This is a genomic window from Paenibacillus sp. JCM 18996 (assembly GCF_055392555.1).
In genome coordinates this window covers 1012501-1070171 of sequence record NZ_AP043884.1, presented here as the reverse complement: position 1 = coordinate 1070171, position 57671 = coordinate 1012501, and the positions used below count along the sequence as shown (strand labels likewise).

55 protein-coding genes and 2 tRNA genes (2 of these 57 only partly in view) are annotated in these 57671 nt (G+C 49.7%); 45 read left to right on the top strand and 12 right to left on the bottom strand.

Features of this window, described 5'->3' with window-relative positions; translation table 11 throughout:
• From ACZ5N7_RS05220 to ACZ5N7_RS05210, 3 genes are all read left to right on the top strand, one after another.
• On the top strand, positions 1-102 hold the end of the coding sequence (locus ACZ5N7_RS05220) for a DUF2653 family protein (RefSeq protein WP_464658038.1). Its footprint begins 198 nt before the window's first position; 102 of the gene's 300 nt are visible here — the last part of the coding sequence; its start codon lies off the left edge, out of view; its stop codon occupies positions 100-102.
• A 323-nt stretch (positions 103-425) separates the two neighbouring features.
• Positions 426-908, top strand: a complete 483-nt coding sequence (locus ACZ5N7_RS05215) for a hypothetical protein (RefSeq protein ID WP_464658036.1) — start codon at positions 426-428, stop codon at positions 906-908.
• Between the two features lie 11 nt (positions 909-919).
• Positions 920-1738: a hypothetical protein gene (locus ACZ5N7_RS05210; protein WP_464658034.1), complete on the top strand. Its 819-nt coding sequence runs from the start codon at positions 920-922 to the stop codon at positions 1736-1738.
• 116 nt (positions 1739-1854) lie between these two features.
• On the opposite strand, the gene ACZ5N7_RS05205 is transcribed toward ACZ5N7_RS05210, so the two are convergent.
• Complete coding sequence (locus ACZ5N7_RS05205) at positions 1855-2415, bottom strand: DUF1003 domain-containing protein (protein ID WP_464658032.1); 561 nt, start codon at positions 2413-2415, stop codon at positions 1855-1857.
• Between the two features lie 174 nt (positions 2416-2589).
• On the opposite strand from ACZ5N7_RS05205, the gene ACZ5N7_RS05200 reads away from it, so the two are divergent.
• The 25 genes from ACZ5N7_RS05200 to ACZ5N7_RS05080 all read left to right on the top strand — a co-directional run bounded on the left by ACZ5N7_RS05200 (position 2590) and on the right by ACZ5N7_RS05080 (position 30455).
• On the top strand, positions 2590-4620 hold the full coding sequence (locus ACZ5N7_RS05200) for an alpha-amylase family protein (RefSeq protein ID WP_464658030.1): 2031 nt from the start codon (positions 2590-2592) through the stop codon (positions 4618-4620).
• A gap of 189 nt (positions 4621-4809) precedes the next feature.
• Entirely contained in the window at positions 4810-5817 is a 1008-nt protein-coding gene (locus ACZ5N7_RS05195; RefSeq protein ID WP_464658028.1) for a LacI family DNA-binding transcriptional regulator, read from the top strand.
• Between the two features lie 146 nt (positions 5818-5963).
• Positions 5964-7283: an extracellular solute-binding protein gene (locus tag ACZ5N7_RS05190; protein ID WP_464658026.1), complete on the top strand. Its 1320-nt coding sequence runs from the start codon at positions 5964-5966 to the stop codon at positions 7281-7283.
• Positions 7284-7340: 57 nt separating this feature from the next.
• Positions 7341-8270, top strand: coding sequence for a carbohydrate ABC transporter permease (locus ACZ5N7_RS05185; protein ID WP_464658024.1), 930 nt, complete (start codon positions 7341-7343; stop codon positions 8268-8270).
• Complete coding sequence (locus tag ACZ5N7_RS05180; RefSeq protein WP_464658022.1) at positions 8270-9088, top strand: carbohydrate ABC transporter permease; 819 nt, start codon at positions 8270-8272, stop codon at positions 9086-9088. Before ACZ5N7_RS05185 ends, ACZ5N7_RS05180 begins: the two co-directional genes overlap by 1 nt.
• Before the next feature lie 241 nt (positions 9089-9329).
• Positions 9330-10118, top strand: coding sequence for a formate/nitrite transporter family protein (locus tag ACZ5N7_RS05175; protein WP_464658020.1), 789 nt, complete (start codon positions 9330-9332; stop codon positions 10116-10118).
• Between the two features lie 725 nt (positions 10119-10843).
• Positions 10844-11716, top strand: coding sequence for an AraC family transcriptional regulator (locus tag ACZ5N7_RS05170; RefSeq protein ID WP_464658018.1), 873 nt, complete (start codon positions 10844-10846; stop codon positions 11714-11716).
• A gap of 436 nt (positions 11717-12152) precedes the next feature.
• Entirely contained in the window at positions 12153-14117 is a 1965-nt protein-coding gene (locus ACZ5N7_RS05165; protein ID WP_464658016.1) for an ABC transporter substrate-binding protein, read from the top strand.
• Between the two features lie 205 nt (positions 14118-14322).
• Positions 14323-15321, top strand: a complete 999-nt coding sequence (locus ACZ5N7_RS05160; protein ID WP_464658014.1) for an ABC transporter permease — start codon at positions 14323-14325, stop codon at positions 15319-15321.
• Entirely contained in the window at positions 15318-16475 is a 1158-nt protein-coding gene (locus ACZ5N7_RS05155) for an ABC transporter permease (RefSeq protein WP_464658012.1), read from the top strand. Before ACZ5N7_RS05160 ends, ACZ5N7_RS05155 begins: the two co-directional genes overlap by 4 nt.
• 12 nt (positions 16476-16487) lie before the next feature.
• Positions 16488-17522, top strand: coding sequence for an ABC transporter ATP-binding protein (locus ACZ5N7_RS05150; protein ID WP_464658010.1), 1035 nt, complete (start codon positions 16488-16490; stop codon positions 17520-17522).
• Positions 17519-18544 carry an ABC transporter ATP-binding protein gene (locus ACZ5N7_RS05145; RefSeq protein WP_464658008.1) on the top strand — a complete coding sequence of 342 codons (1026 nt, stop codon included), beginning with the start codon at positions 17519-17521 and terminating at the stop codon, positions 18542-18544. Before ACZ5N7_RS05150 ends, ACZ5N7_RS05145 begins: the two co-directional genes overlap by 4 nt.
• Positions 18541-18933, top strand: a complete 393-nt coding sequence (locus ACZ5N7_RS05140) for a hypothetical protein (protein ID WP_464658006.1) — start codon at positions 18541-18543, stop codon at positions 18931-18933. The genes ACZ5N7_RS05145 and ACZ5N7_RS05140 overlap by 4 nt, the downstream gene beginning before the upstream one ends.
• Positions 18917-19390 (top strand): hypothetical protein, encoded by a 474-nt coding sequence (locus ACZ5N7_RS05135; RefSeq protein WP_464658004.1) that lies wholly within the window; start codon positions 18917-18919, stop codon positions 19388-19390. The genes ACZ5N7_RS05140 and ACZ5N7_RS05135 overlap by 17 nt, the downstream gene beginning before the upstream one ends.
• 6 nt (positions 19391-19396) lie before the next feature.
• Positions 19397-20218 (top strand): sugar phosphate isomerase/epimerase family protein, encoded by an 822-nt coding sequence (locus ACZ5N7_RS05130; protein WP_464658002.1) that lies wholly within the window; start codon positions 19397-19399, stop codon positions 20216-20218.
• Positions 20219-20322: 104 nt separating this feature from the next.
• Entirely contained in the window at positions 20323-21087 is a 765-nt protein-coding gene (locus ACZ5N7_RS05125; protein ID WP_464658000.1) for a DeoR/GlpR family DNA-binding transcription regulator, read from the top strand.
• A 143-nt stretch (positions 21088-21230) separates the two neighbouring features.
• Positions 21231-21596 (top strand): sensory rhodopsin transducer, encoded by a 366-nt coding sequence (locus ACZ5N7_RS05120; RefSeq protein ID WP_464657998.1) that lies wholly within the window; start codon positions 21231-21233, stop codon positions 21594-21596.
• Positions 21597-21607: 11 nt separating this feature from the next.
• Positions 21608-22510, top strand: coding sequence for a helix-turn-helix domain-containing protein (locus ACZ5N7_RS05115; RefSeq protein WP_464657996.1), 903 nt, complete (start codon positions 21608-21610; stop codon positions 22508-22510).
• 30 nt (positions 22511-22540) lie between these two features.
• Entirely contained in the window at positions 22541-23530 is a 990-nt protein-coding gene (locus ACZ5N7_RS05110; RefSeq protein WP_464657994.1) for a Gfo/Idh/MocA family protein, read from the top strand.
• A gap of 21 nt (positions 23531-23551) precedes the next feature.
• Complete coding sequence (locus ACZ5N7_RS05105; RefSeq protein WP_464657992.1) at positions 23552-24352, top strand: sugar phosphate isomerase/epimerase family protein; 801 nt, start codon at positions 23552-23554, stop codon at positions 24350-24352.
• A gap of 25 nt (positions 24353-24377) precedes the next feature.
• Positions 24378-25811: a sulfatase family protein gene (locus ACZ5N7_RS05100; RefSeq protein ID WP_464657990.1), complete on the top strand. Its 1434-nt coding sequence runs from the start codon at positions 24378-24380 to the stop codon at positions 25809-25811.
• Between the two features lie 183 nt (positions 25812-25994).
• Positions 25995-26990, top strand: coding sequence for a Gfo/Idh/MocA family protein (locus tag ACZ5N7_RS05095; protein ID WP_464657989.1), 996 nt, complete (start codon positions 25995-25997; stop codon positions 26988-26990).
• A gap of 107 nt (positions 26991-27097) precedes the next feature.
• A complete protein-coding gene (cysC, locus tag ACZ5N7_RS05090; protein WP_464657987.1) occupies positions 27098-27643 on the top strand; it encodes an adenylyl-sulfate kinase in 546 nt (181 codons plus the stop codon).
• On the top strand, positions 27640-29034 hold the full coding sequence (locus tag ACZ5N7_RS05085; protein WP_464657985.1) for a sulfatase: 1395 nt from the start codon (positions 27640-27642) through the stop codon (positions 29032-29034). The genes cysC and ACZ5N7_RS05085 overlap by 4 nt, the downstream gene beginning before the upstream one ends.
• A 14-nt stretch (positions 29035-29048) precedes the next feature.
• Positions 29049-30455 (top strand): sulfatase-like hydrolase/transferase, encoded by a 1407-nt coding sequence (locus ACZ5N7_RS05080; RefSeq protein ID WP_464657983.1) that lies wholly within the window; start codon positions 29049-29051, stop codon positions 30453-30455.
• 551 nt (positions 30456-31006) lie between these two features.
• Here the strand turns inward: ACZ5N7_RS05080 and ACZ5N7_RS05075 are convergent.
• From ACZ5N7_RS05075 to ACZ5N7_RS05065, 3 genes are all read right to left on the bottom strand, one after another.
• Entirely contained in the window at positions 31007-31249 is a 243-nt protein-coding gene (locus ACZ5N7_RS05075) for a hypothetical protein (protein ID WP_464657981.1), read from the bottom strand.
• Positions 31250-31417: 168 nt separating this feature from the next.
• Positions 31418-32350 (bottom strand): NHL repeat-containing protein, encoded by a 933-nt coding sequence (locus ACZ5N7_RS05070; RefSeq protein ID WP_464657979.1) that lies wholly within the window; start codon positions 32348-32350, stop codon positions 31418-31420.
• A gap of 157 nt (positions 32351-32507) precedes the next feature.
• On the bottom strand, positions 32508-33410 hold the full coding sequence (locus ACZ5N7_RS05065) for a helix-turn-helix domain-containing protein (RefSeq protein ID WP_464657977.1): 903 nt from the start codon (positions 33408-33410) through the stop codon (positions 32508-32510).
• Between the two features lie 144 nt (positions 33411-33554).
• Here ACZ5N7_RS05065 and ACZ5N7_RS05060 point away from each other — a divergent pair, with 144 nt between their 5' ends.
• Positions 33555-34382 carry a phytanoyl-CoA dioxygenase family protein gene (locus ACZ5N7_RS05060; protein ID WP_464657975.1) on the top strand — a complete coding sequence of 276 codons (828 nt, stop codon included), beginning with the start codon at positions 33555-33557 and terminating at the stop codon, positions 34380-34382.
• Positions 34383-34452: 70 nt separating this feature from the next.
• Here the strand turns inward: ACZ5N7_RS05060 and ACZ5N7_RS05055 are convergent, their stop codons facing one another.
• Together ACZ5N7_RS05055 and ACZ5N7_RS05050 are read right to left on the bottom strand one after the other, a co-directional pair.
• The gene (locus tag ACZ5N7_RS05055; protein WP_464657973.1) at positions 34453-34818 is read right to left on the bottom strand and encodes a glyoxalase superfamily protein; all 366 of its coding nucleotides are present in this window, start codon (positions 34816-34818) and stop codon (positions 34453-34455) included.
• Between the two features lie 60 nt (positions 34819-34878).
• Positions 34879-35739, bottom strand: a complete 861-nt coding sequence (locus ACZ5N7_RS05050; RefSeq protein ID WP_464657971.1) for a helix-turn-helix domain-containing protein — start codon at positions 35737-35739, stop codon at positions 34879-34881.
• Positions 35740-36060: 321 nt separating this feature from the next.
• On the opposite strand from ACZ5N7_RS05050, the gene ACZ5N7_RS05045 reads away from it, so the two are divergent.
• The 6 genes from ACZ5N7_RS05045 (at position 36061) to ACZ5N7_RS05020 (ending at position 42680) form a co-directional block, all read left to right on the top strand.
• On the top strand, positions 36061-37980 hold the full coding sequence (locus tag ACZ5N7_RS05045) for an ABC transporter substrate-binding protein (RefSeq protein WP_464657969.1): 1920 nt from the start codon (positions 36061-36063) through the stop codon (positions 37978-37980).
• An 82-nt stretch (positions 37981-38062) separates the two neighbouring features.
• Positions 38063-39061, top strand: coding sequence for an ABC transporter permease (locus ACZ5N7_RS05040; protein WP_464657967.1), 999 nt, complete (start codon positions 38063-38065; stop codon positions 39059-39061).
• Positions 39062-39066: 5 nt separating this feature from the next.
• Positions 39067-39918, top strand: a complete 852-nt coding sequence (locus ACZ5N7_RS05035) for an ABC transporter permease (RefSeq protein WP_464657965.1) — start codon at positions 39067-39069, stop codon at positions 39916-39918.
• Between the two features lie 14 nt (positions 39919-39932).
• Entirely contained in the window at positions 39933-40925 is a 993-nt protein-coding gene (locus ACZ5N7_RS05030) for an ABC transporter ATP-binding protein (RefSeq protein ID WP_464657963.1), read from the top strand.
• Entirely contained in the window at positions 40922-41938 is a 1017-nt protein-coding gene (locus ACZ5N7_RS05025) for an ABC transporter ATP-binding protein (protein WP_464657961.1), read from the top strand. The genes ACZ5N7_RS05030 and ACZ5N7_RS05025 overlap by 4 nt, the downstream gene beginning before the upstream one ends.
• 328 nt (positions 41939-42266) lie before the next feature.
• Complete coding sequence (locus tag ACZ5N7_RS05020) at positions 42267-42680, top strand: DUF1284 domain-containing protein (RefSeq protein WP_464657959.1); 414 nt, start codon at positions 42267-42269, stop codon at positions 42678-42680.
• 522 nt (positions 42681-43202) lie between these two features.
• Here ACZ5N7_RS05020 and ACZ5N7_RS05015 read toward each other — a convergent pair.
• Entirely contained in the window at positions 43203-43949 is a 747-nt protein-coding gene (locus ACZ5N7_RS05015) for a C40 family peptidase (RefSeq protein WP_464657957.1), read from the bottom strand.
• Positions 43950-44323: 374 nt separating this feature from the next.
• Between ACZ5N7_RS05015 and ACZ5N7_RS05010 the strand changes: the two genes are divergently transcribed.
• The 3 genes from ACZ5N7_RS05010 to glsA all read left to right on the top strand — a co-directional run bounded on the left by ACZ5N7_RS05010 (position 44324) and on the right by glsA (position 46892).
• Positions 44324-44779: a divergent PAP2 family protein gene (locus ACZ5N7_RS05010; protein WP_464657955.1), complete on the top strand. Its 456-nt coding sequence runs from the start codon at positions 44324-44326 to the stop codon at positions 44777-44779.
• Between the two features lie 455 nt (positions 44780-45234).
• Entirely contained in the window at positions 45235-45795 is a 561-nt protein-coding gene (locus tag ACZ5N7_RS05005) for a GNAT family N-acetyltransferase (RefSeq protein ID WP_464657954.1), read from the top strand.
• Between the two features lie 152 nt (positions 45796-45947).
• Entirely contained in the window at positions 45948-46892 is a 945-nt protein-coding gene (gene glsA, locus ACZ5N7_RS05000; protein WP_464657952.1) for a glutaminase A, read from the top strand.
• Positions 46893-47144: 252 nt separating this feature from the next.
• On the opposite strand, the gene ACZ5N7_RS04995 is transcribed toward glsA, so the two are convergent.
• The gene (locus ACZ5N7_RS04995) at positions 47145-48131 is read right to left on the bottom strand and encodes an aldo/keto reductase (RefSeq protein WP_464657950.1); all 987 of its coding nucleotides are present in this window, start codon (positions 48129-48131) and stop codon (positions 47145-47147) included.
• 229 nt (positions 48132-48360) lie between these two features.
• Here ACZ5N7_RS04995 and ACZ5N7_RS04990 point away from each other — a divergent pair, with 229 nt between their 5' ends.
• The 3 genes from ACZ5N7_RS04990 (at position 48361) to ACZ5N7_RS04980 (ending at position 50209) form a co-directional block, all read left to right on the top strand.
• The gene (locus tag ACZ5N7_RS04990; protein WP_464657948.1) at positions 48361-49527 is read left to right on the top strand and encodes an acyl-CoA dehydrogenase family protein; all 1167 of its coding nucleotides are present in this window, start codon (positions 48361-48363) and stop codon (positions 49525-49527) included.
• 520 nt (positions 49528-50047) lie between these two features.
• Positions 50048-50122: transfer RNA gene (locus ACZ5N7_RS04985), tRNA-Thr, on the top strand.
• A 4-nt stretch (positions 50123-50126) separates the two neighbouring features.
• Positions 50127-50209: transfer RNA gene (locus ACZ5N7_RS04980), tRNA-Tyr, on the top strand.
• A 107-nt stretch (positions 50210-50316) separates the two neighbouring features.
• Here the strand turns inward: ACZ5N7_RS04980 and ACZ5N7_RS04975 are convergent.
• From ACZ5N7_RS04975 to ACZ5N7_RS04960, 4 genes are all read right to left on the bottom strand, one after another.
• Entirely contained in the window at positions 50317-50475 is a 159-nt protein-coding gene (locus ACZ5N7_RS04975) for a hypothetical protein (protein ID WP_464657946.1), read from the bottom strand.
• Positions 50476-50541: 66 nt separating this feature from the next.
• On the bottom strand, positions 50542-51120 hold the full coding sequence (locus ACZ5N7_RS04970; RefSeq protein ID WP_464657944.1) for a DUF3231 family protein: 579 nt from the start codon (positions 51118-51120) through the stop codon (positions 50542-50544).
• A 193-nt stretch (positions 51121-51313) separates the two neighbouring features.
• Positions 51314-51985, bottom strand: coding sequence for a CidB/LrgB family autolysis modulator (locus ACZ5N7_RS04965; RefSeq protein WP_464659150.1), 672 nt, complete (start codon positions 51983-51985; stop codon positions 51314-51316).
• Positions 51985-52353 (bottom strand): CidA/LrgA family holin-like protein, encoded by a 369-nt coding sequence (locus ACZ5N7_RS04960; RefSeq protein ID WP_464659148.1) that lies wholly within the window; start codon positions 52351-52353, stop codon positions 51985-51987. The genes ACZ5N7_RS04965 and ACZ5N7_RS04960 overlap by 1 nt, the downstream gene beginning before the upstream one ends.
• Before the next feature lie 259 nt (positions 52354-52612).
• Between ACZ5N7_RS04960 and ACZ5N7_RS04955 the strand changes: the two genes are divergently transcribed.
• The 4 genes from ACZ5N7_RS04955 to ACZ5N7_RS04940 all read left to right on the top strand — a co-directional run.
• Positions 52613-54676 carry a molybdopterin-containing oxidoreductase family protein gene (locus tag ACZ5N7_RS04955; RefSeq protein WP_464657942.1) on the top strand — a complete coding sequence of 688 codons (2064 nt, stop codon included), beginning with the start codon at positions 52613-52615 and terminating at the stop codon, positions 54674-54676.
• A 126-nt stretch (positions 54677-54802) separates the two neighbouring features.
• Entirely contained in the window at positions 54803-55117 is a 315-nt protein-coding gene (locus ACZ5N7_RS04950; protein WP_464657940.1) for a hypothetical protein, read from the top strand.
• 321 nt (positions 55118-55438) lie between these two features.
• The gene (gene abc-f / locus ACZ5N7_RS04945) at positions 55439-57346 is read left to right on the top strand and encodes a ribosomal protection-like ABC-F family protein (protein ID WP_464657938.1); all 1908 of its coding nucleotides are present in this window, start codon (positions 55439-55441) and stop codon (positions 57344-57346) included.
• Between the two features lie 274 nt (positions 57347-57620).
• A protein-coding gene (locus ACZ5N7_RS04940) for a C40 family peptidase (RefSeq protein ID WP_464657936.1) crosses the window boundary here: on the top strand, positions 57621-57671 show its 5' end (the start). The gene runs 483 nt beyond the window's last position; only the first 51 of its 534 coding nucleotides appear in the window; its start codon is at positions 57621-57623; its stop codon lies off the right edge, out of view.

Genomic DNA, 57671 nt, shown 5'->3' with positions numbered 1-57671 from the left:
ATGTACCTGTCCGAGTATCATAATTTCGATCCGCACCGGCTCACCGTTGAACTTGCATTCGAGGAGGAAAAAGGGATTTCGGCGGTCATTGAAAGTCGATAAATAAGCCGTTTGTGATAGAAGCGGAAATATGTTCAGAAAACCCGTCGTCCCGATTTAGGGAGGGGCGGGTTTTCTTTTATAAATTACCATTTATACCAAAAATAGATATATAAACCCAATTAATTAGTTCAAACCACTCTATTTAGTACGCTCGTTATAATATACTATTGATAGTATTAGATGGAATATAAACCAAGAAATGGAGGAGTGATATTCAGCAAAAGCGGTGTTTTTTCGACCTGCATGCTGGAAACGTAATACTGGTTCACATCTAACAATAAGAGAGTGAATATTAGAAATTCTTAATGATGGAGGTATGATTAATGAGAAGTATTAAATTTTTTTGTATAACCTTGTTATTGCTGGTTTTTGGTGGAATTTTCGCTGGTTCAGCTTTTGCAGCAGGAGGTTCCAAAATTTGTGATAACGACCCTTGGAGTAGTGGTTGTTCAGCAACTCAATATGGTACTTGGAGATTGATATCTGTCGGTTATTCTGGTGATTCTAGGGTACAGTTTACAAGTGATCAGACCAGTGGCAGTAAATATCTTTATGGTTTAAGTAGTGGCCTTACAAGTTCTATTTCACTAAATTATTGGGCATATCTTAATAGCAGTTACGCTACCTGTAATTACGCTGAGTATGACACAGTAAGTGGATACTTAACAACAATTGATCAAAATCTTGCGGCTCCAGGGTGGAATTATCTTGGCAGTGACCGAGATTATGGGGCGGTTCCATTGTCAGTACACGCATCTATAGCAAACGGAGATCTTACCGCCGATGCTGTGCAAATTTCGTGGTAGGGGTGAATAACATGAAAAAACATGTGAAGATAATTAGTGTTACAGCCGTTGCATTACTCGTAACAGGAATTGTTGTTGGTTATTGTAAATTCTCTGCAAACACTGCAGCTGCATCTAATCAAACAGAAGGAAAAATTATCAGAGAAAAAATGCTTAATGCAATTGATAATTATTCCTATGCTAAAGGGTCCTTTGTCTCAACGAGTTCAACTGGTGTTTCTAATCAAGTAGAATTTGAAGTTGAGGAAGGCAAGAACCCTGGTAGTAAAGTAACCGTAAAAGGTCAAGATGGGAAGATTTTGGCTTCGATTATCAGTGACGCGGATAGTGTTGTAAATAAAAATGAAACAGACAAATCCTTTACGAAACAACCTAAAGTCAAATGGGATACTCCGCCTGGTAGTCGTAAGTTTAAACATGCTGATGGTAATAACGCTTATGTATATCGACCGGATCCTGCTTCAGCTGGAATAGCTGCCGAGATAACCTTCCCTCAACAGATTGCTTTTTGGCTAGATGATGATGAGGCAAATTATGCAGTGTCCGGACATGAGAAGCTCTTTGGAAGAGACGCAACTGTCATCACGGGAACTATGTTAAAATCTATGCAAACGAAAGCTAAAAGCTTTGTTATGCATATTGATACAGAAACAGGAGTATTGCTTGGACTAGAGACCACGAATTCGAATGGAACACCATCGATTTCTTCCAAAGTCCAAAATATTACCATAGACAAAAAGCAGCATAACAGTATATTTGACACTTCCACTGCGCCAATTGGATATCAAGAAAAAGTAAGAGAGGATTTAAAAAAGCTGGTAAATAAATAATCTCGGGAAAAGGAAAAACGGCACTGTCGTCACTGTGAACTGTGACGCGAACAGAGCCGTTTTTTTGTTATTGTTCTACTAAACATCGGTACGAACAGAGCAGGAAATGTTCCTCGTCAATGGGTCTGTTTATCAGCAGGTTTCCGGGTAAGCTCAGTCAGCATTTGTTCTATCCGCTTCAACTGCTTTTGCATCTCTACGTTTTCCTGTTCCGCCTTGTAATTAATGGCAAAATCGATCATGGCTTCATGTTTATCCCTTGCCGCCTGCCGATTCTGGCTCATCAGAATAACAGGAGCCTGAAAGCCGGCAAGAAAGGAAAGAAACAAATTGAGCAGAATGAACGGAGCGGGATCGAAATGCGGCAGGAAAGGTACCGTGTTCCAAATAATCCAACCAACCAGAAAACAAGCGAAGAGAACTATAAATGTCCAGCTTCCTCCGAAGGCGGCCATGTTGTCAGCCAATTTTTCCGCCCACGTGTATTTCTTTTTTTGCTCTATGGACAGCCTTGACTTGATATTTCCTTTATATTCGGTGATCAGTTTTTCAACCCTTTTAATATGCTGCTCATTCAACTTGTGTATGTCTTCTTCTTCGTTCTCCAACGTGTCGATAATTGAAATTTCGTCATCTACAATAGAACGTATTGTCTGCTTCTCTTCATCCTTGAACATAACAGCACACCTCCCTTTTTATAAAATTAAACAGATTCGCTGAGCCAGAAACAAGGCGGAGGTTGGTCCGGCTGTCTTACTTCCGTGCAAAAGGTTCTTAGAAATGTTTATTCACTTCTAATCGGTTCGATTGAAATAATAGAGTTATAAAACGAAAAGGAGGCTTCAGAGCTTATGGCCACTGAGCTGCGTTTCAGACAGGTGCATTTGGATTATCATACAAGCCCCGATATTCCGGGAATAGGCAGCGAGTTCGATGCCGAGCAATTTACCCAAACTTTGGAGCAGGCGAGGGTGGACTCGATCACTTGCTTCGCCCGCTGCCACCATGGCATGCTTTATTACGATTCTCAAGCGAATCCAGAGCGCGTTCACCCCAATCTCAAGAATAAGAATTTGCTAAAAGAACAGATTGAAGCCTGTCATAAGCGCAATATCCGTGTTCCTGTCTACATTACCGTGCAGTGGGACCATTTTACGGCGGAGCGGCATCCCGAATGGCTTGCTTTGGACGAGAAGGGCAATCCCATAGGGACGCCTGTGTACGAAGCCGGTTTCTACCGTCATCTTTGCGTAAATACGCCTTATCGGGATTTTCTCAAGCAGCATACGAAAGAAGTCCTCGATATGTTCGACGTTGATGGCCTTTTCTACGATATCGTGAAAACGGTAGATTGTTCCTGCAAATACTGCCGGGCGGGCATAGAAGAAAAAGGACTTGACCCTGTTAAATCTTCCGAACGGCTTCAGTATGCGGCAGAGATGATAGACGATTTTAAGCGCGATATTACGGCTTTTGTAAGGGAGTACAATAAAGACTGCACGATTTTCTACAACAAGGGCCATGTAGGCGTTGCCGACAAGGCGTCCGCTGCAGCGTTCAGCCATTTTGAGCTAGAGTCTTTGCCGAGCGGCGGCTGGGGATATATGCATTTTCCGCTGGCGATGCGGTATGCGCGCAACCTGGGGCAAGACTGCCTGGGTATGACCGGCAAATTCCACACCTCATGGGGAGATTTCCACTCCTTCAAAAACCGGGCGGCATTGGAATTCGAATGCTTTAACATGCTCTCGCTGAATGCGAAATGCAGCATCGGCGACCAGTTGGACCCGGGCGGCAAAATCTCTGCCTCGGTGTATGACCTGATTGGCGCGGTATACAGCCAGGTCGAGCAAAAAGAGCCATGGTGCGTCAAGGCTAAAGCGGTGAGCGACATCGGAGTGCTGACGCCGGAAGAATTCAGCGAGACGGAGCTAAGAATGCCACCGGCAGCCATGGGCGTCACCCGCATGCTGCAGGAAAGCGCTCATCAATTTGACATCGTTGACAGCGAAAGCGATTTTTCCCGTTTCAAAGTATTGATCCTGCCCGATAATATCCCGGTATCCGCGAAATTCGCTGACAAGCTTGATGAGTTTGCGGCTTCCGGGGGAGCAGTGATCGCTTCCTTTGAGTCCGGCTTGAACGCGCAAAAAACGGAGGTCGCATGGAAGGGGCTGGGAATCGAACTGTGTGAGCAGCCAACTCGGGATTTAAACGGTAATCTGGTGCGGGGCAGACATTACGGCAGTAATGATTACGTGGATTATATATTACCGCAGGGGATCATTGGAGCCGGACTGCCGCAAACGGAGCATGCCATGTATTTGAAGGGTGTCCAGGTTGAAGCGCAGGTAGGAAGCGAAGTGCTTGCCCCGGTGATCAAATCTTATTTCAACCGCACATATAGACATTTCTGCTCTCACCGGCAAACGCCGTCCTCAGGGGAAGTGGAGAGCGCAGGTATTGTAAAAATGGATAATGTCATCTATTTCGCCCATCCGATCTTTACACAGTACCAGCAAAATGCGCCGCGTTGGTGCAAGCAGCTGTTTTTGAACGCGCTCAAGATGCTTTTGCCTGAGCCGGTGCTAACGCACAACGGGCCCAGCACCATGCTGGCCACGGTAAACGAACAAAGCGCAGACAACCGGTGGGTAGTGCATCTGCTGCATTATATTCCTGAGCGCAGAAGCGCGGATATCGATATCATCGAGGATGTGATCCCGTTGCATGATGTCAAACTTAGTGTGAGAGCCGAGGGTGTAAAATCCGTCACCTGCGTACCGGAACAGCAGCCTTTGGCTTTTGACAGTGCCGACGGGCGCATCGAATTTACGCTTCCCAAGCTGAACGGACATCAGATGATTTCAATCCAGTATTAATGAAATGGTGCGAAGGCAGCAGGCTGTTGGGCGACCGCTCAACGGCCGTTATTAAGTTTTGTTTAATTATTATTGGAACATATTGACATTAAATTTCACCTTATATTAGAATAATAAATGGAAACGCATACATAAAAATGTAATGGATTACATAAAAGACAAATAATAAAACAAAGGAGGAGGCCCTTTATGCGCAATGTTACGATGGACGATGTTGCTAAGCAGTGCAAATTGTCCGTAGCGACAGTGTCCCGGGTTTATTCCAATCCCGATAAGGTCTCCCTTAAAAATCGCGAGAAGGTTTTTCGCGCCATTGAGGAGCTTCAGTACCAGCCTAATGCTCTGGCGCGCAATCTTAGAAAGCTGCAAACCAACACAATCCTGGTTGTTATCCCCAACATCATGAACACTTTTTTTTCTTATATTTTAAAATCCATACAGAGGACAGCATTTAAAAACGGTTACCGGGTACTGTTGGGAGATACGGATTCATCAGCGGAGATGGAAGAAAAATATTTGCAATTGCTGCAGCAAAAACTGGTTGACGGTGTCATCTTATTGTACCCCCGCACCCATCCAACCATAATACAGAATATTGCAGAAAAACATCCTTTTGTTATTGTTGGACATCCACTTCCTGATACTGATATTCCCTTTGTGATTAACAATAATCGCTTAAGCTCACGAATGGCAACCGAGCATTTGATTAAATTGGGACATCGCCGAATCGCACATTTTTCCGGTCCCTTAAAACTTTCCATCAGCCTGGAGCGGCAGAAAGGATACCTGTCGGCAATGGAGGACCATGGGTTAAATATTGATGAAACATTGGTGTGCGAGGGGGATTTTTATCTTGAATCCGGATATGACTTGGCGCTAAAACTGCTCGCTTTAACAAATCCGCCAACTGCGTTGGTTGCGGCAAGCGATGAAATGGCGATTGGAGCTATAAAGGCCACGAGAAAATTAGGGTTCTCGGTACCCGGCGATTTTGCTGTAATAGGGTTTGACGACATTAAGATGGCATCTATATCCGAGCCGCCGCTCACTACGATGGCTCAGCCTAAAGAGGACCTTGCGAGAGAGTCCACTGAAATGCTGCTGAAGATTATTAAAGGGGAAACGTTAAAGAGCAATCACGTATTTCTTCAGGACGAACTCATTATACGCAATTCTTGCGGCGCCGGTTTAGTTTAATACGGTGAAAATGTAATCGATTACAATGTAATCGATTACAAAACATACTATTGAATTTTCAAGGAGGTGGTGGATCTCTAGGCAGCGTTTTCAGAAACAGAGCTTTCGCATGCTATTTATCTAATATCCACAGGAGGGTCTTTCCAATGAAAAAAGCCATTGTATTGTCCAGCATTCTGTCCCTGGCGCTTGCGGGTTGCAGCAGTTCAACAACGCTTTCGGGCAAGCAGGGGAACGCGCCGGGAACAACGCCCGATAGCAAATCGGCGGAAGCAGGCAAAAGCGGAGATAAGAAAACTTTGGAGTTTTGGTATATCGATCCCGGCGAGAAGGAAAAGGTGTATTTGGAAGCGGTTGAGCGATTCAAAAAGAAGCATCCGGATGTCGAGGTGAAAACCCTGCAAACGCCTAACGATACTTACAAACAAAAATTTGCAGTAGCGATGTCCGGAGGCAATCCCCCGGATGTGTTTCATTCCTGGGGCGGCGGATGGCTTAAAGAATTTGTGAATCAAGGCAACGTGCTTGAAATCACGAATAAATTCGATGCCAACACGATCAGCAAGCAGGCTTTAGACAATTCTACCTTTGACGGCAAAGTATACGGTTTGCCACTGGGTCTATCTATTGCTGAAATGTGGTACAACAAAGACATTTTCGCCAAATATAATTTGAAGCCGCCCGCGACGTGGGAAGAATTTATAAATGTAGTCGATACACTAAAGAAAAATAAAGTGATCCCGATTGCGTTGGCTAACCAACCGAAATGGCCGGGTGCTTATTATCTAATGTATTTGGCGGATCGTGCGGAAGGTTCGGACTTGTTCCTGGGCGCTTTCCAGCGTAAGGGACGGGGATTTGACGATCCAGGCTATATAAAAGCTGGTCAATATATTCAAGAGCTTTCAAAAAAAGAGGCTTTCAACAAAGGATTCAACGGAATTCCTTATGATGCGGGCCAGGGCCGTCAGCTTCTATACACGGAGCAAGCGGCTATGATGCTGATGTCGAATGCATTAGTAAACAATGTCCGACAGGAAGCGCCGAATTTTGAGAAAAAATTGGATTATTTCAGCTTCCCTACACTGCCCGGCGGCAAGGGGGACCCTTCCAGCCTTCAAGGTGCGACAGCTCCGGTCTGGTCGGTATCCAAGAAATCGAAAAACCCTGAGTTGGCCATCGAATTGATCAAAGAATTGACTAATCTGGAAACGGCGCAAGCTTATTCTGATCGCACAGCATCTCCTGTTGCAATCAAAGGAGTCACCTACAAAGATGAATACGCCAAACGACTGGCTGATGCGGTAAATAATGCAAAATCCATTTTCTGGCCTTACGACCAGACTCTTCCAGCGGAACTGGCCGAACTGCATAAGGATACCACCCAGGCGCTGTTCGGATTGTCAATTACCCCTGAAGAGGCTGCTAAAAAAATGGAAGACAAAGCAAAGCAAGTATTGAAGTAGTGCCGGCGGGGAGGAAACTCCCCACCTGTCTTTATATCATTGAAGGGATGTGAGACCTTGGAACAAGTCAATTACAGTAAACCCGCAGTATCGGTTACCTCGGCGAAAAGAAAAAACTTTGATAAAAATTTGACCATCTGCTTATTTCTGGCTCCCGCGGTACTAATCTATATCATTTATATTTTGTATCCTATTTTTGGGACATTTGAATATAGTTTGTTCAATTGGAAGGGCGGGGCGGATAAAACATTTGTCGGGCTTCAGAATTATAAGCAGCTCTTTGCCGATGCAGTTTTCTGGCAGGGTCTTCTGAATAACGTCAAAGTCATCTTGACCTCTGTATTTCTTCAAATCCCTTTGGGATTGATCATGGCTTTGATTTTATTTGCTCCTATTCGCGGAAGGCGTTTTTTTCAAACGATCTACTTTATGCCCTTTTTGATGTCTACTGTAGCGATAGGCTTGCTCTGGGTCTTTATGTTCGATCCCTTGAACGGCGCCGTCAACCGCTTGATTAACCTGTTCGGATTCGAAAATGTAGCCTGGCTTAGCGAAGAGAAGACGGCTATGAGCGCCATTATCTTGGTTATTGTCTGGCAGTATGCTCCTTTTTACATGATCTTGTTCAAAGCCGCAATGGTTGGAATCTCCGAGGAGCTCTATGAGGCGGCAAGCATTGATGGAGCGAGCGCTTGGAGAAAATTTTCCCATATTACTTTTCCATTGCTGATGCCAACGATCGTAACTTCTTCGACTTTGGCTGTAGTAGGTTCATTGAAGGCTTTTGACATCTTTTATATTATGACGGGCGGAGGACCCAACAATAGAACGGAGCTGCTCGGCACCTATATGTATAAGCAAGCTTTCGTTCATTTCAATATGGGTTATGGAAGCGCGATCGCGTTTATGATGTTTCTGTTCGCATTTATCGCCGCTTCGATGATCCAGGTAATGGAAGCCAAACGAAAGAAAAAGGGGGCGGCGTAATGGAAGCGACATTCAAACGGATTCCTTTGTATGTACTTGCGCTCGCGCTGTTGGTGTTTACGGGATACCCGTTTTTATACATGGTTACGACATCTTTTAAAACGCAGGAGCAATTTTTTATCGATCCATTTTCGTTATTCAGCTCGTTTCAATTTGGAAACTACGCGCTCGCGTTTCAGAAAGGCCTGATGAATTATTTCTCCAACAGCGTGATTGTTGCGCTTCTGTCAGTTACCTTAACTGTGCTTATTTCCTCCTTGGCGAGTTACCCGCTTAGCCGGTTAAAGTTTCGTTTCGGCAAACCAATGTTTCTTTTGTTTATTTCCGGTATGATGCTCCCGATTCATTCGACGTTGATTCCTATTTTTATTCTAACCAAGAACGCGGGTCTGATCGACTCCATCGCAGCGTTAATCGGTCCATATGTCGCGTTTAGTTTACCGATTTCCATTTTCATCATGACACAGTTTATGTCAGAACTCCCGCGGGAAGTTGAGGAGGCCGCAGAAATCGACGGCTGCAGCCATCGGAGGATTTTTTGGAGCATCATTCTTCCTATGCTGACGCCCGCGTTAGCCACGATCGTCATTTACAATTTTATTCATATTTGGACGGAGTTTATTTTTGCCCTTGTACTGATCTCCAGTCCTGAGCATATGACGCTTCCTTTGGGAATGCAAAAATTTTACGGCGAATTAACCGTCAATGTCCCGGCGTTAATGGCAGCTTTAACTTTAGCAAGCTTGCCGATACTTATCGTGTATTTTATGGCCCAGGAAAAAATCGTTACAGGTTTGACGGGCGGGGCAGTCAAGTAAGTTACCTCCTATATCGGCCTATTGATAATACGGTCTCCAAAGACAATATTGAATAAAGTGAGGCTGCAGGATCATTATTTGGAGCGTTGATAAAAGAAAAAAGAACTGCGGTATGTCCGATTACAAAGATGAGAAAAGGATTGTTTTCCCGCCCACAATGTGATACATTGAATTCCGTCAAATATTTTGTCGAAAAATGGGAAGTGTAATATTTGATATCATCTTTGGGGGGACAATGATCATGGCTTACAACACTCCGCAGAGGATTGCGGAACTAAGCATCGAGGCAGGTAAACGGAAGGTTAACTTACCGCTTTCAACCTTGCTGGCCCTGGGTTTTTTATCCGGTGCCTTTATCGCAGTGGGATTTTTATTGGACATCCGTGTAATCGGGAACGTTCCCAAGGAATGGGGCAGCTTTGCCGGTTTTTTGGGGGCGGCAGTTTTTCCATTAGGACTCATTCTTAGCGTAATTGCGGGCGGAGAATTGCTGACAGGGAACATGATGTTGGTATCGCTGTCCACGCTCGCCGGGAAAACTTCATTTGTGCAACTGCTTAGAAATTGGTTTTGGGTCACTTTGAGCAACTTTGTCGGTGCTGTTTTTGTAGCCTATTTCTTTGGACATGTTGTCGGATTGACGGGACAAGGTCCTTTTTTGGCAAAAACGCTGTCCATTGCTGACGCGAAACTGCATGAAACATTTATCCAAAGTTTCATCTCGGCCATAGGCTGTAACTGGCTGGTCGCTCTTGCCGTCTGGCTTTCCTACTCGGCGGAAGATACTGCAGGTAAAATTCTAGCGATCTGGTTTCCGATCATGGGATTTGTCGCTATCGGTTTTCAGCACGTAGTAGCCAACATGTTTGTCATTCCGGCAGCGATTTTCGAAGGGCACGCCACTTGGGGAGATTGGTTAATGAATTTCATTCCTGTATTTCTCGGAAACGCCGTTGGCGGAAGCGTTCTTGTCGCTTTTTTATACTGGGTGGCCTATATAAGGGGAACGAGTGAAAAGCCTCAGAATTAAGATGGAAGTTTAATCATTACATAGCAAAAAATCCGTGCGCAGGCACGGTTTTTTTGTTGTTGGGGAATTATAATTTTTGACAGATGTAGATAAGGTCATCATTGTACATAAGTGTGTTTGAGATACATTCAACCGCTAAGGTGATGTTGTTTTGCATCGCAAATCCCTCGGTTTTTGCCCCTCGGTGTTATATTGTGCAGGATCGTATGAACTTCATCGATATTTTCCTGGTTTAACGGTATGACCACCCGCCGTGCAGTCACTCGCGCCGGGAGAGCCGCGCGTAGTGGAAATCATGCATCTAATTTGTCTTCGATATTTTCCCGTTAATCCAGCATGCCGCGGGTCAGCACATACCGGAAGTCGCAAAGTTTCTGTCCGTTCACCCGAGGGGTGATTTTTTCCCCGTTAATCAAAGCAATCCAGCATGCTCACCGTGCTGCTAAAGCCCCGTCCAGCCAGCCCAGGCCTTCCCATGTCCTGCTGTCGCCATGATCACTAATAAACGAGCCGGATGTCAGAGCAACAGAAAACGTCCCGCATCAACTTGTCAAAATGGAACGATACGTTCTTCCTAACTTGCCGCACGAATTACTCAGTCAAGTGCAGGCAATCAAATTTAATACTTTTTTGTAACAAAATGGTATTCTATGTGTTAAAGTAATATTATATGGCGATCCAGCTATGTCGATGCATAATTGATTAAGTGAAGGGAGTGTAAATGTGTGAAAGTATATGATTCAGCCGAATGCTTTTCCGGCAATGAGAAAATCGCCCTTGCCAAAATAATGAACCATCAGCTGGAACCGGAACATACACACACATTTGTCGAGCTGGTCTACATTCGGTCCGGGTCGGGGAACCATCAGGTGAACGGCCAATCGTACACAGTGCAAAGGGGCGACCTTCTAATGATGAATGTGGGAGACTGCCACTCCTTCCAGGTCGATAGAGACTTGGAATATATGAACATCTTGTTTGAACCTGACTTCCTCAGCGAACAGTTGTCGGCGGTCGATTCCGCGCGCAATTTTATGTCATTAAAATTATTTCAGGAGTTCCATGGCAATTTGGAGAATGAGACACCCATGGTGAAATTTCGCGGAAAACGGATGATCGAGGTTGAAGAGCTTCTGGAGAATATGTGCCGTGAATACGTCGAGAAAAAATGCGGATACCAGGCGATGTTGACAGGATATGTCACGCTGCTTCTGGCCATGACATTCCGGACGATGCAGGATTATCTGAAGAATTCCGGGCTGCGTGACGCTTACCACATGCTGCCGAAGATGTTGACGTACATCGAGCGCCATTACGCCGGTCAAATCACTTTGCAGGACTTAGCCAAGCAAAGTTTTTATTCCCCTTATTATATCAGCAAAATTTTTACGGAGTGCCTGGGCTATACTTTCACGGAATACGTCCAGCAGATCCGATTGCAGGAAGCAAAGCGGAAGCTCATGGAAACGGAAGACACTGTGGAATCCATTGGACGCAGTGTGGGCTACGCGGATAAAACACAGTTTTTCCGGTTATTCAAGCAGTCGTTCGGCATGACCCCGCAGCAGCTTAGAAAGACAGGTTATAAATTTAAATAATAATGTAATCGCTTACATCATATGAGGCATTTCGCAACCGTATTAGTTTTTTTGGGAGTTTATTGTTTGTATTATTTTTATTTATTTGTATTTATTTATATTTCTGTTTAGGTTTGTTTTTTGTGTTGTTTTGCAGTTGTTTTTTGGATGGAAGAGCAGCCCGATTGTGTACATATTTCACTGGTTATGACTGAATTTGTAGGTCATAAACAGAATGAAAGCGGATTCAGACAAAATGATAGTGGTTTCAGCCATATCTAATTATCGAATACAATGAATTTTTTGTCGTTTCCTGGAAGAGAGTGGACGATTTAGCTCTAGTTCAAAATATTCAGAAAATTAGCAAATTTAATATTGATTTTTTTTGGATTCGGAATAAAAATGAGGTTGAGCCAAAAAAACTCAAAAACAATGCCAAAGAATCGGAGGGTTGCAAATGAAGCTAAGGAGTAAGTCGATTCCGATAGTGCTGTCTTCCGCACTCATGCTCGGTCTCGCGTTGGCGGGTTGCCAGAGCAGCACTGCGCCGACCGTCCCTGCAGCACAACAGCAGAAGAAAGATCCGCATAAAGACGAGGTGAAGCTTACCGCAGGGGGCGGGGAAAGCACGGCAGCCCCAGCGCAAATTACCGAATTCAAAGAGTCCCCCTTCTTCCAGGGAAAAGGTCTACCTGCTGTGAAAGACCGGCTGCCTTCCGATTATAAAATCACCAATGAAATTCCGGCAAACCAGATGAAGTACGAAATAGGACAATACGGCGGAAACTTGAGAACGGTTACATCCGCAGTGGACTGGGATGCAGACGTATTTGTGATGAGCAACGAGCCGCTGCTGAACACCCCCGGCATTCTTGGAGACGAGATCACCGGCAATGTATTGAAAGATTATAAAGCTGACGAGGATCAAAAAACGTTCACATTCAACATGCGGAAAGGGTTAAAATGGTCAGACGGCCAGCCGGTGACGACGGAGGATGTCCGGTTCACGGTTGAAGACGTACTGAACAACGCCGAACTGACACCGATCTTCCCGGTGTGGATGCGAAGCGGCGGGCTGGCCGACGGCGCTCCGATGAAGCTTGAAGTGGTTGACGAGTATACGTTCAAGCTTTCGTTCGACCGCCCGTACGGTGGCATCCTTATCCGTTTTGCGATTCAGGGCTGGCGCGGTTACACCGAGCTGATCAAGCCCGCTCACTACTTGAAGCAGTTCCATAAAAAATATACTCCGATGGAAAAATTGGAGCCTCTGATCAAGGAGGCGCAGTTCCAGCCCGGCGAATGGGTGAATCTTTTTAACCAAAAAGACGTTACAAACTGGAAGCTGACAGACAAGAAGGCGATCGGTTTCCCAGTGCTCTACCCTTGGATTCAGACGAAGAACACAGAAAATATGACGACGTACGAACGAAATCCTTACTACTTCAAAGTCGATCCGGTCGGCAACCAGCTCCCTTATATTGACAAGATCCAAAGCTCGCTCGTGCAGGATATCGAGATGGTCGGCATGAAGACCATCGCCGGAGAAGTCGATTTCTCCCGCGAATCGGCCGCGCTTATCAAGATGCCGCTTTACAAGGAGAACGAGAAAAACGGATATAAGGCGAACCTCGCCAACATGCACGTAACTCCTACGGATATTTTCCTGAACCAGTCATATAACGACCCGAATTGGCAAAAGGTGGTGCAGGACGTACGCTTCCGCAAAGCGCTGAACCTTGCACTGAACCGGAAAGAAATCATCAGCACCATCTACTACGGCTTGGCAAAGCCGGGCATTATTGAGGATCCTACATTCGATCTGACTCAGGCAAACAAAATGCTGGACGACATGGGCATGAAGAAAGGTCCCGACGGCAAACGACTCGGTCCCGACGGCAAAGTGTTCACGATTCCGTTCGAGGTCGGCGCCCAAGCTCCAGATATAGTCCCTCTGACTCAGCTCATCGTTGAGATGTGGAAGCAGCTCGGACTGGACGTCACGATGAAGACAATCGACCAGAAGCTGTGGACAACGAAGCGCGAAGCCAACGAGCTGCAGGCCTCGATGATGTGGACGCATACTCCTCTTTGGTATATGGGAGACTGGGGCTTAGGCCTGTGGGGAGCGGCATGGGAGAGCTGGAAAACCTCCGGAGGAAAGAAAGGCGCGGAACCGCCGGAGAACGTAAAAAAACTGTATAATCTTATCGACCAAGCGTCCGCGGCAAAGCCGGATGATGCGAAGAAGCTAATCGATCAGGTGAAGCAGGAACTGAAGGATAACGTGTATTACTTCATCCCGATTTCCGAAGTGAAACAGCCGCTGATTGTCAATGCAAAGATTCACAACGTGCCTAACGATTCCAGTTTTGCCATTGCGGCAAACTTCAGCGGAGAGCAGTTCTTTTTTGGCAAATAGGAACAAATCCCCCAAAAGTGAAGCATACCTTCGAAGCCTATTCCGACTACTTTTGGGGGAGCCCCCTTCATCCACAGAATTGCTTCGCATAATTTCCTATATAGCAAGCAAGCGCGAACCTGGACAGGGGCCCGAACGGATCGGGTCTGGCCGGGCTGCCGGGTTCGCTTTCTCATTACAGATCACCCTGAAAGGAGGCAACCGCATGCTCAATTACATCTCCTATCGGATCTTGCAGCTGATTCCACTGTTGATTGCCATAAGCATCATCGTTTTCGTCATCATCCAGCTGCCGCCGGGAGACTTCCTTACCCAATATGTCGCGCAGCTCAAAAATGCGGGGAACGACGTTTCGGAGAGCATGATCCTGAATCTGAAAATGCAATATGGCCTTGATAAATCAATGTATATGCAGTATTTCATCTGGATCAAGAACATTATTCTCCACGGAGACTTCGGCCGTTCGTTCCAATATAACCGGCCGGTATCCGAAGTTATCGGGCCGCGTCTCTCCCTGACTCTCGTCATTTCGCTCATTTCGCTTGTTTTCGTTTGGCTGGTCGCCATTCCGATCGGTATCTATTCAGCGACCCACCAATATTCGATTATGGATTATGTGTTCACTTTTATCGGCTTCATCGGTTTGGCCATGCCCGGTTTCCTGATCGCGCTCGTTCTGATTTATTTTATCTTCACACAGACAGGGGTTGCAATTACCGGCCTGTTCTCGCCAGAGTTTGCCGATGCGCCGTGGAGCTGGGCGAAGATCATGAATATGCTGCCGAGGCTCATTCTGCCGGTTATCGTCATCGGCATGTCGGGCACCGCTTCACTCATCCGCGTAACACGGGGCATGCTGCTTGACGAGCTGTCGAAGCAGTATGTCATTACGGCGCGGGCCAAAGGGGTGGCGGAAAATAAACTGCTGTTCAAGTACCCGGTGAGGATGGCGATCAATCCGCTGATCAGCACGATCGGCTGGACGCTGCCGGCGCTTATTTCCGGGGAAGCGATCGTTGCAATTGTCCTCAATCTGCAGACGACCGGGCCGATGCTGCTTAAAGCGCTCATGTTCCAGGATATGTACCTGTGCGGAAGCTTCCTGTTGATACTTAGTGTCATGACGGTACTCGGCACTCTGATGTCGGATATTTTGCTCGCCGTGGTCGATCCGAGAATTCGCTTCGGGGGGGTCACGGAATGAGCGGCATCACAACAATCACGAATGCTCTGCGGCGGGGAAAAGTCAAGCAGCAGAAAGCGGATGAGGCGCAAAGCTATGAGGTGGCTTCCCAATGGCAGCTGATGTGGTGGAAATTCAAAAAGCATAAAGTCGCGGTTGCGTCGGCTGTCCTGCTGCTTTTCTTTTATTTTGTGGCGGCTTTCTGTGAATTCTTAAGTCCCAATCTGCCGGAGGCCAGGTTAACGGAATATAAGAATTCGCCGCCGCAAAAATTGCATTTCGTCGATCCGGCCGGCGGCTTCCAGCTTCGTCCATTCGTGTACGGCATGTCCGAGAAGGTGGATACGAACACGTTTCGCCGGACGTTTACGGTCGATCCCGAGAAGAAATACGAGCTCTACTTCTTCACACAGGGCGAGCCCTACAAGATGTGGGGATTGATTCCGACGAGCATCCATCTGTTCGGGCTGAAAGATCATAAGAATCCTCTTATTTTGATGGGAACCGACAAACTGGGACATGACCTGTTCTCCCGTGTTTTATACGGGGCGCGTATTTCATTGTCGTTCGGCCTGATGGGCATCGTGCTTACTCTTATTCTCGGGCTGCTGCTCGGCGGTATATCCGGATATTTGGGAGGCGTATCCGACACGATCATCCAGCGGGTCATTGATTTGCTGATCTGTATTCCGACGATCCCGCTCTGGATGGCGCTTTCCGCCGCCTTGCCGAAAACCTGGTCTGCAACGCAAACTTACTTCGGACTTATTATCGTATTTTCCATCATTGGCTGGACCGGTCTCGCGCGTGTCGTGCGAGGGAAAGTGCTGTCGCTCCGCGAAGAAGACTTCACTATGGCCGCACGTCTTGCCGGAGCGAGCGACTACCGCATCATCATCAAGCATCTGCTTCCCTCGTTCGCCAGCTATATTATAGTCAATGTCACGCTGTCCATCCCCGGTACAATCCTGGGGGAGACGGCGCTAAGCTTCATAGGAATCGGGCTGCAGGCTCCTGTGGTTAGCTGGGGCGTGCTGCTGCAGGACGCGCAGAACCTGGAAACGTTGGCGCATCATCCATGGCTGCTTTGGCCGGCGGGATTCATCATTTTAACAGTGCTGATGTTCAATTTTCTTGGGGACGGACTGCGGGATGCCGCGGATCCCTACAAGTAAGGAGGCAGGACGATGGCACGGCAGGATGAAATCATATTGGAAATGAAAGACGTAAAGGTGCATTTTCATTTGGACGAAGGGGTGCTCAAGGCAGTAGACGGCATCGATCTGCGGATCAAGCGGGGCAAGACGCTCGGCATCGTAGGGGAAAGCGGCTGCGGCAAGAGCGTAACCTCTCAGGCGCTGCTCCGTATCGTGCCAAAGCCCGGTGAAGTTCAGGGCGAAATCAAGCTTTACCGAAGCGGCAAGGACGGCGGCAAGGACATCGACCTTGTCAAGCTGGATCAGCACGGAAAAGTAATTCGGGATATCCGGGGCGGAGAAATCGCAATGATCTTCCAGGAGCCGATGAAGGCGTTTTCGCCAATCCATACTGTGGGAGACCAGATTATGGAGGCGATCCTGCTTCATGCCACCGACGACAAAAAAGAGGCGTACCTTATGGGGGTTGAAATCCTGAAGAAGGTCGGCATGTCCAATCCCGAACAGAGGATGGGGGAATACCCGCACCAGCTGTCCGGCGGAATGAGGCAGCGTGCGATGATTGCAATGGCGCTGTCCTGCCATCCCTCCATCCTGATCGCCGACGAGCCCACCACCGCGCTGGACGTGACGGTGCAGGCCCAGGTGCTGCAGCTGATCAACGACCTGAAGACGAATAACGATACGTCGGTCATTTTTATTACGCACGATCTCGGGGTGATAGCGGAAATGTCCGACGACGTCGCAGTCATGTACCTGGGAAAGGTTGTGGAATACACGGATGTCGACTCTCTGTTTCACGGAGCGAAGCATCCGTACACGAGAGCGCTGTTGAATTCCATTCCTTCCGTTGGCAGGGATACGAAAAGGCTGGAATCGATCGAAGGTAACGTGCCGTTTCCAATGAATCTGCCGAAGGGATGCGGCTTCTATTCGCGCTGCAAGCATGCGGTGGAAGGCATCTGCAACATTGCCGACATTCCGCTGGTGGAGGTAGCCGAAGGACATTATGTCCGCTGTCTGCTGGTGGAAACCGAACCAACCGAGCTGGAGGTGAGGGCATGACTGCGTTGCAGGAAGAGCTTGTACTTGACGTCCAGGCGATGAAAAAATATTTTCCGATCAAAAAGGGATTCTTCCAAAAGACGGTCGGCTATGTGAAAGCCGTCGATGATGTAAAGTTTTACATTCGCCCCGGCGAGACGTTTGGGCTTGTGGGCGAATCCGGCTGCGGCAAAACAACGCTGGGACGCTGCGTCCTTAGGGCGGTCGAACCGTCCTCCGGCGCGGTGATGTTCCGCGATCGCCAGGGAAACGTCCGAAATGTGCTGAACCTCGAGCCCAAAGAAATGCGGGCCATTCGCAGGGATATGCAGCTCATTTTCCAGGATCCCTACTCATCGCTCAATCCGCGGATGACAGTGCTGAACATCATCGCCGAGCCGCTGGTGTGCAACGGTATGATGAGCGGCCGGGAGCTGAAGGACCGGGTCCGCCACCTGATGGAGCTGGTCGGGCTCAACAGCCGCCATCTCGAGCGCTACCCGCACGCCTTCAGCGGAGGGCAGCGGCAGCGGATCGGCATCGCCCGGGCACTGGCGACCGAACCGAAGTTCATCGTATGCGATGAAGCCGTATCCGCGCTGGATGTGTCCGTACAGGCGCAGATCATCAACCTGCTGCAGGATTTACAGGAAAAGCTCAATCTGAGCTATCTGTTCATCTCCCACGATCTCGGGGTCATCCAGCACATCTCAAACCGGGTAGGCGTAATGTATGTAGGCAAAATGGTGGAGACGGCTTCTACGAAATCTTTGTTCGCACAGCCGAAGCATCCGTATACGGAAGCGCTGCTTTCCTCCAAACCCGTACCGGATCCGCGCAGGAAATCGAACCGCATTATCCTGTCCGGCGAGGTGGCGAACCCGGCGAGTCCGCCGGCCGGCTGCTATTTCCATCCGCGCTGTCCTTATGCGAAAGACGTATGCAGGAAAGAAGCCCCGGAGATGAAGCAGGTGGGGGATGGGCATTATGCGGCCTGCCATTTTGCCGGGGAGCTGCTGCTCCGGGGGGCGGCCGCTATATGATCAGCATTATGGTGCAGATCATAATTTTCTTGATTGCGTTAGCTGCGGTCATGCTTGCTTCCATGTGGTATCTGCGCGTGCTGCTCGACAGGATGGTCGGCTCCAAGCACCGGGATTTGGAAACGATTGCTTTAACCGGTGAAGTGCCGGAGTCTTGGTCGATGAAATACGACGTCCAAATGAACCGTTTGCGGGAAGCGGGCAAACAGCAGCGGTTTGATCGGATTCGTAGAGCCGCCAAGAGGAGTCATTTGCGCAGGCTTTCCCGATTATCGGAATACGTCCGCCGGACCCGGTTCATGGAGAATGAAGAAATCCGCAAGCATACGCTGCGTATGCTGCAGAGGCTGGACAGGCAATGGAGGGCAGAGGATGAATCCGTTTCATGAGGATCACAGGAGGAAGATGCAGGCGGGCTTCTTATCGCTCGCGGTCACCGTCGTCCTGTCCGCGCTCGGAATCTATAACTGGATGGAGTTTCGGGATTTTGTTATCGGCATGCTCGCGGCTTTCAAGGTGAACCCATTCGCTTGGCAGGCCATCGATAATATGACATTTCTGTTATCGGGCGTCATCTGGCTCGCATACGTGTTCTTCTGCCAGTTCTATATAAGAAAGCAGGCATTGAAACGGCGCTGGCTTCCGGCATCCGTCCTGCTGCTCGCGGTGCAGCTGTGGCTGCTGCTCGTGTGCCGGGTCCTTCCGGCTCTTTTCGGCGGCGCCGGGAGAGCCTTCGGTATTGTTCTGCCGCTGGAAGGGGCTTTGGCCGTACTCCTGACCGCTTATGTGCTGTCGGCCAGGAGCCGCCGGAGGATTGCCAACATCAATCAGGAAGAAAGAGGGTAATCGTGCATGGATATCGGAGTGGTTTCCCGAAGTTTCCCCAAATTTACCAACGAGGAGGCCGCTTTGTTTATGGCTGGGCACGGATTCCGGTGGACAGAGCTCTGTTTTTCACAAACGGATTCCAATTATTGGCGATACAATGGACGCTGCGACTTGAGCGAAATGACGGACGGCCGCTGCAAAGAGATCATTGGCACCTATCGCCGGCACGGTATAGAAGTCGCTTCTATCGGCGTATTCACCAATCTTCTCGAAGAGGACAATGCAGAGCTCACACGTAATCTTGAGTATTTTGAGCGGCATATGCAGATCGGGGCCGACAACGGAGTAAAGGTGATAGCGACGGAGTGCGGGTTTATCCCCGGGAAGCGCGGAGTGTCGGCGGATACGTATGAATCGGCGTTTCAGCGCCTTGTTCAAAGCGCAAAATGGCTTGCAGAGCGCGCCGGACATTACGGTGTGACGATCGCCCTCGAACCGTGCGTGCTGGATGTCGTTCCCAGTGCGAAGCGCATGGCTGACTTCCTGGAGCAAGTGGGTTCGCCTGCAATCCGAGTGCTGCTCGACCCGGCGAATTTGATCGCCAACAGCTCGGAGGACGATATGTTCCGCTATCTGGCGCCGCATATCGCTTATTTTCACGGCAAAGACCGGAAAGTAAACGACACGTACGGACGTATTGTGGGCGACGGCGATATCAACTGGCCTTTATTCCTCGACTTGTATCACCGGCATACGGAGGGAGCTCCTTTCATTTTGGAATATGTGAATGCGGATAATGTATGCGGCGTAAGGGACCGGGTGCTGGCCTTCGACCAGGAGCGGTGATTTTAATGGTCTCGGGAGAGAAAAGAAAACCTTTCGGGCAGGAAGGCGGAATACAGGCCGCCGCCGTTACGGCTCGAAGCGAATGGAGTGAGGGGGACCGAAACATGCTGGTAGCGGAGAGATATCAGTACATACTCCGGCTGGTGAATTCGAGAGGGAGCATACGTGTATCCGAGCTCAGCGAAATCTGCAGGGTCACCGAGGAAACGATCCGCAGGGACTTGGACCGGTTGGAGAGCGAAGGGCGATTACAGCGGAGCTACGGCGGAGCGATGCGCATCAGTCCGCAGACTACCGAGACGTCCTACCAGGTTCGTGAGGCCAGCCATGTATCCGAGAAACAGCGCATATCCACGGAAGCCGTGAAATATGTGGAGCCGAACGACCGGATCGTGCTGGATGCCAGCACAACCGCGTGGCATATGGCGTCGCAGCTGCCGGATATTCCGCTGACCGTGCTGACTAACTCGCTCAAAGTATCGCTCGTGCTCAGCGAAAAGAAGAATGTAACGGTGATCAGCACAGGAGGCATTTTGTCTGCCAATTCGCTGTCGTACCTCGGTCCGTTGGCCGAGCAGTCTCTTGAGGAATACCACGTCAACAAAGCATTCATTTCGTGCAAGGGCGTCCATTTGGAGAGGGGCATCAGTGAAAGCAACGAGCTTCAGGCCCGTGTGAAACGCAAAATGGTCGGCATGGCGGAACAGGTCTATCTGCTGGCCGATCACAGCAAATTCGATGTGCAGGCTTTTACGGCGATCGGAGGCTGGGATCAAATTCATAATCTGGTCACCGATGCGCAAACGCCCGCCGATTACGTGCAGCTGCTGCAGCGCAAATTCATCAACGTTATACAGTTGCCGGAATGAGAGGGAAAGTTTGGCGCAATTGACCTTAAAGATGGCGGAAAACACAATGAAGCGGCACGATAAACACATTACAATTATAAGTAGAGTACAAGGATGGAGGACACTCCATCCTTTCCAAAAATTCAAAGGAATGAGGGATGCGGATGATCGGCAATAACACTTGGCTCATCCCCGACGGCTTCCTGCCGCCCAAGAGCACAGGCGATCAAATCAGCCACGAAGCGGTGTGCGTCTTGAACGTGGGACAGGCTGACGCGGACATCAAGCTGACGCTATACTTCGAAGACCGGGAACCGATGGACCGGTTCAAAGCGGTATGCGGCGCCCGAAGGACTCACCATATAAGGCTTGACCGTCTCAAGGACGAGGAGGGAAATCCTGTGCCTTTAGGCGTTCCTTACGCGATAAGGGTGGAAAGCAGCGTTCCAGTCATCGTCCAGCACAGCCGTCTGGATACCTCTCAGGAGGCGCTTGCGCTGTTCACGACGATGGCATATCCGGTGGAATAGAGGAGAAGTCCATGCTAATGGTGAAGCAGCTGCATCGAAGCCAATTTATGCATAATGCAAATATTCCATTTGCGATCACCCGGTGCGTGCACGACGAAAGCAACCTTCCAACGGCCCACAGCCACGATTTTATAGAATTGGTCTATTTGGTCAGCGGCAGGGCGGATCACCTCTTCGAAGGGGAGCTCTACCCTGTCGAATCGGGGGACGTGTTCATCATCAATCCCGGCGAAGTCCACACCTACCGTACCGAGCCGGGGGACAGCATTGAGATCATCAACTGCCTGTTTACGCCGGACCTGATCCACGAATCGCTGCTGAAAGAGCTCGGCGTCTCGCAGTCCATGGATTATTTCTACGTGCATCCTTTTTTGGATAAAAGAGAGCGTTTTCATCATCGGTTGAATTTACATGGAGCGGAAGCCGGGCACGTGCTTCAATTGATGGAATGCATCATGGCAGAATGGCAAAAACGGGGCACGGGCTATCTCACTGTCATTAAGCTGCAGATGCTGCAGCTGCTCATCGTACTGTCCCGTTATTACGCAGGATCAGCCGCTGTGAAGGAAAAAAAGCCGCAGCGCGCAGGCGAGCATACGTTGCTCGTAAGAAGGATCACCGGTTTTTTGGAGCGTCATTTCGATAAAAAGCTGGCCATCCCCGAGTTATGCGAGCTGTTCAGCATCAGCAGCCGTCACTTGAACCGGGTATTCAAGCAGGAAACCGGACAAACCGTGACCGAGCGCATACATCAGATCCGGATCGACAGGGCGAAGCAGTACCTGGACGAAGGTGAAGATAAAGTAATCAACATCGCGCAGCGCGTCGGCTACGAGGACCCGGCCTTCTTTACGCTGCTGTTCCGGCGCAAAGTCGGATGCTCGCCGGGGCAATACCGGGACCGGCAAATATAGGCAGTTAATTCATTAAGCGGAGGGATTGCTATGACAATAAGAGTAGGAGTTGTCGGAGTCGGCAATATCGGAACCATCCATGCCAATGTGTACAAAGATCACCCGAAGACGGAGCTCGTCGCTGTTTGCGATATCGTCAAGGACAAAGCGGACGCCGCAGCGGCCAAGTTCGGCTGCCGGGCGTTTTACAGTGTGCGGGAGATGTTGGACAGCGGCATTCAGCTTAACGCCTGCAGCGTGGCGACTAAGGGCGAAGAGAACGGCGGCGAGCACTACGGGCCGACGATGGAGCTCCTCGAAGCCGGCATTCCGGTGCTCGGCGAGAAGCCGATCTCGAACCGGATCGACGAGGGCGAACGGATGGTGGCGCTGGCTAGGGAGAAACGGCTGCCCTACGCGGTCAACTTGAACCACCGGTTTACCCCGGCGGCGATAAGGGCGAAGGAGTGGGTCCAGGCGGACCGGCTCGGCAAGCTTCATATGATCAACATGAAAATGTGGATCAACAACCCGGTAGAGACGTCGCCGTGGTTCCATCTCCGCGCCCTGCATCCGCATTCGTTCGACGTCATTCGCTATTTCTGCGGCGATGTCAAGCGGGTCGCGGCGTTTATGATGAAGGGCGAAGGCCGCGTGATCTGGTCCAATGCCCAGATCATTATGGAGTTCCACAACGGCGCGATCGGCAACCTGGTCGGCAGCTACGACGCCGGAGCCAGTTACGGGCTTGAACGCTGCGAAGTAGTGGGAAGCAAGGGCCGATTCGTACTGGAGGACGCTTGCGAACACCTGACCTTTTATCCCCGCCACAGCATTGAGACGGAATCGTACAGCTATCTCGGCGGCATGCGGCATTTCAATGAAACGTTCAAGAGCCGGATCAGCGACTGGATCGAACAGCTTAACGCCGGTGCGACTTACGATCAAATCAACGGTTCGGGCGAGGAAGCGCTGAAAGCGCAGAACATCATCGAAGCCGCCATCCGCTCGTTCGAAACATCGACGGTCGTCGAACTCTAATCCGGGAGGTATACGAAAATCATGATTCGACTAGGCATTAATTCGGTATTGTTTAAAGACTTCGATTTCGCTACGGCGGCCGAGCATATTGGGATGTGCGGTTACGACGGCGTAGAGCTCTCCGCGATCAAAGGAATGTGCGAGCACCTGGAACTGGACCGCTGGCAGGAACAGGAGCCCGAAATACGGAGCATCGCGGAAAAGTACGGACTCCAGCTGCTGTCGATGGAGGTGGCATCGCTGGACGAAGCGCGTCTTAAGCTCGCTTTCGCTGCCGCACAGGCGCTGGGCATTCCGGTTGTCAACGTTGGGCCTGGCGGTAAATCTGACGTTGAAGAGGATTTGGCGGCTTCGATCGACAAGCTGGCATCACTGGCTGAGGTGGCCGGAGATCATGGGGTAACGCTGTGCGTGAAAGCGCATGTGGGAAATGCCATTTACAACACGCCGACGACACTGCGCGCAATGGAAGTGATCAAGAGTCCTTCCTTCGGTATCGATATGGATCCCAGCCATATTTACCGCGCGAACGAGAATCCGGAGGAGGCGCTCCCCCAGGTTGTCAGCCGTGTCCGCCATATCCATATCCGCGACTGCAAGGGCCGTCAAGCCGGACCGGGCCCGATTGAGATGCAGGCCTGCGGACGCGGGGAGATCAATTTGTACGGTTACTGCAAGGTGCTGGCTGAAAACGGGTATGACGGCCCGGTGTGCCTCGAGGTGATCGGCGCGAAGGACCATTCCTTGGCGCAGGTTTCTGTCGTCGCTGCTGAAAGCTACGGCTATTTGAACGCGGTACTGCGCTCGCTCGGAGCGCGATAACACTCTTGAAAAAGGGGTTGAGAATATGTCCACTAAAAAGCCCAATTTACTGCTGCTCGGCATTGACAGCCTGCGCCGGGACCATATGAGCTCCTACGGATACCAACGGTTGACGACTCCTCACATAGACCGTATAAGTCAAGACGGCGTCCTGTTTGAGAACCATTTTTCGCCCAGCATACCAACGACGCCCGGGTACGCCTCGATGCTGACCGGCATGGATTGCTTCGGCACCGACGTCGTGGCGCTCCGGCACAGCGGACCTCTCGGATCCCACGTGACGACACTCGCTGAGCTGCTGGAAAGCGAAGGATACAACACGACCTGCATCGGATTTACAGGAAATCCGTCGGCACGCGGCTTCGGGAGTTATATCGACTATGAAGGATGGAGAGCGGACGAAACCGGCCGCAGCCCGAAAGCCGAGAATTTGAACCGCGTTGCGATACCTGAACTGAAGCGTCTGGCTGCGGATGACAAGCCATTCTTCCTGTTCCTGCGTCATATGGATCCTCACTCGCCGTATTTGCCTCCGGCGCCATTTGAACGGATGTTCTATGACGGCGACGAAAAGAGTCCGGACAATCATTCTTTGGACGAATTATATGAATTCAAGCCTTTCGTCGATTATTTCCGTTCCTGGTTTCCCGAGGGCTGCACGGACAGCGTATACATTGACGCCCAATACGACGGGGCAGTGGCCTACATGGACGCCGGCATCCAATCCATCTTTACGGCGCTGCAAGCGCTTGGCCTTGAAGAGGAGACGCTCGTCGTCATCACTTCCGACCATGGGGAAACGCTGAACGAGCATGACTGCTACTACGACCATCACGGCCTGTACGAAACGAACCTGAGCATTCCGCTGATCCTCCGCTTCCCTGGAAAATTACCGGCCGGCAAGCGGGTGTCCAGCCCGACCCAGATCAAGGATGTAATGCCTACGCTGCTTGAGCTGCTCGGCATTGACAGCGGCATCCGCTTCGACGGCCGCAGTTTGCTGCCTCTCGTCCAGGGCGAGGAGCGCGTGCCAGAGAGCGAAATGTACCTCACCGAATGCACCTGGATGCGCAAGCACGGCTGGCGGACGGCGGAGTGGAAGCTGATCGTGGCGCTGGAGCCCGATTTCCACTTCAAGCCGGCGATCGAGCTGTATAACCTGATCCGCGATCCACAGGAGCTTCACAACGTGGCCGACGAGCACCCGGACATTGTGGAAGTGTTGAAAGCCCGTATGGAAGCGCACGCCGCCAGAAGGGAAAGAGCGACGGGTCGTCCGAATCCGATTTCGGTCAACCTGAATTGGCATGGTCTTGGCTGCGGGCCGTTCGCCACTTCGCAGCAAGCGTTCGATTCGCTGCATATAGGATCGCCGAACACGGCGAGAAACCTGCAGGCGAAGGAGAAGCAAGCGGAAGCTTCCTTTGCGGAGGAAGCGGAAGAGACGACGTCGGCGTAATTGGCCGGGGGAGAAACGGAAGAGGACTCACCTGATATGGGCGATTCGGTGAACTCGTCGTCGGAACAGCGGCGACGTCTCCGCGAAACTGAGGGGGACACCCAGTGAGCGAGTTCCCCTACGGCTTCACAGTGTGGTCTAACCGGTTCAACGATTTCAATGTTCGGCAGGGAGGTATGAGCAATGATCAAAGTCGCCGTTATCGGCGTCAACAATATCGGCCGCATCCACTGCCGCACGTACGCGGATCATCCGGATGCGGAGCTGGTCGCCGTGTGCGATTTGAACCGGGACCTGGCGGATTCTGTGGCGGCCGAGTTTCGCGTGAAGGCTTATTACGATATCGAGACGATGCTGCAGCAGGAAAACCCGGATGTGGTGAGTGTCGCCACAGGAGGCAAGGAGAACGGCTCGCATCACTTCCAGCCTGTCATGGCAGCTATCGCCGCAGGGAAAGACGTTCTTGTCGAGAAGCCGATCTCCAATGATATCGGGGAGGCGAAGGAGATGGTCCGTGCCGCTAAAGAGCGGGGTGTGCGTCTCGGCTGCAATTTGAACCACCGGTTTACACCCGCTGCCCAGAAAGCCAAGCAGTGGATGGAATCAGGCGATATCGGCACCCCGCTGTACGTCAACATGAGGCTCACTATCGGCAATCCGAACGAATCGAGCCCGTGGATTCACCTGCGCGCGCTGCATCCCCATTCGTTCGACGTCATTCGTTATTTTGCCGGAGATGTGCGCAGGGTGCAGTCGTTCCTGACCAAAGCCCCGGGACGCAGCGTATGGTCGACGGCATCCATTAATTTGGAATTCGCATCCGGAGCGGTAGGGCATTTGACCGGTAGCTACGATATTTTCGGCTGGCATTCGATCGAGGCCTGTGAAGTGGCGGGGGACCGAGGCCGATTCGTACTCGATAACGTTTATGAATCGGTGACGTATTATCCGCAGCAAGCTGAAGAACTTCGCGTCTACCGCAACTCCATCATGACGGGGATGAAAGGATTCAACGATACGTTCCGGCTGCGGCTGGATGCTTTTATCCGCGAGGTCAAGGAGCAGATTCCGCCGGACCAAATTTCCGCTTCCGGCGAAGACGCCCTTGCAGTACAGAGGATCATCGAGGCGGCGATCCGCTCCCATGAAGCGGGAGGGGCCGTAACCGAAGTGGAATAGCGGCCTCTGACCACCCGCCGTGCAAGCGCCTCAATGTGCGCCGGGAGAACCGCGCGTTCGGAATGCCATGGAAAGCCGGATAAGAGCCGAACAGAAGGAGGAAAGCCATGATGAACGTGAAACCGGGCTTGGTGCTATGGTTTACAGGATTATCGGGAGCCGGCAAAACGACCACGGCCCGCGCTCTGCTCAGACCTTTGCGGGATGTTGGCATGCAGGTGGAGCTGCTGGATGGGGATGAGCTGCGCAGCGTTATTTCCAAAGGGCTCGGTTTCAGCCGGGAGGACAGAATGGAAAATATTCGCCGCATTGTGTACATCAGCAAGCTGTTATCGCGCAATGGCATCACCGTGATGGTATCCGCCATTACCCCGTATCGCGAAATGAGGGAAATGGCTCGCAGCGAGCTGACCGGGTATGTAGAAATTTACGTCGACTGCCCGTTGGACGAATGCGAGCGGCGCGACGTAAAAGGTCTTTATGCAAAAGCGAGAAATTCTGAGCTTTCGCATTTTACAGGAATAGGGGATCCCTACGAGCAGCCGGAGCAGCCGGATATCGTCATTCGCACGAACGTGGACGACGTAAACAGCAATATATCGCTTATTATGGATTATATATCGCTTAAAGCCGGAAGGAGGGACGCCGTATGAACATCGTGTTCGTTTCACTGGATACGCTGCGGGCGTCCCGTCTCGGCTGCTACGGTTACGGTAAACCTACCTCGCCGTATCTGGACTCGATCGCCGCACAGGGTGCGCTGTTCGAGCGGGCCTACGCGACCGATATTCCGACTGAGGTGGCGCACACCGGCATTTTCACCGGTAAAATGGGACTCAGCACAGGAATCGTTTCGCACGGCTCCCCCTTGACGCAGCTGCCGAAGAAAGAGCCATGGCTGCCGGCACTTCTGCGCAGCCATGGCTTCACTACTGGGGCTGTTGATAATTTATACCAGCTTAAAGAATGGTTTGCGAGAGGGTACCGGTACTACATCAATTCGGTCGGAAACAAGCGGAATATCGACGGGCGCACAGTGAACGAGCTGGCCTTTCCCTGGATCAGGGAGCATAAGGACGAACCGTTCTTTTTGTTTCTGCACTACTGGGATCCGCATACCCCGTATTTGCCGCCGCATGCTTACGCCCGCCAGTTTTACGAGAAGGGGCGCGACCCGTACGACCGTACCAATAAAAGTATGGAAGCTGCATACAATCATGCGGCTTATCCGTTTTTTAAACACCACCATTATGAGCAGGTCGGGCCGGTTACGGATGCCGCTTATATGAATGCGTTATACGACGCGGAAATCCGTTATCTGGACGACCGTCTGTGCGAGCTAGATGAGCATCTCATACAGCAGGGGATTTATGACGATAGTCTGCTTGTCCTGTTCGGCGACCACGGGGAAAGCCTGACGGAACACGACATTTATTGGGATCACTGCGGCCTTTATGAAACGACGGTCCGTGTTCCAGTCATTATGCGTTGGCCTGGGCGTATACCCGCCGGCCGCAGAATCAGCGGACTCGTTCAGCAGCCGGATTTAATGCCGACGATTCTGGAGGCGGCCGGCATTGCGGCGCCCTCCGGTCTGGACGGCCGCAGCTTGTGGCCGAGCCTGCTAGGGGAGGAGAACGGTACCCGGGATACCGTATTTTTAAGCGAATGCGCTTGGCAGGCGAGCCGGGGCCTCGTTACCCGCGACTACAAATTCATTCGCACGGTCGATTCCGGACCGTTCAACCGTCCGGCAAGGGAGCTCTACGACTTGCGAATGGATGCTGAAGAAACCGAAAATATTGCCGATTGTGACAACGCTCTGGCTGACGAGTTCGAAAGCCGGCTTGACGCTTGGGTGGATGGCACGCTCGGGGGCCGCCCCGATCCGATGAAGGTGCAGGTGGAAGCCGGTCTTCCGTTCAAAAACCGGATCCACGAAATATTGCAGCATTACGGATTAACGTGGGACGACTGGCTGAGGGATCCTAGACGCGATAGGTTCGACGAAGCGGTGTCGGCCCGGCACGCGAGGTTGGGATAAGGAGGCGAAAACGCATGCGTCAGCCCAACATACTGCTGATCATGGCCGACCAGCTGCGGTACGACTGCATTGGGTACAGCGCCATGGCGCCGGTCAAGACGCCGAATATAGACTCGCTTGCAGCGGAGGGCATATGGTTCAGCAGCGCCTATAACCATATTCCGGTGTGCGGTCCCGCCCGGCAGTCGCTTGTGTGCGGACAGCGTCCCGAAACCTTCGGAGGCTTGTGGAACTACTCGCTCGGCCTCAAGATCGGAGCGCTCGATCCCGTCTCCTACTCTTGGGCGCGTACTCTGCGGGAGACAGGCTACCGAAGCGGCTATGTCGGCAAATGGGACGTTCATCCGGCCTGCGATCCGACCTTGTATGGCTTTGATGAATTCGTCGACAGCGATAAAGCTTATAAAGTATGGATAGCGGAACATTATCCGGATCTGGCATACACTCAAGGTTTTTTTGGAGAAGAGGATCCGCTTCCGCTGGAGCATACCCGCACACACCGGACGGCCGGGATGGTGGGCGACTTGCTGCGCAAGCTGGCGGGCTCTGCACCTGGTCCTTGGCTTCTGCGCGTGAACTTCCAGGAGCCTCATCTGCCCTGCAGGCCGACCGCAGCATTTGCCCGAATGTATTCAACGGACGACGTGCCTGTCTGGGGAAGCTTCGCAGAGACGTTCGAAGGCAAGCCTTACATCCAGGAGCAGCAGCTGCTGAGCTGGAATGTGCAGGACTACAGCTGGCGGGATTGGGCACCGATCGTCGCCCGATATTACGCGGTCATCAGCCAGCTGGACGATGCGGTCGGCAGCCTGCTGCGCCAGCTCAATGCCATGTCGCTGCGCGACAGCACTCTCGTCATTTTCACGGCTGACCACGGCGATTTATGCGGCGGTCACCGGATGATGGATAAGCATTACGTCATGTATGAAGATGTCGTGAAGGTGCCGCTCGCCATCAGTTGGCCCGGCGTCATCTCTGCCGGCACCAGCTGTGACCGGTTCGTATATAACCTGCTCGACATGCCGCCGACGCTGCTTGAAGCGGCCCAATGTGCCGCACCTGAGCCGGAAGAGCACCGTTTTCACGGAATGTCGCTCATGACTTTGATGCAGGACGGCCAGCCCGCATCGTGGAGAGAAGAAGTGGTAGCCACATACAATGGCCAGCAGTTCGGTTTATATACGCAGCGCATGATCCGCACCCGCGAATGGAAGTACGTCTGGAACCCGACCGACGTCGACGAGCTCTACGACATGAAGTCGGATCCGCATGAACTGCACAATGTCCTGCGGCATCCGGGGAACCGCGGCATCCTGCAAGATCTTCGCCGCCGGCTGTATGAAACGCTTCTGCGGGACGGCGACGGTTTGGTGCGCAACGACTGGATGAAGCGGCAGCTGCTGGAAGGTAGAAAAAAATAAGATGCACGTTGGGTGGTCCGATCTTCCCTGATATGAGCCTCTCCCGGTGGCCGTTCGGCTAGGTACCCGTACGTACACACGGTTGGTTCGTTCGATACTGTGCTGCTTCCAACTATACATATTGAACTAATGAATCATACTTGTTACTAATTATTAATACATCGTCAACCCTAATATAAGGAAGCCTTGGCTATGGAGGTCCAAATGCTACACGGCAGGGTAGAAGCAGTACAGGGCAGGGTAGAGACAATAAATTAAAATGCGGTATCGGATGAACTGCATACATTTCGCAGGGAAACGAAAAGCAATTTCCGCCAGTTGGAAGGTCATATGCGCATGATCGATAATGACCTTGACGAAGCGGTAGAACGCGTTAAACAGTTGGAATCCACGTCAATAGGAGTCTCGGGTTCCCGAACAAGCTGCGGGGAATTAGACCCTCAGAGATTAAACTAACTGGCAGTTGTGCTTAATAGATACCTATAACGAGATAGGAGCAGTTGCACTTAGGCAATCTGCTCCTTATTTTAACTCTTACTTATAGGAATTGACTACTTTCCCGCTCTTTTTGAGAAATCGGAACCTGCTGGGTAGCGATCTCCCACAATCTTGATCTTCGAGAGTTCCTTATTCAAAACATTTAGTTCCTTGGCAGACAGCTCAATGTCCACGGCGCCAAGATTTTCGTCCAAACGCTCCAATTTGCGCGCGCCGGAATCGGAGCAATCCATGGCTTTTGGCAAGCACCCAAGCGAGAACGATTTGAGCCGGTGATGCGTTTTTTTCTTCTGCAATCTTCTTGATCAGTTCAACCAAAACATGATTGGTTTCGAGATTCACATGTAATTATAATAAGTTTTTGCTGATTGAGGAGCTTTCAGAAATAGCACACATGAGTGTTTCTTTCTTCATAGGCATTTTAAAGAGGTAACAGCTACCCATTACCCCTTTATGAAGCTATCTTATTTTTGCCGCACCAGCTTCGTAACGCGTCCGTCCGAAATCCATTCCGCGACATAAACGTTTCTTTGCGAATCGACGCACACACCGTGAGGGGAGCTGAATTTATCCGGACGGAAGTAGTTCTTCGGCAGATTCGGCCAACCTTGCTGCTTGTAAGCCTGCTGATCCTCACCGAGATGCGTTATCAAGCGGTCTTGGCCGTCCAGAACTGTCACCCGGCTGTTCAGATCCGGAATATAGAGCTCCTCTCCGAAGAAGTAAAAGCTGCAGGGCAGATCCAGGTTATGATCCACAAACCTCTTATGTTCACCGTCCATGGTAAATACCTGGATTCGGTGGTTACGGCGGTCGGCTACATAAAGCTCCGGCTCCTCGCCGCGCAAATTGACCGAGATGCCGTGTGGCTCGATTATCCGCCCCGGCTCCGACCCTCTGCCGCCCCAGCTGCGGATGTAGGAGCCTGCAGCATCGTATTGATGCACGTAATACTGTCCGTACCCGTCGGACACGTAAATGTCGCCGTTCGGCGCAACGCATACGTCAGTCGGCACATACCTGCGTTCGGCGTCATATAAATCCGCCCGGTCCGGAGCGCCGATGCGAAGCAGCACTTCTCCGGACAGTGTCGTCTTCACGACCATTGCACGCCTGGTGTCGGCGAAATACAAAACCTCTTGGCCATCCGGGCCCGTATGTAAATAAAAACCGTGCGCTCCGCCTTCGAACTCGTCGCCCCAGGAGGTCAGGTATCGGCCTTCGCTGTCAAACACGACTACCGACGGGTTACCTGTGTGATGCACATAGACGCAGTCTTGCGAATCCACACATATTCCATGAGTATAACCATATTGCATACCTTCCGGCAGCTTGCCCCAGCCCTCTTGCACCTCGTAGGAATGCGTAGCATTGCCGATAATTAGACGATCTGACATGAAATGCTGCCTCCTTAAAGCGATCTCACAATCTACTTCCCATTATAGTACTAACCTAATGCGGAGAATGTCGAAACGACTCGACCGAACAGAGAATTTTCAATGTTCTGTACGTTAGACCGTGTTTGCCGTCCCTGGACGCAGCCGCGTTTCCACGTTAAAATCCCCAATTCCGTTGCTTGAACTCCGTTGGAGTCTGACCGGTCAGCGCTTTGAAATTACGGCAAAAATAATGCACGCTCGAGTAGCCGAGCTTCAATGCCACCGCTTCGACGGATTTCTCCTGCAGCAACATTTGCTTTGCCTGCTTGATCCGTTCGAGCACAAGATAATGCTTTGGCGTGTAGCCCGTCGCTTCCCGGAACAGCTCGGCGAAATATGTCGGATGATAGCCTGCCAGCGCAGCGAGTTTGGGGATCGTCCAAGCATGCGCGGGTTGATTCCGTATGGCCTCGACCGCCGCCGCGATCTTGCCCCGTTCGTTGGCTGCACGAAACCGTTTGTCCAGCTGGAACCGGATAAGCGTGCCTAACAGCTGAAGTAAATAACCCCGCATGACAATCCCATGCCCGGGCGCCTGATGCAAAAATTCCTGGGCCAAACGAACAAAATGCCCTTCAAGCCCCTTGACGTCATAAAAATGCCAAAGCTGCACATCATGTGCTCCTTCGGCCTGAACCGTATACGTCGAAGAGGGAAGGGCAAGATCGGCTTCAGAACAACTTTCGATACGGGGAATCGGAGACACGGGTTCCGTCGATCCGGAGTCCCAACTGAAATGAACGCTCGATAAAGTAAGCGGTTTCACCGTAAACGCAGCCAAACGATGCACCGTAAGCGGGCCATAAAAAATGCAATTCCCTGGAGCCAGCTGCAGCTTTTGTCCCGAATATTCGAACGTGGCGCCGCCTTCCACAATATACACAAGTTGATAATCGGGGATTGTTCTCGGACCCCATACATAGCCTGCCGGTGCTGTAATGTAATTGGCAAAATTCACTGTCGGCCGAATGGATCCCAAATCGCCTACACTCAGGTTTGGAACTTGGAGAGTTCTCAACCAGCTCATCCTCCTTGCCATTGCTCATCCTATTGTTTCATATAATCCGGGAAAAGTGCAATATTTACTTGAAAAACTCTAACGACCTGATGCATGAAGTGCTGCTATCATAAAAATGAAAGAAAAACGCGAGGAGGAATGTACATGCTGACTGCAGAGCAAATATCACAGTTTGACCAGGACGGATTTCTTAAAGGAGAGGTAGTTCTATCGGAAGAGGAAGTCGAAATATTGCGCGAAGAGCTTAACTTGGTCATGGAAGGCCAATCTGTAAAGAAACCGGTCCTCAATCGTAATATGCTCGATAATTCGCATTACGGTATGACCATCACCAAAAAAGAAACCGTCGTCCAGATCGTCAACATTTGGATGGCGAGTGAAGCGTACCTGGAGCATGCGAAGAACAAGACGATCTGCGAGGAGGTGTCGCAGCTGTGCCGTACGGATACTCTGCGGATTTGGCACGACCAGATTCAATACAAACCCCCGGTCACGGGAGGCCCGACGTACTGGCATCAGGACCACCCGCTGTGGCCGGTCATCCAGCCGGCGGACCTCGTCAGTGCATGGGTTGCCCTCGACGATGCGACAATAGAGAATGGATGCATGTGGATGGTGCCCGGAAGCCACAAGTGGGGCAACCACCAGAAATATTTGACTCAATCCGACGACTTCATGCCGATCCACAAACAGCCCGAGCTGCTGCCACCGGAGGCAAACGTCAAAGCCGTTCCATTCGAGATCCACAAGGGTCAAGTCGGCTATCATCATTCTCTCACCTGGCACGGCAGTCCGACCAACCGTTCTGATCGCAAGCGCCGCGCTATCGCCGTCCATTATATGCCCGGACACACGGTTTACGCGCCAACCGGCAACCATCCGATGGAGAAGCATATCTGCGTCAAGCCCGGAGAAGCCATGTCAGGAGACACTTTCCCGGTTGTTTACCAGAAATTAGTGCAACAAATCTGACCTTCATTGCTTGGTCCTGCGGATATAAACAACACGCCTGCGGCTGCGCAGACGTGTTGTATTTTTTTGTTTACGGCCTTTCAAAGAAAGTGACCAGCACACCGCTGGGATCAATGATTGAAAATTCGTGTAAACCGTACTCCTTGAATTCCAGCCTCCCATTTGGATGCATATATTCCTTATCTTTGAGCTCGTCATATAACTCCGCAATATGGTTCGTTTGAACACGGATAACGGTCCAATCGGCCAGATGCCGGTCACTCGTCTTATAAAGGTGGAATTCAATCCCATCCCGGCCCAATCCGGTGTAACCGGATTCCTCATCTTGAAATAGCTTGCTAAATCCCAGTTCCCGTTCGTAGAAATCAATAACTTCTTGCATTCTGATAGCAGGCACAAGCGGAATGATGTTACCGAAAGAAATAATATTGCTCATTATTGATCCACCCTTTACGAAGCAATTTTTAACGCTGGCAGCTCACATTTTTACCTTGCTTCAATTGACGGGTAACACGGCCAACACCGATTCCTGGTTGCGATATTCTTGAGGTGTCACTCCCACTAGTTGCTTAAACGCCCGGTAAAACGGTGTCATACTTTGAAAACCGCAATACAGGCAAATATCAACCACGGACAGATTGGTGCAAACCAGCATACGTTTGGCTTCACTCACCCTGATCTTTGTCAAATATTCCTTGAATCCTTCGCCGGTTGTTTCTTTAAACAGGTGACGTGTCCGCGACAGGCTCAAATTAATAACATTTGCAACCTCTTCAAGCGTGAGAGGCTCCCTGAAATTTTCCTTTACATAGTGTAACGCAGGTTGAAGCTTGTAGGAAAGGACACAATCTTGTCTTATTTCCTTGCAGCTTGTCCCATGTCTGTAATGACGTTGGAGCAGTGAACAAATCTTTAGAAGGGAGCTTCTTATAATGACTTTATAGGCCTCGATTTGTTCCCGATCTTCCGTTTGAATTTCCTGAATAAGCATGCTGATTTTTTGTGCTGTGGGCAGATATCCCGGGATTTGGTTATCGAAACGTTTTGGATGATACGCAAAAGGTTGCAGAACTTCTGTTTCATGTTTCATATGAGCCGGGTCAAAAATGAGAAACAAAAACCTGCACGGGTCGTCAGCATCTGCTTGAGCGATATGTCGTTCCATGTTATTGACAATAAAGACATCCCCCGGCATCACCTTATAGCATTTGTCACTAAAATAAAACAAACCTCTACCGGAAATGCAATAAGCCACTTCCAGGGCAGAGTGCCAGTGAAAGGGCCGAAGGTAAATGCTGGGCGTCCATTCGGTGACGAGAATGCGCAGATCATTGGTAAACTCAAATTTGTGCCTCATACTTAACACTCCTTGTTTACATTTGTATTCTCAGAATTTCACATTATTTTTTCAGTACAATAGCCCCTTTTAGAAATTATAGAGTGGAAAATAGCAAGAAAGATTTAAATGGCAGGTGATACAATAACTGTAATTTGTAAGCGCTATTTTGTAAAGGAGTGATGTTAAAAATCCCTATATTTTTACATTTTTTTGTAAGGGATGACAGGGAATGAGTGTGCAGCAGCGGGAATTTAGAACTACAATCCATTGTTAAGAGGTCATTAATTGAAAGCGCTTTAAAAAAACAAACCATATAGCTAAAAGCGAGGGAAACTCAATATGGCAATTAAGAAATCAGTCGGCATCATTTTAAGTTTAGCATTATCGTTCAGTGCCATTCTCGTCGGCTGTCAAGAAAACAAACCAGCTTCACAAAATAAGCCGGCCTCTAAAGAAGATGCGGCAAATGCCAGCGGCGACCAAGGAAAAGTATTGCGCATGAGCGGTTCATGGAGGAAGCCGCCGGAATACCAGGGTAATTCCTTTGCCGCAGGAGGAGTGGGCGCAGCCTACGATTATGTATTTGAAGGATTATTCCGTAATGTTCGTTCAACGGATAAAGTGTTCCCGCGGTTAGCTTCATCCATTGAACATAAGCCAGACCAGACAGTAGTAAAGATGAGGTCGGGAGTTAAATGGCATGACGGCAAGCCGCTTACAAGCAAAGACATATGGGCTTACTATATGCTGGACAACGGAACCGCAATCATGAAATATTTGACCGGCATAGAAACTCCGGATGAGACTACAGTCGTATTTAAATGGCAGCAGCCGGCGCCTTTTGACGATATGAAGACCATGCTGATCGCAGAAGCCAGGCAGGCAAGGATCCCCTATGAAAAGAACAAAAAATTTGTCGACAAGGCAGTTGAACTTTTAAAAGAGGCTCAACCTGCGGCAGAAGGCCAGAAGAAAGGTCCGTTTGGGAAGTTCACCGATCCGATTAAAGAAAGGCTGGACCAGAACTGGAACGATTTCAGAGCTTCCGGTCCTGCTCTGCCGTTCGGAACTGGACCTTACACCGTGGAAACGGTGACAGCCTCCGATATGGTGCTGAAAAAAAACCAGGATTACTGGGACGCCAATAACGTTAGATGGGAAAAACTCACTTTTAAAATGACACCGGATCCCGGAGTCGGCTATGCGATGCTGAAATCGGGGCAGATGGACATCTTTGACGGAACGCCTCCGAAAGATATTTTGGAATCAATCCTGGGTGCAAATAAAAATCTGGTGCACTACCGAATGTTTGACCCCGCGACGATCGGCATGCTGTTTAATATTTCCCACAAACCTTTCGATAACGTCAAGTTCAGACAAGCGGTTACATTTGCTCTTGACCGGAAGAATATCCGTGAAGTCGGCAACTATTACGGCCAGGAGGCCGAAGTTGGCATGACAGGAATGCCGCAATCCGAACTTAATAAATGGGTCGAGCCGGATATTCTCAAAAAGATGACTAAATACACCTACGATACCAAAAAGGCTGAAGATTTGCTGAAGGAGCTGGGATGGACCAAAGGCTCGGATGGCAACTGGAAGGACAAGGACGGCAAGACGCCTAATTTTGTAATCGGAGTGAACGGTACGGACCTGCCGAAGGTGAACTCCGGCCAGGTGGCGGCGGAGCAGCTGACAAAGTTCGGTCTTCCGACAAAACTGATGGCGGTTGACGGAACAGTTTACGGAGATAACGCCAAAAAAGAGGACAGTCCATATGACATGAGCATGGATTGGGTTGACGTCGCATGGGGTTATGCTTTCCCGTGGGGCTCCATCAACAACTTCTACAATGGCGACATCGGCAGAATGACGCACCTGCCAAGAGTGAAAGAAACCGATAGAATCAATTTGCACCTTGCGGGACCGGACGGCAAGCAGTTCGATATATGGCAATCCATTTATACGCTTCCTTATCTAAAAACCGACAAGGAACGCAAAGATATGATCTCGGCTTTGGCATGGATAACCAACGAGAATGCATACGGTGTAGGCTTTTTCCAAAATGCCACAGGCACCTGGATCAACATGAAGACCGTGACCAATTTGCCGATGGCCAGTCAGATCGACAAGTATAAACGCGACATCCCTGTACCGACATCCCCGGAAGATATCGAATACGTGGCTGAAACCAACATTGGATTCGCCGGTACCACCGTGCTGGTCGAACCTAACAAGCTGGCTCCAAAAGATAAATAAAAATTATGTCCTATCCGGAGGCAGGGGTTCCATTTAGAATGGAACCCGCTGCTTCACCATTCTGATCGACAGAGGGGATATTATGACACTGAAAGTAGTCTTAAAGAGGCTGGGGATGGCGCTTTTTACCATTTTCTTTGTGACCGTTCTCACTTTTGTTCTGCTGCGGTTGACTCCGGGAAATGCAATAGACCAATGGGCCCGCGAATACGCGCAGCAGTACAACACTACCCTGGATGAAGCTTACAGAGCCGTGGCATCGATGATTAATTACAATCCTAACGAACCGATCCATCAGCAATTAGCCCGATATCTCGGAGGTCTTCTCCGCGGAGATCTCGGAGTCTCTATGATCAATAAGAAGGTATCCATCTCTTCGGTCATTTTGGCTGCGGTGCCGTGGACCATTTTTGTTGCCAGCATATCGCTCGTGATCAGCTTTATCATCGGTGTTTTCCTGGGAGTTCGGATGGCATGGAAACGTTCCTCAGTGTTGGAGCCTGTCATCTCTTTCTACAGCGTCATAACGTCCGCAATTCCCGATTTTATTATCGGCATTATTTTGCTTGTCATTTTCGCTTTCGGATTGAACTGGTTTCCATTCACTGGCGCTTATGATCCTGACGTCGTTCCCGGGTTCAATTTCGACTTTATTGTCAACGTGTTTTACCATGCCGCACTGCCGATTCTCACCTTTGTCATTACCCATATCGGCTATTGGGCTTTGATGATGAAAGGCAGCGCAGTCAGCGTATTGGGCGAAGATTATATTACCGCAGCAAAAGCAAGAGGTGTAGCTGAGTCCAGGATCATGAATCAATATGTGAGAAAAAATGCGATCCTCCCGTTGATTACCTCGTTTGCGGTGGCGTTTGGAGGGATACTGGCAGGAGCGGCGCTGATCGAAACGATCTATCAGTATCCGGGAATCGGTTATTTTTTAGGGGAAGCGACGAAAAAAAGAGATTACACCGAAATGCAGGGTATTTTGCTGTTCTTAAGTGTCGCTATGGTTCTTGCCAATCTGATAGCAGATTTGGTTTATTCCAAACTGGATCCTAGAATCAAAATAGAGGAGTGATGGGAATGCAGGAAATTGCCGATTTTTTTAGAGTCATTAGCAAAAATAAACGATCTTTGGCAGGTCTCATCATTCTCATTTTTTTTGCATTGATGGCGGCCGTGGGGCCACTGCTTTTTAAACTCGATATGACTGTAAGCTTCGAAGACCGCTATCAAGCCCCATCGTTCAAGCATTGGCTGGGAACCGACTATGGCGGTCGAGATACTTTTGTGCAGTTGGTTTACGGCTCCAGGGAAGTACTGATTGTAGCCGCTCTCGCCGCAGCCATCACGATCTTGGTGGGAGCTGTACTAGGAATTATGTCCGGTTTGATTGGCGGCAAAACCGATGCCGGCATTATGTTCGTCACCAATTTATTTCTTACCATACCGCATCTGCCGATCTATATTATTCTGGCGGCCATTTTCCAGATCCGCAGCCCTGTTGTCTTTGCTCTTATTCTTGCTTTATTCAGCTGGCCGTCTCTGACCCGTGCGGTTCGTTCCCAAGTGATTTCCCTTAAAGAACGGGAATTTATTGTCATCTGCCGTGTGATGGGCTTAAGCAATTGGCATATCATTTTTAAAGAATTGATGCCAAACATCACTTCCTACCTGGCGATCAATTTTGTGATGAGTATGCGCGGGGCCATCGGTGCAAGCGTCGGAATCATGCTGCTCGGACTCGTCCCTTACTCGCCTACAAACTGGGGGCAGATGCTTAATATGGCCATTTCGCAGACGGGCGGCATTTTTAACCCGCTTGGTTACATTTATATTGCAGCTCCGATTATTTGCCTCACGTTAATTCAACTGGGCAGCATTTTTTTTGCCAATGGGCTTGATGAAGCATTGAATCCTAGGTTAAGAGGATAGGGGAGAAAAATCCAATGAGTGAGAACCTGATAGAAATCAGAGATTTAACAATAGAGTTTCGATTGCGAAATGGGGTCATCCGTGCCGTCGACAATGTTTCTTTTGATATACCGAAGGGGAAAATCAGCGCATTGGTGGGAGAAAGCGGAAGCGGAAAATCCACGATGGCATCGGCTATTCTGAATATTGTATCTTCACCGGGCGTCATCACGAAAGGAAGCATCATGTTAAACGGGCAGGATATATTGAAATTTAACAAGAACAGTTTGCAAAATTACCGTTGGTCCGATGTTTCCATGGTGTTTCAAGCCGCACAGAATGCCTTGAACCCGGTTATGCGGGTTGGGGAACAGATCATCGAAACCGTGCTATCCCATAAAAGGATGGCAAAGGAAGATATACTGAAAAAGGCGGCACAGCTGCTGGATTACGTTCGGTTGGATGCGGAAAGGGTACTTGGCGCTTACCCCCACGAGCTGAGCGGCGGTATGAAGCAGCGGGTAATGATTGCATTCAGCTTGCTGCTGGACCCTAAATTGGTGATTTTGGATGAACCTACAACTGCGCTTGATGTCATAACCCAGGATTACATTTTTGATATTCTGCTAAAAATCCATAAGGAAATGGGAATTACTATGCTGCTTAATTCACACGATATTGCGGTTGTTGCCAGGGTGGCGGACCGGGTGGGTGTGATGTATGCGGGCAAAATTGTGGAAGTAAGCGATGTGTACGACATTTTCGAAGACTCCAAGCATCCTTATTCGACAGGGCTGATCCAAGCGGCTCCGTCACTGCTGAGCGATCCTGAAAATACAAGGTCCATCGGCGGATCGCCGCCGAACCTTTTAAAGCTGCCGTCAGGGTGTGCTTTTCACCCAAGGTGCGAATATGCTATGGATATTTGCAAAATTGCGGTTCCCGGTGCTGTGAATGTAGGAGAGGGCCATATTGCGGCGTGCCATCTTCATGATGCAAATCTGAGAAAGGAAGTGAAAATGGCATGAGAGGTTTATTAACACTGAAAGATATGAGTATGGTCTTTGAACAAAATGCCGGGTTGTTTGGCCGCACATTGAAAATCCCCGCTTTGAAAAACATCAATCTGGATTTTAATCCCGGGGAAATCGTGGCACTTGTAGGGGAAAGCGGCTGCGGTAAAACTACGCTTGGCAAAGTGATCACAGGGCTTCATAAACCGACACAGGGTGAAATTCTATACAACGGAAAAAATATATGGAAGATGAATAAATCGGAATTCGAGGAATACCGCCGCAGCGTGCAGCTTGTGCAGCAGGATTCTTACGCGGCCCTCAATCCGGCAAGAACGATATATCAGTCGTTATCGGCTCCCATCCTGGAGAAAAAGCTGGTGAAAAACAGGAAGGAAGCACACGATCGTGTCTGCGAGCTTCTGACAACAGTGCAGCTAACTCCGCCGGAGCAGTATTTGGAGAAATATCCGCACCAATTGAGCGGCGGTCAGAGGCAGAGAGTGCTTATGGCGCGGGCTATCTCATTAAACCCGAAGCTGATCGTAGCCGATGAACCGATCTCGATGATCGACGTTTCATTAAGAATGTCGATATTAAAACTAATGTCCTCATTAAATAAAAGACTCGGCATTGCTTTCGTATATATTACTCATGATTTGGCGACAGCGCGTCTTATAGCGCGAAACGGAAGGCTGGCAGTAATGTATCTGGGCAAAATCGTGGAACAGGGAAATATGGCCGAGGTGCTTTCCAATCCGCGTCACCCTTATTTGCAGGCATTATTGACCGCGGTGCCGATACCTGATGTCAGGATCGCCAAAGCGAAACGGGAGTTGCCGTTAAAAAGCCTGGAGATGCCCAGCATAACCAATCCGCCAGCCGGTTGTGCATTTCATCCAAGATGTCCCTATGGCGACGAGACTTGCGAATCAAAGGAACCGGCTCTTGAAAGCCAGCAAAACCGGTTGATTGCGTGCCATAAAGTCGGGAAGGTGCCGTTATGGAAAATCGCTTCCGTAAAATAATTACCAGAATCACGCTGCGGATCTCATTCTTTTTTATCCTGCTGTGCGGGTTGTTGCTTTTGTTGGTAAATCGTGGTTCTGCAGAATTTGTGGTGCTCGTACTTTCGTTAGCTGTAAACATTCTTCTTATCTGTTCTATTTTGATATGGTCATGGCTGCTGAAAAAAATGCGCAAAATCTCTTAGTTTAACCGAAACATCCAGCGAGGTGGTCTCGTATTACGTGAAGCACCCGAAACGTTGACGTTCCGTTGTGGAGTTGGTATCTTTAGGAGTAGACATCGAATAATTTTCGGAGACGCCGTATTTGACGCCAGGGGGAGATTGCAATGGCCATCAGGCTGCGGGGGCATCATTTATTATGTCTGTTAGGTTACAGGGGAATGGGGTATTCCGAGCAATTCACGGCGAATATGACCGAGGTATACAACACGCTTCGACAAAATCCGGATACATACATCAAGCTAGTGGAAGGTCCGGACGAAATTTGCTCACATTATCCCAAGGACAAGTCGGGGCACTGCGAAGAAGACACTGTAAATACAAGGGATCTGGCTATTTTAAAAAGGCTCGGGCTTCGTGCAGGGATGATTCTGAAGTGGGCAGACATTGAAGTCGGAATCTCCAACTTAGTGCATCCGGAAGATATCCGGTTGTTTTGCAGTTCGTGCCCATGGAGGCCGTATGGCGTTTGTGAAGAGGGTGTGGCTAATCTGCGTCAAGGAAAAGGACTTGTTCCATAACAGTTGGTATCGTTAGTTGACGATCAGCATCATAGAAAATCAACAGGAAATAGAGTGATGGATATGTCTGTTTGGCTATTAATTATCGGGATTCATTTAGCTGCGATTGTTTTCGGAGGCTCTATCTGGATTTTTTACAAAAACAACAAAGATTTATTGTAAGCTTTAATAATCGGAAAACCGTTGCCTGGGATGATGGGCACGGTTTTTTCCTTTTTATAGCGAGCGCAGGTGGAAAAAACGGTCAGGTACAGATCATGCTGACGATCGCATTTTGAAGCTGGCCCATCCTGGGAGAAGTTGACGTGCCAATAGAACCTGCAGCGACCAGTATCAGAAACTCCTGCCGCACTATACTCGGAGATTCTGTCCGGAGATGTTACAGGGCTCTTCTTAGCGCCAGCTTATGTTGCGAGCAGAAAGTTCCTGCCACTGAAGGGAGCGCAATGCCCTCTGATTGCCTACAAAAAAGCCGTCAGAGAATAACACCCTGACGGTTCTTGTAGGTTTTTAATTTCGTTTTTAATTTTCGTTTTCACCATACTGATTTTCGGATTCCGAATGCTGAGCTGGCTTATGGTGAGTGTAGTGACTGCTTTTATGTTTTTTCACATGTGCGGCGGCCGCCTTATGAGGTGCTGCAGCAGGTTGTGGCTGGGAGGCATTACTTTGTGGCTGGGAAGCATCCTGTTGGGGTTGTGCAGCAGCAGGCGCAGCTTTTGCAGCAGCAGGTTGAGGCGCCGCGGCAGCTTGTCCATTATTGGAAATTACACGGCGTGCGGTTACGAATGTCTTATCCCAAGTGCTTCCTGCAAAATTGGAGATGGTAACGCCGATACCGACTCTATAGGTGTGCAGTAATTTCCCGCCGCCCATATAAATGGATACGTGATTGATGACTCCGTCCCGGTTCGTGTCCGAGAAAACCAAATCGCCGGGCTGAAGCTGGTCTTTAGATACCGCTACGCCAACAGCGGATTGCTGTCTCGACGAACGAGGAAGATTGATGCCGTTTTGTTTAAACACATACTGAGTAAACGAGGAACAGTCAAAAGCGTCTGTTCTTCCAGATTTTGCTCCAAATTGATAAGGAACTCCTAAAAATTGTTTTCCTGTGGCAATAACATTATCCGCAACGGATGTGCTGGACACGGCGGCTGCATGGGCCGATGGTGGAGTTACCAGCATACTTCCGGAAAAAGCAACCGAGAGGCTGAGACTTAATCCCACTAATGTTTTACCGATGCGGTTTTTCTTCGTGTTGTTCATAACTTCCTCCTCTGGGGTTAGTATTAAGTTAGCGACATAGCTCACTATATCACACCTGAAACATCCACGAATTACCAAGCTGCGAACAAACCCAGTCCCAATCTGACCTAAAGCAAGGTTATTAGAAAAACATGAGAAATCCTTAAAAAAAACTCTGTTGACAAAGAAATCCACTTTTAGCTTAAAAAAGGCGTTTTCAGCGCCGGCAGCGGGCGTAGAATCTTCTTTTTTGAGTTACACTGTTTATTGAATGGTTTGCAGACTGCTGCTGAATTTTTTTAAATCCACACGTTTATGAGCAGACAAGATGGTTAAATATACTTCAAAAGATGCCTGTCTAAAATGACGCGAATAGAATGGGGGAAGTAACGATTTTGGACGTTTGGTTTAAAGCTCCTTTGACGGTCGCGTTGCTTTCTATGCTGGTCGCCCAGATGGTAAAAGTTCCGATACATTTTTTCCTTCATAAACAAATTCATTTCAAATTGGCCGTCTCGACCGGAGGGATGCCCAGTTCACATTCCGCAATGGTATCGGCGCTGGCTTTTTCTATCGGATTACGGCGTGGGTTTGCGGACGATCTTTTTGCAGTTGCCTCTATCCTTGCTCTTATAGTGATGTATGATGCGATGGGCATAAGGAGGCACGCCGGCAGGCACGCTGTTACTCTTAATCGCCTTTTGAACGAGAAGTTAATCGGACAACCTTCGAGCGATAAGAAAACCGAATTAAAGCAGCAGTTAAAAGAAATGCTCGGGCATGAGCCTAAAGAAGTCATTTGGGGAGCAGTAACGGGAATTATTGTAGCATTGATCGTCGGACTGATATGAAAACCGGACGAAAGCCAGTTGAATGCTTCTTATTAGAATTCAAATTACCTGAAGTACATAGAAAAATTCGAACGCAAAAAAGCACCCTGCTCTGAGAGGTCCCAGGACCGCAGCGGGTGCTTAACATATTCAAAGATACATTTACAACACCGCTTATCGCCGCAAACTTTGTGGTCACTGTCCCTTAAACGATTCCGCCATCCGGCTCGTAATAATCAATCATTATTTTCATCCGGGCTGGTTGAGGGTACATTGGCTATATTGGACAGCCGTTCTGCGGTTCGGTACGCTTGATCTTTGGATTCGGGCATGGGGCTCTAGCCTTTCTGCTTTATGTGTTCATTGGTTTAACATCCCCATTTAGCGTATATTCATTCCGGCGGCTTCCACGCATCATACAGCATTTTGGGTTCGGTTCGGCCATCTGGTATCATTAAGTCGGAGGTATGCCGATTATGGACTATTATACGACAGCAGAGTGGAATGAAGCCCTGTGGCTCAAAGCAGAACAAGTGTATCACCAGTCATTTCCGGAAAAAGGCAGAAAAAATCGCGCTATCATACGAGGCATGTTTGAAAAGGGAATGTGCTCCCTGCATACCGCGGCCGAAAGGTCGGAAGTTATCGCCATGGCTCTGTCGGCCGTAAATCATGAAGATAAGGTGCTGGTCATCGACTATCTCGCTGTAGGGGAAGAATTCCGTGGAATGGGCACCGGACGCTTGTTTATGGACTACATAAAGACCTGGGCGGAAACAGCAGCCCGCTGTAAGGGGATAGTCATAGAGGTCGAAGCCGATCCCTCATCGGACAATATCCGCAGGATCCGTTTTTGGGAACAATGCGGATTCCAGCTCACCGATTATGTACATCATTACATATGGGTTCCCGAGCCATACACGGCAATGTACATGAGTCTCCATCCCGACTGGCCCGTTACGGACGATGGTGAAATCCTGTTTCGCTACATCACTCGTTTTCACGCTAAAGCCTACCGCGGTCATACAAGAGCCTAAAAGTTCTCAAGAATATGGAATTAGACTGATGGTATACGTTCACACTTCAGAAAATGGGCGGATGGGCGCGTTTCACGACGGCTGCAATCCACGTAAAAAGTGGAGAGAAATAAGCATGTACGTAATATCACCTATTAAGGGAGGAAAACCGAATGATGTCTACGGCTGAAATGGCTCGTATAAAATCCCGTCTCCCTGAGTGGGTTGAAACAAGCCGGCAGCTGGCTGCTCAGGGGCAAGTTGCGACATATATACCCGAGTTGGCCAAATCTCCGAAGGAAGCTTTAGGCATTCACATTATGGATGCGAACGGGGAATCGATCTCGGCGGGCGACTGTGAGCTAACATTTACAATGCAGAGCATTTCAAAAGTGTTCACCTTGATTTTGGCGCTCATGGACCGCGGTGAAGAAGCTGTATTCTCCAAAGTGGGGATGGAGCCCACCGGTGATAATTTTAACTCGATGCTGAAGCTGGAATTAGTACAGCCCGGCATTCCTTTCAATCCGCTGATTAATGCAGGGGCCATTGCCGTTTCCTCTTTAATCGGCGGTGACGGGCCTGAAGAAAAGTCCTCGCGGATACTGGATTTCTTCCGTGAGCTGGCAAGCAACCTCACTCTGGACTATAACCTTGAAGTATGCCGGTCAGAATCGGAAACCGGGAATCTCAACCGCTCGCTAGCTTACTACCTTAAGGAAAACGGCGTTTTGATGGAGAACGTGGAAGATGTGCTTGACGTATATTTCCATCATTGTGCCGTGGAAGTCAACTGCGCCGATGTGGCCCGGATGGCATTGATACTCGCGATGGACGGGACAGATCCTCTAACAGGAAATGCGTTAATTCCCCGCCGTTACGTCCAGATCGCCAAAACCTTCATGACGACTTGCGGCATGTACAACGCATCGGGGGAGTTTGCTATCAGCGTTGGACTGCCGGCCAAAAGCGGAGTCTCAGGCGGAATTCTGACCATGGTGCCCGGCCGGTACGGCATAGGGGTGGTCGGCCCGGCCTTAAATAAGAAAGGCAACAGCGTAGCGGGAGTCCATCTGCTGGAGAGATTGTCCAATGAATTCGATTGGAGCTTGTTTTAAACAACTTGAAAAAGTTCTACAGGAGCGTTTGTAATTACCGATAAATCGAGTAAAAGGTGTTTATGGCGGAAAACCATTGTATGTTTTACAATGCAGCCCGTTATTTGACCGTCAATTGCCTTCGTTCACTTGCACGAAATACAACGGGCTAACCATAACTAACCTCATAATCATAACTAAACTCAGCAAATCTCAAGTTTATTGCATAAAGAGAGACCGTCTGAGCAAACGGCCCCGACAGTCAAACACCTTCTAAATGTTCAGGCTTTTCATCGATGTTTCAGGATAACGGGTTCCTGCTGCGACTCCTTTAGGTGCCGCTTCATTGATGCGTTCCAAATCTTCGGCGGTGAGTTCAACCTGTACCGCTTGAATATTTTCTTCCAGATACTTCTTTCTTTTTGTCCCCGGGATCGGCACAATATCCTCTCCTTGGGCCAGCAGCCAGGCTAATGCCAGTTGGGAAGGTTTACAGCCTTTTGAAGCCGCAATTTCCTTAATACGGCTGACGAGGTCAAGATTTTTTTGGAAATTCTCTCCTTGAAACCTCGGAGAGTACCGGCGATAATCATCTTCTTCCAAATCTTCGAACCGCTGGATCTGACCGGTCAAGAAGCCTCTTCCCAGTGGACTGTACGCCACAAAACCGATTCCCAGCTCCCGGCAGGCAGGAAGTACTTCATCCTCCACATCCCGGCTCCAAAGAGAGTACTCCGTTTGCAGTACAGCAACCGGATGGATGGCAAAGGCTCGACGAAGGGTGCCGGCGGCAGCTTCGGACATGCCGATGTAGCGGATTTTACCTTCGCGGACGAGATCCCCCATAGCTCCGATCGTTTCTTCAATAGGAGTGTGAGGATCGACTCGATGCTGATAGTACAAATCAATATGATCAACGCCTAATCGTTGAAGACTGGCCTCGCAAGCGGATCTGACATACTCAGGGCGCCCGTTGACGCCAAGAAACGTTCCATCTTCCCCTCGCACGTTTCCGAATTTGGTAGCCAGAACGACTTCATGGCGGCGTCCTTTGATGGCCCGTCCGACCAGTTCTTCATTCTTCCCCAGACCATACATATCCGCCGTATCCAAAAAATTCACTCCCAATTCCAAGGCAAGTTGAATGGTTTGTATGGCTTCTTCTTCATTGCGTCCACCATAGAAATCCGACATCCCCATACAGCCAAGTCCGAGTGCGGACACCTCAAGCCCGCTTTTTCCCAATATCCTTTTTTTCAATGTAATTCCCTCCTCTGGATAGATTTTACTACCTCAATTACCTATTCAACCATAGAATAAGCAGATATGGCAAATCAAGGCAGCGTGTGGGAAAGGAATCCGTATTAAGTACGCGGAATCACAAACTAGTTTATGGGTTCTATCTTGAATATGGTAAAATGTACAACAGGTAAAAAGAGCCATCCGGCGTTTTAAAAATCCAGTGGGTTTACATGGGAGGAGTTTATAAATGACACGGTTGATCGATCAATACATACGTAACGACGAAGAAAAAGCTCGCGCCGATCAGGTTGAGGCGTTGGCAAGACGGTTTGCCGAAAGAGCCGATGGGCACGACCGGGAAGGATCCTTTCCGTTCGACAATTTTGCAGACCTGCGCGAGGCCGGTTATTTGAAGCTTACTGTACCAAAGGAGTTCGGCGGCGAAGAGATCTCGCTTTACGAGATGGTTGCGCTGCAGGAGCGCCTTGCGTACGGCGACGGCTCAACCGCTCTGGCTGTAGGCTGGCACCTCGGTCAAGTGCTTCATCTGAGATCATCGGGAAAATGGCCGGACACCTTGTTCCGCGACCTGTGCCGCGACATCGTGACAGACGGGGCCATGATCAATACATTCGCCAGCGAACAGTCGTCAGGGAGCCCGAGCCGAGGCGGCAGGCCCGAAACGTCGGCGCTGAAGACCGAAGACGGCTGGCTGATCACGGGCCGAAAGACGTTCAGCACACTATCCCCGATACTGGACCGTTTCGTTGTGTCGGCCTTTATCAGTGAGGAAGATCGCGCGGATGAGTTCCTTGTGCAAAAGACAGACCGCACGACCATTGTGGAAACATGGGACACGCTCGGGATGCGCGCCACCGGAAGCCACGATGTTATTCTTGATCGGGCTTGGGTTCCGGAGGCAGCTCGAATTTCGGGCAGCCGCCCGGCGGGCAAAGATGACGGCGCCGGATGGCTGCTTCACATCCCGGCCTGTTATATGGGGATCGCTTTCGCTGCGCGCGATTTCTCCTTGAACTTTGCCCAAACTTACCGTCCTAACAGTCTGTCAGGGCCGATAGCTGAGCTCCCCAGCGTCCAACAGTCGATCGGACAGATGGAAGCCGAGCTACGGTCGGCACGCTGTGTGTTATATTCGGCGGCGGAGCGCTGGGACCAGCAGGCAGAAAACCGGGCAGGCTTGAAGCCTGAGCTGGGATTGGCCAAATATGTGGCGACAAATGCAGCCATCAGGATAGTGGATATTGCGATGCGTATCGTAGGCGGCGCCAGTCTGTCCAAGAAGCTGCCGCTGGAACGCTATTACCGCGATGTGCGGGCCGGCCTGCACAACCCACCGATGGACAATACCGTAATCCAAATGTTAGCGGGCGATGCTTTGAGCGAACAGCGATGACAGTTTACTACTAATATAAGAGCCGTGCAGCGTATGTTGCATGGCTCTTGTGAAAGGGCAAAATTAAATAAACCCCGCCCACTCTACATGATTTTCATCCTCATTATTATCTTCTTCCTGCTGGATGTCACTGGTTTCTACAGTGTCGACTGCATCTTTCTCGTCATGGTTCACAAGAATTCCTCCTTCACTTTATCAAGCATATTGTTTACCGGCCAGAGACATTTTATTAATGACTCGATGTTGCGGCCTTATGAAGGACAAACCCGACATGCAGCGCCGCAACGCGAACCGGGAGACTGTGCGTTGGAAAAGGTATTTGCCCCTGAAGGTGACCCCTGACGTTTACGCAATTTCAAGCACAGTGGAAAAATAAACCACTTGCCAAGGTGCGCATAACGTGATAAATTATATATCCGACTGTAAGTGAGTCAAACCGCAGCAACGTTGTATCAAGCGCCGGATGATTTTAAAGATTGGGTGCGCCACAGAAATCGGGCAGGTCCCAGCAATCAATTATGCCGTCGTAGCTCAGAGGCAGAGCAACGCACTCGTAATGCGTAGGTCGGAGGTTCAACTCCTCTCGACGGCACCATCTCGGAGGCTTAGCGAAGCGGCCAAACGCAGCAGACTGTAAATCTGTTCTCTGACGAGTTCGGTGGTTCGAATCCATCAGCCTCCATAAAACAATGAAGACCATGCCGCTGCAGGCTTGGCGATTGTTCAATTATAATTAAAACGACCCTGGTCCAGACTGGCATTACAGTTCAAGGACTGGGGTTTTTGCTTTTATATATCGTAACCATCGCTGATTCTGTCTTTCGGGGGATCGTTATTCAGCAGCTTTGAATCGTCTGCTCGAAACCCGACGCGTTCATGTTCATTTTTATCCTCATACATAGTTTCGGGATTGCGGTCTGTTTCTTTTTCTACTTTATCGTTAGGCATCAATGCTGCCTCCTTTCAGAGGTATTGTTTCCTGGCCCAAAATAATTATTATTGTATATGAATCCACTATTGATTAGGCAAACCGTTAGGAACGTAAAATGGAGGGGTCTTCATCCACCCGCGTTTACGCATTAACGTTTTTAATGACGCGCCAAACTTCAACTTTTCGGCCTGGAATTTTACAAACATCATTCCCACATCCGTTCGGATGGACTGCACAGCGCCGCTTGCACACGTCATGTAATCGGCAGCTGCTTTCATTGCTAACGCATTTGCGATTTCACTATCAGTCAGCTTGACACCTAGCGGTATTGCGTCTGGTTCTGATTTAGGTTTGATTTCGGTTGCGTGGGGTAAAGGTACGCCTTCCCGCAGCATAAATTCCCGCATTTCTACGGCTTGGGCTTGTGCTAACCCCATAGCTGCATGGAGCGCTTCTAACAGTTCGCTGTCTCCCGTTGTATTCACCCCAATACGGATGATCGCTATTTCTTCTTCAAGCATGGTCAAAAACGTCCAGCAAGTTAAGGCTTCGCCTAGATGCAACGGCAGCTTGGGTTGCTGTTCCTGCTGCCCATTCGTGCCGCTTGGAACTTCAATGAAGGTTTTCATGACATCAATTACCGCTTCAATTACGCTTGTCAAGTTGAACACCACTTCCTTTTTTGGGTAGTGTGCAAATATTAATCATCAATTATTCAATCATGAAAAAGGAGAAAAACAATGAGCGACAGCTCCATCATCATTAATCTGCCAATTGAGAGCCACCGCGCAAAGCCGGAGAAGCGGTAACATCACGCTCGTGATTTTAAGTCTTTGCGCGATCTTTTTGTGCCATCTAGAACAGCTTAATAAACCAGGGAACGATACACAAAGTCAAGAACGCGGCAAGGATCATTGAGATACTTGATATCGTTCCGGACACCGAGCCGAATTCGAAAGCTTTGGACGTGCCTGCCGCGTGAGCGCTTGTTCCGAGCAGTATACCCTTTGAAATATCGTGCTTGAACCGGAACACACGAATGATCAACGGTCCCATGATAATACCGAGCAGTCCCGTCATCAGAACGAACAGCGCGCTAATAGCAGGTACACCGCCGATCATCTGGGAAACGGCCACGGCAATCGGGGTTGTCGCGGAGTGGGGAAGCAGGCTTTCCGTGATCTGAATGTTCAAATGCAGCAGCTTTGCGATGGCTGCCGAAGAAACGATGGCTATAACTGTGCCGGTTAAGACGCTGATCAGAATCTCAGCCGCATACTTTTTAAGAACATGCAGGTTTTTATATAAAGGAACCGCCAGCGCGACAGTCGCAGGGCCGATCATGCCGGTCAGCCATTTGGCGCCCGCGTTGTAGCTTTCATAAGGAATTCTGAACGTCAAGAGGATAAAAATAACGACGGCCGGTGTGAGGACAAGCGGTGAAAAATAAATTTTACGCGTGCGGCGGTAAAGCTGTTTGGTTCCATAGTAAATCGCAATGGTTAGGGCAAAGCAGCTGAAAGCCATCATATAGAGTGCCCCCTTTCCTTTTTCTTGACAATTCTTTCCGCCATAAAACCGGCTGCCACCATCACCGATGCGGTACTGCCGACCACTACCAGCACAATGCTCAGCCCGCTGTGGATCAGCAGGTTTTTATATTCAATCATGCCTGCCGCGGGCGGGATAAAGAACAGCAGCATCTCGGCCAAAAGCCAGTTCGAACCCAGATCGACCCATTCCAGCCGGAGCACCTTTAATTGCAATAGAATAAAAATGAAAAAAATCCCCAAGATGCTTCCCGGGATTTTCAAATGCAATTTATCGGAAATGAAATTCATCACGAATGAAGTCACTACGAAAAAAAGGACTTGGACCAAACTTTTGCCTAACATTCTCACTTGATATAGCTCCTTCCTATAAGGAATTGTACCTCATCTCCTTATATGGGTAAAATGAATATAAGGAATGGTTTTCATTCATAAAATCTATACCCAAGCGGGTGCTCGTATTGATTCTGCTAAGCATCTATTTTATGAACCGGACGCCCAAAAAGCTTGCTTTGAAAAACGAATAAGTGTAAAAATTAACACAACAGCCTGCCGAAAATCGAACGATACACATACAGTAAAATAAAACATGAGGTGATCAGCGATGAATTCTTATATCCGGAAGCAAAGCGGAATTTTCCCATCCGTATGTTCCCTAGATTGTCCGGATCAATGCGGGCTGCTGGTTCACAAGGAAGCCGGTAAAATCGTCAAAATAGAAGGCGACCCCGCACACCCCGTTACCCAAGGTGCAATCTGCAATAAAGTACGCCATATGGCAGAGCGCATATATGATCCCAAACGGCTGCGATACCCGATGAAACGGACAGGTGCCAAGGGAGAGAACCAATTCGAGCGGATCAGCTGGGAGGAGGCCCTTGAAACGGTTACCGGTACCTGGAAAAATCTGATTGCAGCGGAGGGCCCTGAATCTATTCTTCCCTACAGCTTCTATGGGAATATGGGACGACTCGGCACGGAAGGAATGGACCGCCGTTTTTTTCACCGCATGGGAGCGAGCCGGTTGTTGTATTCGATTTGCGAAGCCGCAGGTAGTGAGGGTTATAGTTATACGATGGGCGGCAGTTTCGGCACGGATCCGGAGGACACCGACCATTCCAGGCTGTTCATCATGTGGGGGATCAATGCGGTGAGTACCAATATGCACCAAGTCGTGCTTGCAGAGAAGGCCCGCAAGAACGGAGCGAAAATCATCGTCATCGATGTCCATAAAAACCGGACCGGCCGCTGGGCGGACTGGTTTATCCCGATCCGGCCGGGCACGGATGCGGCGCTTGCCCTTGGAATGATGCACATTTTGTTTGCGGAAAACATGGTGGACGAAGATTTTATCAGCGAGTACACAATAGGGCACGAAGAGCTTCGGCAGCACGTCCGGCAGTATGAACCGCACAGCGTGTCTGCCATAACCGGAATTCCGGTAGATGATATTTACCGTCTTGCGCGTATGTACGGGGAAACATCTCCCTCATTCATCCGGATTGGCAACGGTCCTCAGCATCACGACAACGGGGGCATGTGCATACGAACGATTGCATGCCTGCCTGCGCTAACCGGCCAGTGGCTGAAGAAAGGCGGCGGGGCCATCAAAGGAAACGGCTCGTTTCTGGACCATAATGTGTCTGCTCTTCGGCGCCCTGATCTATTGAAGAAAAATACCCGTTTTATCAACATGAATCTGCTGGGCAGCGCCCTGCTTGAGCTGGATCCGCCCATAAGATCACTGTACGTCTATAATTCCAATCCCGCAGTGGTAGCTCCGCACGCAAACAAAGTAAGACAGGGGTTAGCCCGGGAAGACTTGTTCACCGTCGTGCATGACCTATACTTAACTGAAACAGCCAGGTATGCGGATATTGTCCTGCCCGCTGCGTCATCTTTTGAAAATACAGATATTTACCGTTCTTATTGGCATCATTATTATCAGATACAGCAGCCGGTGATCGAACCTTATGGGGAAAGCAAATCGAATGTCGAAGTGTTCAGGCTGCTGGCGCGGGAAATGGGCTTTGATGAGCAGGCATTCCACGACACGGAGGAAGACATGATCCGCCAAGCTTTGGATCATCCCCTAAATCCCCGTTTGGATGGCATTACATATGAGGCCCTTTTGGAGAAACAATTTGTGAAGGCGAAGGTGAGTCCTCTTTTTCCCGGGAAATTACGGACTCCAAGCGGCAAAATTGAGCTTTATTCAAGCAGGATGGAGAAAAAAGGCTATCCCCCTCTGCCAACCTACATTCCGATTTCCGAAGATGAAAAATATCCGTTTTTGTTTATTCCCGGGCCTAACCATAATTTTCTAAACTCCACCTTCGCCCATAACGAGAAGCATGCACGCATGGAGAATACCCCCGCACTGCATATGAACCGGGCGGATGCGGCCGCCCTTGGCATCATGGATGGCGATTTCGTCAGAGTGTGGAATGACCGGGGGGAATGCGAGCTGCCCGTCACTATTGGAGAGGATGTGCTGCCGGGCGTAGTGGTAAGCCAAGGTCTCTGGGCCGATTATGAGGGTGGCAAACATCTGGTTAACGCGCTGACTCCCGACCGTGTAGCGGATATGGGGGGAGGGGCGACCTTTTTCTCAGGCACGGTGCAGGTGGAAAAGATGAATTTGAGCAATGTGGGGGGATATTTTTGACGATTGAAAGAACTTACGGCAGCTGGCCATAGAACTCAGACATGGCTATATTGAATTAGGAGGTTTAGCGGATAAAAACCGGCGGGCAGGGAATGCTTCTGTAAAAGAGGAATGGGGACGCTTATCATGCTGAATTTGTCAGAGCTTGAGAATCTGCATCCGGATATTCAAACCGTGCACGAGTTAGTGCAAATCTTAAGGGCACGCATTGATGGCAAGGAAATTGAAATTCACATCCTCAGGAATCAAGCCGGCCGTTATTTTTATGAGCTCAGCCACTTCTACATGGGGGCAGACAATGCCGATCCTATTGTTTCAACTGAGAATATCTTTTCGTGTGTAGAGGAGGCGGCGGAGGGAGCGGTGCGCTCAGCCGTTATGTTTTACCGAAGTACCGATGAAGGCGGGATTTGGGTGAAAAATAGCGCTTTCTTTCATTAGAACAATAGTATATAATGGAACCAAATCTAACGAACGACGGAGGACCCATCGACCATGAAGTAACAACACGTTTCCTGAAAAAACTTGTCAAAGCACAAGCTGTGTTTTCCATATGGAAAACCGGTCAGGGATACGTGTGTCGATTTGGGGACTTTTGTTTTGTAAGAGCAGTGCAAGATGTGAAGTGCGGAAATTCCAGCCAACGAGCAGGGGCTGTTTGCGCTCGCCATCGATCTGCTGCTGCCAATTCCCCCAAATAACCACCGTGAGCCGCTGGCCGCGGTTTTTTTGTATTTTCGAATCGGAATGGGGGGATGTCCCGTGTTGATACTGAAAGCGATAGATCTTCACAAAGAATGGAACGGAGTCAGTTTGTTCGAACAGGTAAGCTTTGAGGTGAAAGAAGGGGAACGGGTAGCCCTTTTCGGTCGAAATGGAGTCGGCAAAACCACATTGCTGCAAGGTTTAATAGGCCGTATCCCATTTGACAGAGGAACTGTGCAGCGGTTGCATCCAGCGGAGGAATGGGGCTGGTTGGACCAGCAGGTGGAGTCGCTTCATTCGCTCACTGTGCTCGAGTTTGTGCAATACGGATCCCGTGAGCTGTACCAGTTGAAGCGGACGTTGGAGCGACTCGAGAATCTTATGAATAGTGGAATGGGCATGAGCGGCTCAACAGCCGATGGAGTAGTGGACGATGGTCCCGGGCGCGATGCGTCTGATGAAACAAAACTTCAAACGAAATTTGAAGCTGTAATGGCGGAATACGGCCAGATATACGACCGGTACTTGCAGCTTGACGGATTCGGCTGGGAGGTGAACGTGGAGAAATGCCTTCAGCTCGTGAATCTGGAACCGTCGCTGTGGACACTGCGGTTCGGGGAGTTAAGCGGCGGCCAAAAAACAAGGGCCCAATTATCTTCCTTAATGGTTCGAGCCCCCAAATTTGTCGTGTTGGACGAACCGACCAACCATTTGGACTCGGATATGCTGGATTGGTTAGAACAATGGGTCCGTATCTATGCCGGCACAGTTCTGTACGTTTCGCACGACCGGACATTTATCGACCGCACCGCCACTTCTGTTATTGAATTGGAGCAAGGCGGCTGCCGACGTTATGCGGGTGGCTACAGCGATTACCGGGCGCAAAAGGATCTTGAACAGCGTACGCAGGAAGCGTCGTACAAGAAGCAGGAACAGCAGCGCGATAAGCTTCTGGAAAGTATCCGCAGGTATTCGGAGTGGTTTCAGCAAGCGCACAATGCAGCGGGACAGAACGATTTTTACCGGGCGAAATCGAAGAAAAACGTCTCCCGTCTTCACGCGAAAGAAGTGGCATTGGAGCGGCTGGACCGTGAGCCAGTGCTAAAGCGGCGCGAAGCCGCGCAGCTGAAGATGAATTTGGACGGCGAAGGATTCTCAGCATCTACCTTGCTGCGGATGGAAGACGTGCATTTTGCCTATGAAGGAGAGAGGGAGCTGCTCCGGCAGTTCGATTTTGCCGTAAACCGGGGCGACCGAATTGCTGTGATAGGTCCTAACGGGACCGGGAAATCCACCTTGTTAAAGCTCATCGCAGGAGTGTCATCTCCTTCGTCGGGATCGGTGCGGCTCCATCCCCAGACAAAAATCGGCTATTTTGCACAAGAGCTAGGTGATCTCGAGTTGGAGGAAACGATCCTGGATAGCTTGCTGAAGCTGCCGGAGATGACCCAAACGCAGGCTCGGACGATTCTTGGATGCTTTATGTTTTCCCGGGATGATGCGTTTAAAAAAATCGGGAATTTAAGTATGGGGGAAAGATGCAGGGTCGCTTTTCTAAAGCTGTTCTTTGGGCGCGCGAATCTGCTGGTGTTGGATGAACCCACGAACTACTTGGATATTGACACTCGCGAAAGGGTGGAGGACGCAATGCAAAGGTATCCTGGCGCGCTGCTACTCGTCTCCCATGACCGATATCTGATCCGCAAAGCGGCCAACCGTTTGCTCATATTAAATGGACGGGAAGCTCCGCTTTCTTTTCTTGGAACGTATGAGGAGTATCTTTCGGCGGATCGGAGCAGGTCGCTTACTTCCGAGGAGCAGGGACGAGAGAATGAACGGGACAAATTGGAGCTGAGGTTGGCCCTGCTGATAGGCAGTAAAGAGCCTGAGGAAGCGGAAGAACGTCAAAAGCTCATGATGGAAATCCGCCAGCTTCGTGCAGATATTGCGAGAATGAATATTTGAACCCGTTCCTGGCGTTAAGAACTGATTTATAGGCAAGTGGAAATTTCGCTGAGGCAAGCTGGCTGCGGCGTGTAGCCGGCTTTTTTTAACGTCAAAGATTTCAAGGCATAATTTCTCATAGTTTTCTCACCAAATTATAATGTTTCACGCTAAATGCTTGTCAGGCTTGTTTTTCCGCGATTGCTATTAAATTATGGTAATTTTCTTCGTGTTATGCTGTTCGTAGGTTATCCACGAGAGTCACAAACAAAACACACAGGAGGAATTTTACCGCATGATGAAAAAGTTGATTGCATCGTCCGTTGTCGCCACTATGTTAGTCGCA

Bases quoted from the DNA above. Each gene is read 5' to 3' on its own strand.
- ACZ5N7_RS05160 (WP_464658014.1), top strand. From the start codon at position 14,323: ATGCTCAATTACATCTCCTATCGGATCTTGCAGCTGATTCCACTGTTG.
- ACZ5N7_RS04955 (WP_464657942.1), top strand. From the start codon at position 52,613: ATGAATTCTTATATCCGGAAGCAAAGCGGAATTTTCCCATCCGTATGT.
- ACZ5N7_RS05165 (WP_464658016.1), top strand. From the start codon at position 12,153: ATGAAGCTAAGGAGTAAGTCGATTCCGATAGTGCTGTCTTCCGCACTC.
- ACZ5N7_RS05140 (WP_464658006.1), top strand. From the start codon at position 18,541: ATGATCAGCATTATGGTGCAGATCATAATTTTCTTGATTGCGTTAGCT.
- ACZ5N7_RS05200 (WP_464658030.1), top strand. From the start codon at position 2,590: ATGGCCACTGAGCTGCGTTTCAGACAGGTGCATTTGGATTATCATACA.
- ACZ5N7_RS04975 (WP_464657946.1), bottom strand. From the start codon at position 50,475: ATGCCTAACGATAAAGTAGAAAAAGAAACAGACCGCAATCCCGAAACT.
- ACZ5N7_RS05005 (WP_464657954.1), top strand. From the start codon at position 45,235: ATGGACTATTATACGACAGCAGAGTGGAATGAAGCCCTGTGGCTCAAA.
- ACZ5N7_RS05130 (WP_464658002.1), top strand. From the start codon at position 19,397: ATGGATATCGGAGTGGTTTCCCGAAGTTTCCCCAAATTTACCAACGAG.
- ACZ5N7_RS05100 (WP_464657990.1), top strand. From the start codon at position 24,378: ATGTCCACTAAAAAGCCCAATTTACTGCTGCTCGGCATTGACAGCCTG.
- ACZ5N7_RS05180 (WP_464658022.1), top strand. From the start codon at position 8,270: ATGGAAGCGACATTCAAACGGATTCCTTTGTATGTACTTGCGCTCGCG.
- ACZ5N7_RS05050 (WP_464657971.1), bottom strand. From the start codon at position 35,739: ATGAGGCACAAATTTGAGTTTACCAATGATCTGCGCATTCTCGTCACC.
- ACZ5N7_RS04990 (WP_464657948.1), top strand. From the start codon at position 48,361: ATGACACGGTTGATCGATCAATACATACGTAACGACGAAGAAAAAGCT.
- ACZ5N7_RS05115 (WP_464657996.1), top strand. From the start codon at position 21,608: ATGCTAATGGTGAAGCAGCTGCATCGAAGCCAATTTATGCATAATGCA.
- ACZ5N7_RS05150 (WP_464658010.1), top strand. From the start codon at position 16,488: ATGGCACGGCAGGATGAAATCATATTGGAAATGAAAGACGTAAAGGTG.
- ACZ5N7_RS05195 (WP_464658028.1), top strand. From the start codon at position 4,810: ATGCGCAATGTTACGATGGACGATGTTGCTAAGCAGTGCAAATTGTCC.
- ACZ5N7_RS05155 (WP_464658012.1), top strand. From the start codon at position 15,318: ATGAGCGGCATCACAACAATCACGAATGCTCTGCGGCGGGGAAAAGTC.
- ACZ5N7_RS05110 (WP_464657994.1), top strand. From the start codon at position 22,541: ATGACAATAAGAGTAGGAGTTGTCGGAGTCGGCAATATCGGAACCATC.
- ACZ5N7_RS05055 (WP_464657973.1), bottom strand. From the start codon at position 34,818: ATGAGCAATATTATTTCTTTCGGTAACATCATTCCGCTTGTGCCTGCT.
- ACZ5N7_RS05045 (WP_464657969.1), top strand. From the start codon at position 36,061: ATGGCAATTAAGAAATCAGTCGGCATCATTTTAAGTTTAGCATTATCG.
- ACZ5N7_RS05190 (WP_464658026.1), top strand. From the start codon at position 5,964: ATGAAAAAAGCCATTGTATTGTCCAGCATTCTGTCCCTGGCGCTTGCG.
- ACZ5N7_RS05070 (WP_464657979.1), bottom strand. From the start codon at position 32,350: ATGTCAGATCGTCTAATTATCGGCAATGCTACGCATTCCTACGAGGTG.
- ACZ5N7_RS05020 (WP_464657959.1), top strand. From the start codon at position 42,267: ATGGCCATCAGGCTGCGGGGGCATCATTTATTATGTCTGTTAGGTTAC.
- ACZ5N7_RS05105 (WP_464657992.1), top strand. From the start codon at position 23,552: ATGATTCGACTAGGCATTAATTCGGTATTGTTTAAAGACTTCGATTTC.
- ACZ5N7_RS04950 (WP_464657940.1), top strand. From the start codon at position 54,803: ATGCTGAATTTGTCAGAGCTTGAGAATCTGCATCCGGATATTCAAACC.
- ACZ5N7_RS05095 (WP_464657989.1), top strand. From the start codon at position 25,995: ATGATCAAAGTCGCCGTTATCGGCGTCAACAATATCGGCCGCATCCAC.
- ACZ5N7_RS05215 (WP_464658036.1), top strand. From the start codon at position 426: ATGAGAAGTATTAAATTTTTTTGTATAACCTTGTTATTGCTGGTTTTT.
- ACZ5N7_RS04960 (WP_464659148.1), bottom strand. From the start codon at position 52,353: ATGTTAGGCAAAAGTTTGGTCCAAGTCCTTTTTTTCGTAGTGACTTCA.
- ACZ5N7_RS05125 (WP_464658000.1), top strand. From the start codon at position 20,323: ATGCTGGTAGCGGAGAGATATCAGTACATACTCCGGCTGGTGAATTCG.
- ACZ5N7_RS05175 (WP_464658020.1), top strand. From the start codon at position 9,330: ATGGCTTACAACACTCCGCAGAGGATTGCGGAACTAAGCATCGAGGCA.
- ACZ5N7_RS05060 (WP_464657975.1), top strand. From the start codon at position 33,555: ATGCTGACTGCAGAGCAAATATCACAGTTTGACCAGGACGGATTTCTT.
- ACZ5N7_RS05015 (WP_464657957.1), bottom strand. From the start codon at position 43,949: ATGAACAACACGAAGAAAAACCGCATCGGTAAAACATTAGTGGGATTA.
- ACZ5N7_RS05210 (WP_464658034.1), top strand. From the start codon at position 920: ATGAAAAAACATGTGAAGATAATTAGTGTTACAGCCGTTGCATTACTC.
- ACZ5N7_RS05205 (WP_464658032.1), bottom strand. From the start codon at position 2,415: ATGTTCAAGGATGAAGAGAAGCAGACAATACGTTCTATTGTAGATGAC.
- ACZ5N7_RS05030 (WP_464657963.1), top strand. From the start codon at position 39,933: ATGAGTGAGAACCTGATAGAAATCAGAGATTTAACAATAGAGTTTCGA.
- cysC (WP_464657987.1), top strand. From the start codon at position 27,098: ATGATGAACGTGAAACCGGGCTTGGTGCTATGGTTTACAGGATTATCG.
- ACZ5N7_RS05145 (WP_464658008.1), top strand. From the start codon at position 17,519: ATGACTGCGTTGCAGGAAGAGCTTGTACTTGACGTCCAGGCGATGAAA.
- ACZ5N7_RS05040 (WP_464657967.1), top strand. From the start codon at position 38,063: ATGACACTGAAAGTAGTCTTAAAGAGGCTGGGGATGGCGCTTTTTACC.
- ACZ5N7_RS05120 (WP_464657998.1), top strand. From the start codon at position 21,231: ATGATCGGCAATAACACTTGGCTCATCCCCGACGGCTTCCTGCCGCCC.
- ACZ5N7_RS05085 (WP_464657985.1), top strand. From the start codon at position 27,640: ATGAACATCGTGTTCGTTTCACTGGATACGCTGCGGGCGTCCCGTCTC.
- ACZ5N7_RS05035 (WP_464657965.1), top strand. From the start codon at position 39,067: ATGCAGGAAATTGCCGATTTTTTTAGAGTCATTAGCAAAAATAAACGA.
- glsA (WP_464657952.1), top strand. From the start codon at position 45,948: ATGATGTCTACGGCTGAAATGGCTCGTATAAAATCCCGTCTCCCTGAG.
- ACZ5N7_RS04965 (WP_464659150.1), bottom strand. From the start codon at position 51,985: ATGGCTTTCAGCTGCTTTGCCCTAACCATTGCGATTTACTATGGAACC.
- ACZ5N7_RS05080 (WP_464657983.1), top strand. From the start codon at position 29,049: ATGCGTCAGCCCAACATACTGCTGATCATGGCCGACCAGCTGCGGTAC.
- ACZ5N7_RS05135 (WP_464658004.1), top strand. From the start codon at position 18,917: ATGAATCCGTTTCATGAGGATCACAGGAGGAAGATGCAGGCGGGCTTC.
- ACZ5N7_RS05025 (WP_464657961.1), top strand. From the start codon at position 40,922: ATGAGAGGTTTATTAACACTGAAAGATATGAGTATGGTCTTTGAACAA.